Origin of the sequence: Parabacteroides sp. D25, assembly GCF_000307475.1 — a bacterium.
Taxonomy (GTDB): Bacteria; Bacteroidota; Bacteroidia; order Bacteroidales; family Tannerellaceae; genus Parabacteroides; species Parabacteroides distasonis.
Genome location: NZ_JH976504.1, coordinates 363,745 through 416,016, shown reverse-complemented (window position 1 = coordinate 416,016; position 52,272 = coordinate 363,745). Strand labels below are relative to the sequence as shown.

39 protein-coding genes, 3 tRNA genes and 1 pseudogene are annotated in these 52,272 nt (G+C 44.4%); 16 read left to right on the top strand and 27 right to left on the bottom strand.

Annotation, left to right across the window (positions count from 1 at the left end; all coding sequences use genetic code 11):
• Together HMPREF0999_RS22975 and ltrA are read right to left on the bottom strand one after the other, a co-directional pair.
• Nucleotides 1-186: pseudogene (locus tag HMPREF0999_RS22975) on the bottom strand (conjugal transfer protein TraG); the annotation flags it as partial.
• Entirely contained in the window at nt 122-1,774 is a 1,653-nt protein-coding gene (gene ltrA, locus HMPREF0999_RS14520; RefSeq protein ID WP_009275190.1) for a group II intron reverse transcriptase/maturase, read from the bottom strand. The pseudogene HMPREF0999_RS22975 and the gene ltrA, both read right to left, overlap by 65 nt.
• A gap of 602 nt (nt 1,775-2,376) precedes the next feature.
• Here ltrA and HMPREF0999_RS14515 point away from each other — a divergent pair.
• From HMPREF0999_RS14515 to HMPREF0999_RS14500, 4 genes are all read left to right on the top strand, one after another.
• Nucleotides 2,377-2,664 (top strand): hypothetical protein, encoded by a 288-nt coding sequence (locus HMPREF0999_RS14515; RefSeq protein WP_009276230.1) that lies wholly within the window; start codon nt 2,377-2,379, stop codon nt 2,662-2,664.
• 131 nt (nt 2,665-2,795) lie between these two features.
• Nucleotides 2,796-4,010: an aminotransferase class V-fold PLP-dependent enzyme gene (locus tag HMPREF0999_RS14510; protein ID WP_005867594.1), complete on the top strand. Its 1,215-nt coding sequence runs from the start codon at nt 2,796-2,798 to the stop codon at nt 4,008-4,010.
• A 2-nt stretch (nt 4,011-4,012) separates the two neighbouring features.
• Nucleotides 4,013-4,411: a VanZ family protein gene (locus tag HMPREF0999_RS14505; RefSeq protein ID WP_010182212.1), complete on the top strand. Its 399-nt coding sequence runs from the start codon at nt 4,013-4,015 to the stop codon at nt 4,409-4,411.
• A gap of 73 nt (nt 4,412-4,484) precedes the next feature.
• A complete protein-coding gene (locus HMPREF0999_RS14500; protein ID WP_005859375.1) occupies nt 4,485-5,084 on the top strand; it encodes a ribonuclease HII in 600 nt (199 codons plus the stop codon).
• Between the two features lie 117 nt (nt 5,085-5,201).
• On the opposite strand, the gene HMPREF0999_RS14495 is transcribed toward HMPREF0999_RS14500, so the two are convergent.
• The 9 genes from HMPREF0999_RS14495 to HMPREF0999_RS14455 all read right to left on the bottom strand — a co-directional run bounded on the left by HMPREF0999_RS14495 (nt 5,202) and on the right by HMPREF0999_RS14455 (nt 13,451).
• Nucleotides 5,202-5,627 carry a SufE family protein gene (locus HMPREF0999_RS14495; protein WP_005859374.1) on the bottom strand — a complete coding sequence of 142 codons (426 nt, stop codon included), beginning with the start codon at nt 5,625-5,627 and terminating at the stop codon, nt 5,202-5,204.
• Nucleotides 5,628-5,639: 12 nt separating this feature from the next.
• On the bottom strand, nt 5,640-6,629 hold the full coding sequence (locus tag HMPREF0999_RS14490) for a M20 family metallopeptidase (protein ID WP_008779227.1): 990 nt from the start codon (nt 6,627-6,629) through the stop codon (nt 5,640-5,642).
• A gap of 13 nt (nt 6,630-6,642) precedes the next feature.
• A complete protein-coding gene (locus tag HMPREF0999_RS14485; protein WP_009276229.1) occupies nt 6,643-8,493 on the bottom strand; it encodes a fused gamma-glutamyl-gamma-aminobutyrate hydrolase/peptidase in 1,851 nt (616 codons plus the stop codon).
• Between the two features lie 22 nt (nt 8,494-8,515).
• On the bottom strand, nt 8,516-10,300 hold the full coding sequence (locus HMPREF0999_RS14480) for a gamma-glutamyl-gamma-aminobutyrate hydrolase family protein (protein WP_009276228.1): 1,785 nt from the start codon (nt 10,298-10,300) through the stop codon (nt 8,516-8,518).
• Nucleotides 10,293-12,248: a DNA topoisomerase (ATP-hydrolyzing) subunit B gene (gene gyrB, locus HMPREF0999_RS14475; RefSeq protein ID WP_005859370.1), complete on the bottom strand. Its 1,956-nt coding sequence runs from the start codon at nt 12,246-12,248 to the stop codon at nt 10,293-10,295. Before gyrB ends, HMPREF0999_RS14480 begins: the two co-directional genes overlap by 8 nt.
• 171 nt (nt 12,249-12,419) lie before the next feature.
• Nucleotides 12,420-12,494, bottom strand: a tRNA-Glu gene (locus HMPREF0999_RS14470).
• 68 nt (nt 12,495-12,562) lie between these two features.
• A complete protein-coding gene (gene rpsT / locus HMPREF0999_RS14465) occupies nt 12,563-12,817 on the bottom strand; it encodes a 30S ribosomal protein S20 (protein WP_005859369.1) in 255 nt (84 codons plus the stop codon).
• 41 nt (nt 12,818-12,858) lie between these two features.
• Nucleotides 12,859-12,930, bottom strand: a tRNA-Glu gene (locus HMPREF0999_RS14460).
• A gap of 116 nt (nt 12,931-13,046) precedes the next feature.
• A complete protein-coding gene (locus HMPREF0999_RS14455) occupies nt 13,047-13,451 on the bottom strand; it encodes a DUF2721 domain-containing protein (RefSeq protein WP_005859368.1) in 405 nt (134 codons plus the stop codon).
• Between the two features lie 77 nt (nt 13,452-13,528).
• On the opposite strand from HMPREF0999_RS14455, the gene recO reads away from it, so the two are divergent.
• Entirely contained in the window at nt 13,529-14,254 is a 726-nt protein-coding gene (gene recO / locus HMPREF0999_RS14450; protein ID WP_010182204.1) for a DNA repair protein RecO, read from the top strand.
• Nucleotides 14,255-14,441: 187 nt separating this feature from the next.
• A tRNA-Arg gene (locus HMPREF0999_RS14445) sits at nt 14,442-14,513 on the top strand.
• Between the two features lie 89 nt (nt 14,514-14,602).
• Here HMPREF0999_RS14445 and HMPREF0999_RS14440 read toward each other — a convergent pair.
• On the bottom strand, nt 14,603-15,016 hold the full coding sequence (locus HMPREF0999_RS14440) for a hypothetical protein (RefSeq protein WP_009276226.1): 414 nt from the start codon (nt 15,014-15,016) through the stop codon (nt 14,603-14,605).
• Between the two features lie 98 nt (nt 15,017-15,114).
• On the opposite strand from HMPREF0999_RS14440, the gene HMPREF0999_RS14435 reads away from it, so the two are divergent.
• Both HMPREF0999_RS14435 and HMPREF0999_RS14430 read left to right on the top strand, forming a co-directional pair.
• Nucleotides 15,115-15,528, top strand: a complete 414-nt coding sequence (locus HMPREF0999_RS14435; protein ID WP_005859341.1) for an ATP-binding protein — start codon at nt 15,115-15,117, stop codon at nt 15,526-15,528.
• Nucleotides 15,529-15,539: 11 nt separating this feature from the next.
• Nucleotides 15,540-15,851, top strand: coding sequence for an STAS domain-containing protein (locus tag HMPREF0999_RS14430; RefSeq protein WP_005859339.1), 312 nt, complete (start codon nt 15,540-15,542; stop codon nt 15,849-15,851).
• A 57-nt stretch (nt 15,852-15,908) separates the two neighbouring features.
• Here the strand turns inward: HMPREF0999_RS14430 and HMPREF0999_RS14425 are convergent, their stop codons facing one another.
• A complete protein-coding gene (locus HMPREF0999_RS14425; RefSeq protein WP_009276225.1) occupies nt 15,909-16,868 on the bottom strand; it encodes a hypothetical protein in 960 nt (319 codons plus the stop codon).
• A gap of 155 nt (nt 16,869-17,023) precedes the next feature.
• On the opposite strand from HMPREF0999_RS14425, the gene HMPREF0999_RS14420 reads away from it, so the two are divergent.
• The 7 genes from HMPREF0999_RS14420 (at nt 17,024) to nagB (ending at nt 24,376) form a co-directional block, all read left to right on the top strand.
• A complete protein-coding gene (locus tag HMPREF0999_RS14420; RefSeq protein ID WP_009276224.1) occupies nt 17,024-18,178 on the top strand; it encodes a Gfo/Idh/MocA family protein in 1,155 nt (384 codons plus the stop codon).
• 14 nt (nt 18,179-18,192) lie between these two features.
• On the top strand, nt 18,193-19,185 hold the full coding sequence (locus HMPREF0999_RS14415) for a sugar phosphate isomerase/epimerase family protein (protein WP_009276223.1): 993 nt from the start codon (nt 18,193-18,195) through the stop codon (nt 19,183-19,185).
• 32 nt (nt 19,186-19,217) lie between these two features.
• The gene (locus tag HMPREF0999_RS14410; RefSeq protein WP_009276222.1) at nt 19,218-20,219 is read left to right on the top strand and encodes a metallophosphoesterase family protein; all 1,002 of its coding nucleotides are present in this window, start codon (nt 19,218-19,220) and stop codon (nt 20,217-20,219) included.
• Nucleotides 20,220-20,322: 103 nt separating this feature from the next.
• On the top strand, nt 20,323-21,219 hold the full coding sequence (locus HMPREF0999_RS14405; RefSeq protein WP_005867618.1) for a diaminopimelate dehydrogenase: 897 nt from the start codon (nt 20,323-20,325) through the stop codon (nt 21,217-21,219).
• Nucleotides 21,220-21,314: 95 nt separating this feature from the next.
• Nucleotides 21,315-22,148 (top strand): prolipoprotein diacylglyceryl transferase, encoded by an 834-nt coding sequence (gene lgt / locus HMPREF0999_RS14400; protein WP_005859327.1) that lies wholly within the window; start codon nt 21,315-21,317, stop codon nt 22,146-22,148.
• Between the two features lie 62 nt (nt 22,149-22,210).
• Nucleotides 22,211-23,407 (top strand): FprA family A-type flavoprotein, encoded by a 1,197-nt coding sequence (locus tag HMPREF0999_RS14395; RefSeq protein ID WP_005859325.1) that lies wholly within the window; start codon nt 22,211-22,213, stop codon nt 23,405-23,407.
• A 156-nt stretch (nt 23,408-23,563) separates the two neighbouring features.
• On the top strand, nt 23,564-24,376 hold the full coding sequence (nagB, locus tag HMPREF0999_RS14390; protein WP_005859323.1) for a glucosamine-6-phosphate deaminase: 813 nt from the start codon (nt 23,564-23,566) through the stop codon (nt 24,374-24,376).
• A gap of 227 nt (nt 24,377-24,603) precedes the next feature.
• Here nagB and HMPREF0999_RS14385 read toward each other — a convergent pair whose 3' ends face one another.
• The 8 genes from HMPREF0999_RS14385 to HMPREF0999_RS14345 form a co-directional block, all read right to left on the bottom strand.
• Entirely contained in the window at nt 24,604-27,021 is a 2,418-nt protein-coding gene (locus HMPREF0999_RS14385) for an alpha/beta hydrolase family protein (protein WP_005859321.1), read from the bottom strand.
• An 87-nt stretch (nt 27,022-27,108) separates the two neighbouring features.
• Nucleotides 27,109-28,629, bottom strand: coding sequence for a RagB/SusD family nutrient uptake outer membrane protein (locus HMPREF0999_RS14380; protein WP_005859319.1), 1,521 nt, complete (start codon nt 28,627-28,629; stop codon nt 27,109-27,111).
• Between the two features lie 30 nt (nt 28,630-28,659).
• Nucleotides 28,660-31,875, bottom strand: coding sequence for a SusC/RagA family TonB-linked outer membrane protein (locus HMPREF0999_RS14375; protein WP_009276221.1), 3,216 nt, complete (start codon nt 31,873-31,875; stop codon nt 28,660-28,662).
• A 416-nt stretch (nt 31,876-32,291) separates the two neighbouring features.
• The gene (locus tag HMPREF0999_RS14365; RefSeq protein WP_009276220.1) at nt 32,292-33,650 is read right to left on the bottom strand and encodes a TolC family protein; all 1,359 of its coding nucleotides are present in this window, start codon (nt 33,648-33,650) and stop codon (nt 32,292-32,294) included.
• A gap of 12 nt (nt 33,651-33,662) precedes the next feature.
• On the bottom strand, nt 33,663-34,784 hold the full coding sequence (locus tag HMPREF0999_RS14360; protein WP_009276219.1) for an efflux RND transporter periplasmic adaptor subunit: 1,122 nt from the start codon (nt 34,782-34,784) through the stop codon (nt 33,663-33,665).
• Between the two features lie 35 nt (nt 34,785-34,819).
• The gene (locus tag HMPREF0999_RS14355) at nt 34,820-36,076 is read right to left on the bottom strand and encodes an ABC transporter permease (protein ID WP_008779237.1); all 1,257 of its coding nucleotides are present in this window, start codon (nt 36,074-36,076) and stop codon (nt 34,820-34,822) included.
• 11 nt (nt 36,077-36,087) lie between these two features.
• Nucleotides 36,088-37,365 carry an ABC transporter permease gene (locus HMPREF0999_RS14350; protein WP_005859307.1) on the bottom strand — a complete coding sequence of 426 codons (1,278 nt, stop codon included), beginning with the start codon at nt 37,363-37,365 and terminating at the stop codon, nt 36,088-36,090.
• Nucleotides 37,358-38,041, bottom strand: coding sequence for an ABC transporter ATP-binding protein (locus HMPREF0999_RS14345; RefSeq protein WP_005859305.1), 684 nt, complete (start codon nt 38,039-38,041; stop codon nt 37,358-37,360). Before HMPREF0999_RS14345 ends, HMPREF0999_RS14350 begins: the two co-directional genes overlap by 8 nt.
• A 435-nt stretch (nt 38,042-38,476) precedes the next feature.
• On the opposite strand from HMPREF0999_RS14345, the gene purT reads away from it, so the two are divergent.
• Nucleotides 38,477-39,658 (top strand): formate-dependent phosphoribosylglycinamide formyltransferase, encoded by a 1,182-nt coding sequence (purT, locus tag HMPREF0999_RS14340; RefSeq protein WP_009016928.1) that lies wholly within the window; start codon nt 38,477-38,479, stop codon nt 39,656-39,658.
• A gap of 354 nt (nt 39,659-40,012) precedes the next feature.
• Here the strand turns inward: purT and HMPREF0999_RS14335 are convergent, their stop codons facing one another.
• The 6 genes from HMPREF0999_RS14335 to HMPREF0999_RS14310 form a co-directional block, all read right to left on the bottom strand.
• The gene (locus tag HMPREF0999_RS14335; RefSeq protein ID WP_009276218.1) at nt 40,013-41,491 is read right to left on the bottom strand and encodes a TolB family protein; all 1,479 of its coding nucleotides are present in this window, start codon (nt 41,489-41,491) and stop codon (nt 40,013-40,015) included.
• A 7-nt stretch (nt 41,492-41,498) separates the two neighbouring features.
• On the bottom strand, nt 41,499-43,271 hold the full coding sequence (locus tag HMPREF0999_RS14330) for a DUF6057 family protein (RefSeq protein ID WP_009016930.1): 1,773 nt from the start codon (nt 43,269-43,271) through the stop codon (nt 41,499-41,501).
• Nucleotides 43,272-43,281: 10 nt separating this feature from the next.
• Nucleotides 43,282-44,748 (bottom strand): TolB family protein, encoded by a 1,467-nt coding sequence (locus tag HMPREF0999_RS14325; protein ID WP_009276217.1) that lies wholly within the window; start codon nt 44,746-44,748, stop codon nt 43,282-43,284.
• A gap of 9 nt (nt 44,749-44,757) precedes the next feature.
• A complete protein-coding gene (locus HMPREF0999_RS14320) occupies nt 44,758-46,503 on the bottom strand; it encodes a DUF6057 family protein (RefSeq protein WP_005859295.1) in 1,746 nt (581 codons plus the stop codon).
• A gap of 229 nt (nt 46,504-46,732) precedes the next feature.
• Nucleotides 46,733-48,592 carry a RagB/SusD family nutrient uptake outer membrane protein gene (locus HMPREF0999_RS14315; protein ID WP_005859293.1) on the bottom strand — a complete coding sequence of 620 codons (1,860 nt, stop codon included), beginning with the start codon at nt 48,590-48,592 and terminating at the stop codon, nt 46,733-46,735.
• A 31-nt stretch (nt 48,593-48,623) separates the two neighbouring features.
• Nucleotides 48,624-52,031, bottom strand: a complete 3,408-nt coding sequence (locus HMPREF0999_RS14310; RefSeq protein ID WP_005859291.1) for a SusC/RagA family TonB-linked outer membrane protein — start codon at nt 52,029-52,031, stop codon at nt 48,624-48,626.
• Nucleotides 52,032-52,272: the final 241 nt, after the last annotated feature.

Here is a 52,272-nt window from a genome sequence, read left to right as displayed (position 1 = left end):
ATCGGGTAAGTCAAGGGCATTACTGCCCCCTTCTCCCCTAAGAACCGTACGTGAGAGTTTCCCCTCATACGGCTCAAGCAACTCAATATTTCTATTTGTTGTTAGAAATCGGCTCATACTTTCAACAGTTTCGTTTATTTCGCTTGTAGCAGTTGTTATGGACAAGTTGCCGTACAATTGAACCACCAACAGATATTTCATTGACGTTCCATGCTTTTGTACAATCTATCTCCTTGCCGCATAACGGACAAGTCCGCTTCTGCTTGTTCCATAAATATAAGAGTGACTTACGTCCTTTGAGAGATTCCAGCATTTGTTGCTCCTTTCGCTGAAAGAAATAATCATCGTATTCCGGGTCGAAAGGGTTTGCCTCCCCCTTGACTTGCTTGTACGGAGTATAATGTATATCCGACAACCTTTTAAGGGTCAGGTAGTTCACTTTCTTGCTTTTTGTTTCATATTTCCATGCAAACGTCCATTTACGCCCCCGAATTTCATGCCAATACTTATCTGCAACCCAAGACTTGCGTTTCTTTGGGTGGCGACGTAAAGCCCATTTCTTTGTGAGGTTGTAAATGTGATTGTCGCAACCGTGAAAAGCATTGGTTGATGCACCATATCGGTAATAGTTTCCCCAACCTGTTATCACAGGATTGAGCATTCGTATCAGCGATTCCTGCTTACACATTTTATGTCCTTTAACGATGTCACTGATTTTTGCCCTAAAGCGTTTCTGTGCATCTTTGGACGGAGATGTGTACAGCCTTTTGCCGAACTTCCTTACATTGAAACCTAAGAAATCAAATCCATCGTATATGTTCGTAATGGTAGTTTTCTCTTCGGATAAGGTAAGACCCCTTTCTTTGAGAAATTCTATCACCATTGGTTTGACCTCGTTTTCCAATAATTCCTTATCTCGACCCGTGATTATAAAGTCGTCCGCATACCTGATAAGATTCACTTTGTAGTGGAATGTCTTATAGTTGATGAAACGTCTTTTGAATCTTTCAGCCAAGAGTGGTTGAAGTCCGTCAAGTGCCATATTTGCAAGTGTCGGTGATATGATACCTCCTTGTGGTGTACCCTCTTCTGTCGGGAACAGTTTACCATTGAATACAGCTCCACATTTCAGCCATTTTCTGAGTATTGTTTTATCCATAGGGATATTTTCAATAAGCCAGTCGTGACTGATGTGGTCGAAGCAACCCTTAATATCTCCCTCCAAAATCCATTCGGGGGAATGCTGGCGATTTAGAACCGTATCAATCTGACGAATTGCGTCCATTGTCCTGCGCTTCTTTCGGAAGCCGTAAGAAAAACGGCCGCCTGTCGTTTCGGCTATCGGTTCCAATGCCATGAGATATAATGCTTGCATCGCCCTGTCTTTCATGGTCGGTATTCCCAACGGTCGGAGTTTACCGTTCTTTTTCTTGATGTGAACCCTACGGAGCGGCTGTGGATGGTAGCCACGACGTCTAAGTTCACCGATTGCTTTGTACTTGCGCTTGGGAGAGTCCCAAAGCTGTTTATCTACTCCAGACGTATTCTTCCCTTTGTTGGAAGTAACCCTCTTTACTGCCAATGCCTTGGCGTAAAAAGAGTGAGTAAGCATCCACTGCAAGGTTTTCACCTTGTTATGTCTGCCTTCTTTCTGAGCCTTTACAATACGCGCTTGTAGCTTTCGGACATAGGTTTCACACTTAGACCAGTTCATACCGTCCCAAGTCAGATTCCTGCTGTCAGCAGGCGCACACGATGTTTTAATCTCGTTCATTTGCTTTCCTCCTTTTGAAAGTTCTAAAAGTTATCTTGTAAAGAGTTACCATATACGGAAGTCTGCCCACTTTCGTGTCGGATGATGTTACCCTCATTAACTCGTGATGTTGGTTCAATCCGTATCCTCCCCATTACAGGGCGGCATTCGCTTTCTTCGTTATCTCATACCTGCACCCCATTCGGCTTGCCTTGCGGTTCGCTTACTCGCATTATTACGAGAGAGATACAGGCTTGCCCTGTTCCACGCAATTGACAAACGGATAGTTTAGGTTCTGCCAAGTCCGCCGGCAGTGCTATGTCCGTGTAACCCCAACATGGGCGAGGGTTATCCGACTGCTTACCTTTTGGTGAGAGCTAAAGTATCTTGCGCTCCTTCAAACCTTACGACGGCTAAAGTCAGTTCACATTACGTTAACCATGCTATCCAGCCTCGCCACTCGACGGTATGATACTAACCGCCCTTGACGTTCCCTCACGGTTCAGTCTTGTCCTTTCGGAAAGTGTACTTTGTCCTATAAGCTTAGCACAACCCATCACTGGAGATGCACCTTATAGTAGGCTACCGCTGACGGAACAGCGGGTTAAATCTTGTAATATACATTGCTGTTTAACAATCAATTACGTGACTTTTCAGGTCACACCCATGATTATTTATATTGGGAATTTCACGAGTTGAATGGCCGGGAAGCATTACGCTCCGGTAAATGGAAACTAATCCGGCAACCGATCGTGGGTGAGACTATATTGGAACTGTATGATTTAAGTAATGATATACACGAGGATACAAATCTGGCGGAGAAATATCCCGATAAGGTAAAAGAACTGGCAGTCTTGATGGACAACGCCCGCATAGAGTCTCCGTACTTTAACTTTGGAAGAGAAAAGTAAACGTGCGAGAAGAGAATAAAGTGTAGGCGTAATATCTGTTAGGTAATGATAAAAAAGGCTTTCTTTCAGCGAGAAAGCCTTTTTTTTGTATCTTTGGCTCTCGTAATTTTAAGACAAAAAGAAGTAAGACTATGTTAGACGTTCAAGCGATCCGAAAAGACTTTCCGATCTTGGATCATAAGATATACGATAAACCGCTGATATATTTCGATAATGGTGCTACTACCCAGAAACCTCGTCAAGTGGTAGAAAAGATAGAGAATGGATATTATAACGTAAACGCTAATATCCACCGAGGCGTACATTTCTTGAGCCAAGCGGCGACAGAGGCGCATGAGGAGGCTCGCAAAACGGTACAGCATTTCTTGAATGCCCGTTCCTCGAATGAGATTATTTTTACCCGGGGAACTACGGAATCCATTAATTTGATCGCTTCCAGCTTTACGGATGAATGTATGTCGGCAGGGGATGAGGTGATCGTGTCCGTGATGGAGCATCATTCCAATATCGTTCCTTGGCAGATACAAGCGGCCCGGAAAGGTATTACGTTGAAGGTGATCCCGATGAATGAGAAAGGGGAGTTGAATCTGGATGAGTATCGTAAATTATTCTCGGATAAGACTCGTTTGGTTTCCGTGACTCATGTGTCTAATGTCTTGGGTACGGTGAATCCGGTAAAGGCGATGATCGAGATCGCTCATGAACAAGGCGTGCCGGTGTTGGTAGACGGGGCTCAAGCCGTTCCGCATATGAAGGTGGATGTGCAGGACTTGGATGCGGAGTTCTATGTTTTCTCTGGTCATAAGATTTACGGACCGACGGGTATCGGGGTCTTGTATGGCAAAGAGGAGTGGTTGGATAAACTTCCTCCGTATCAGGGAGGAGGCGAGATGATCGCTACGGTCTCGTTCGAGAAGACAACTTTTAATGAGCTTCCCTTTAAGTTTGAGGCGGGAACTCCGGATTATATTGGTAGCACGGCGTTGGCGGAAGCCTTGCGGTATGTAGACCGGATCGGTATAGAGAATATAGCTGCTTATGAGGATGAGCTTTTGCGGTATGCGACCGCTGGATTAAATACGATCGAAGGGATGCGTATTTTCGGACAAGCGGATCATAAAGGAGCGGTGCTTTCTTTTTTGGTGGGTAATATCCATCATTACGATATGGGGATGTTGCTGGATCGTTTGGGAATAGCGGTTCGTACAGGGCATCATTGTGCCCAGCCTTTGATGCATGCCTTAGGGATCGAGGGTACGGTGCGGGCGTCTTTCTCCTTTTATAATACGAAAGAGGAGATCGATACGTTCATCGCAGGTGTGGAACGAGTTCGGAAGATGTTTTGAGTATGATGTATTATATTAAGAAATATCCGTTTTCACTGGCAATTATATTGGTCGTTATTTACTTGTCGTTCTTTAAGCCGCCGAAGATGGATGATATCCCTTTATTCCCGGGTGTGGACAAGGTGGTTCATTTCTGTATGTATGGGGGGATGTCGGGTATGCTATGGCTGGAGTTCTTGCGGAATCACCGGAAGTATGAGACGGTATTATGGCATGCTTGGATCGGGGCAGTTTTATGCCCGATCGTTATGAGTGGGATTATTGAGATATTGCAAGAATATTGTACGACGTACCGGGGTGGGGATTGGTTTGATTTCTTGGCGAATACTTGCGGGGTGATCGCCGCTACGGCATTCGCTTGGTTCGTGCTTCGCCCTTGGATTGTGAATGAGCAAAAATAATGTACAACCTTGTAGAGACGGGGCGTGCTCCGTCTCTACAAAGCTATATATACGATAAATAATAAACTGGGATATGTTATTACCATATATGGAAACCGGGCGTATAGAGGCCGGGTGTGATGAGGCGGGAAGAGGCTGCTTGGCGGGTGCGGTATTCGCCGCCGCCGTGATTCTTCCGGAAGATTTTAAGAATGAGGATTTAAACGATAGCAAGCAATTAAGCGAGAAGAAACGGTATAAGCTTCGTCCTGTCATCGAACGTGAGGCGATCGCTTGGGCGGTAGGCATCGTCAGTCCGGAAGAGATCGATAAGATTAATATCTTAAAGGCTTCTTTCTTGGCTATGCATCGTGCGATCGAGCAACTGAAAGTACGGCCGGAACATTTATTGATCGATGGAAACCGTTTTACCCCTTATCCCGATATTCCGCATACGACCGTAGTAAAAGGCGATGGCAAATACCTGAGTATCGCCGCCGCCTCTATATTGGCTAAAACCTATCGTGATGATTATATGAATGAATTGGCCTTGGAATACCCCGCTTATCATTGGCTGGACAATAAAGGTTATCCTACCAAGGTCCACAGGGAAGCGATTCGTACCCACGGAATCACGCCTTATCATCGCAAGACATTCACGCTTTTACCGGAGCAGCTTACACTAGGTTTTTAATACGTATATAGGCATAACCTTATGCGTATATACGTATGAGGCTATGCCTATATCGGTGTAGGCTTACACGTATATACGTATCGGCTCGTGCCTATATACGTGTGAAAACACCTATTTTTATTGTTGTTCCTTTGCCCGGTAAGCCATTGCGTACAGACGCATTTGCTTCACCATCGCTACCAACCCGTTGGAACGAGTAGGGGATAAATGCTCTTTTAATCCTACCTTGTCGATAAAGTAAAGATCGGCATCCAGTATCTCCTGCGGGGTATGGCCGGATAGGATATTGATCAAAAGGGATACGATACCTTTTACGATCACGGCGTCGCTTTCTCCTTGGAAAATAATCTTTCCATCTGCATAATCCGCTTGGAACCAAACCCGGCTTTGGCAACCCTCGATCAAGTTGCTTTCCGTTTTATATTTCTCATCGAGCGGGGGAAGGGAGTTTCCCAGATCTATTAATAACGCATATTTATCCATCCAATCATCGAAGACTGAGAATTCTTCGATTACATTGTCTTGAAGTTCATTGATTGTCATTTTATCAGTATTTTATCGATTGTATATTACTTCCAGTACGGTTTGACCGGCAGCTTTTAGAGTCTCACGGTCTATATTTTCCATATTATCTTTTTGAGTATGCCAATAACTGGCGAAACCTGTTTTAGACTCAGGGTCGTAGTTAATGATGTCGATACTCGGGATATTACGTCCGCTAATCACATATTGGTGATCGTCTATGAGCGCTCCGCCGGTGGCGTTAATGAAATATTTGCCATATCCCAGATCGCGGGCCGCGCTCCATACCATCTCGACGATCGGGGCTGCCGCACGTAAGGATTGTTGCTCCTTGAAAAACGTGGCGTTCTTGCCGCCCACCATATCCAATAAGATTCCGTATTCCGCCGTATAATTAGGGACATGCGGATTTTTTGCCCAGAACTGGGTACCTAGGCACCAGCTATCCGGTGTATAATCGGTTACGAATTCCGGCGTACCATAATCCTCCGCGTCGAAGAAAATAATATCGATGCCGATACCCGGGGCTTTTTGCCCGATTTGACGGGCGATCTCCAATAAGGCACCTACGCCGCTACCGCCATCGTCCGCCCCGTCCAATGGAGTCCGGTGCTTGGAAGGATCGGGATCGTGGTCCGAATAGGGACGGCTGTCCCAATGCGCGAATAGTAAAACACGTTTACTATTCTCCGGATCAAACGAGCCTATGATGTTTCTCGCTTCCAGCTTCGTTCCGTCGTAGGCGGTCAGTATCGCTTCCTGTTGGTAGACTTTGGCGCCAAAGCGCTTCAATTCAGATGCTAAGTAATCCCCGCATGCTTTATGAGCCGCCGTGTTAGGTACACGGGGACCAAAAGCGACTTGGTTCGCTACATAGGCGTAAGCGCTGTCTGCGTTGAAATCGGGAACAGCTGAGGCGATCGGTTGTTTTTTGATCTCCGGCATATTACCTGTCTCTTTGGTTCCTTTGGCTCCACATGATAAAAGAGCAAAACTCAATAACGCAAAAAATAATCTGATCATAAATCTGTTTTGTTTATAATGTTTTTACGGAGGCAGTCGCTTGAACCTCGTCTAATACACGCATCAAGTTTCCACCCCATATCTTGGCGATATCTTCCTCTGTATATCCTTTCTCTATTAATTTAACAGTGATCTGTATGAAATCGTTGTCACTTTCGCAACCGATAATTCCGCCACCGCCATCAAAATCAGAGCCGATACCTACATGATCGATACCGGCGACTTTCACCATATGATCGATATGTTCGATCGCATCGGTAAGGCTCGCGTTTTTATAATCCTCATTGATATAGCGGTCGAGCAAGCAAACTTGCGCTACGCCTCCATTTTGGGCAAGGGCCTTTAGTTGTTCGTCGGTCAGGTTACGGTCGTGCTTGCACATCGCCATGGATGAGGAATGCGAGCAGATGATCGGGGCCTTGGACAATTTGATAACATCCCAAAATGACTTCTCAGAGGCATGAGACATATCCACCATGATACCTTGGCGATTCATCTCTTTCACAACCTCTTCACCAAACGGACTTAAACCGTCCCATTCTTTCTTGGTATGGGTGGATGAGTCGCAAATATCGTTATCGTAGGAGTGGCAGAGCGTGATATAATTGACACCCATCGCCTTGAACTTAGCGATATTCGCCAGATCCTTACCAATGCCGTATCCATTCTCTATACCGATAAAGAACGCTTTTTTCCCTTCATTTTTCAAGCGGATGAAGTCTTGGTTCGTAACGGCGATGCCACATAAATCCTTATTCAATTCAGCTTGCTTGCGAATACCTTCGATCAAGCCTGTTACTTTTTGTACGGCTTCTTGTAAAGAGGCCTCATCACGTTTACCTTGTCCGATGAAGGCCGCAAGGAACACCCCGTCTAGTTTCCCTTCTTGCATCTTAGGGATGTTTACCCGGTTACGTTCCCGGTCCGCGATGCTGAATCCGGCACGTTTGAACCAGAAAGGAGTATCGGTATGTGTATCTACGGAAAGGAAATGCTTGTGCATCTCTTTGGCTTGGTGGAAAGTCTCGGCCTTTCCTATCAGATGGCGGAATATCCTTAACATCGTAGTGTCGCCTCCGTAAGTCAACGCTTCCGGATGCCATTGAACTCCCATGATGGATCGATTCGGATAAGCGTCGATAGCCTCGATAATACTGTCGGGCGCATAAGCGGTAGCCTTGAAGATAGGCGCCAACTCCTTGATCGCTTGATGATGAAGAGAGTTTACGGCTAAGGTATCTTTCCCTAGAATAGAGGCTAGCTGTGAGTTCGCGTCAACAAAGACACGGTGTGAGCCATACGAACTGGGTAAATCTTGCCTATGCTTGACAGAATGATCGCCACGTTGTGAGGGGATGTCTTGGTAAAGCGTACCGCCAAACGCTACATTCAACAGTTGCAATCCCCGGCATATGCCTAAGACGGGAATATTTTGGTCGGTAGCCATCTTGATTAGTTTCAACTCATACAAATCGCGTACCGGATCGACTTCCTCCAGCTTTTCCCGAGGCTCCTCCTCATACCATAGAGGGTTTACATCCGCTCCTCCTATAAGAACTAACCCGTCTAAATTCGATACGATATTCCTGAGTACTTTACCGTCAGTAACAGCCGGGATGATAATCGGAGTTCCCCCTGCCTTTACGATGGATTGGATATAGGTGGCCCCTACCCGGGAAGCACCACTTGAGATACTGGCGGAAATCCCGATCAATGGGGAGAATCGTGCCCGCACGTTTACATCGCAAGAGTCTGTCAACTCATATAGCTTTTTTAAGTTGGGGACTTCCGATCCGGGTGTCTGTGCCTGTGCTCCACATAAGATACTACAGGCGCATATTGCTGTGTATAAGATATTTTTCATAATATGTAGTTGTTTTCGTTTGCTATTTGTTTGGAAAATCTTGTATAGCGGTCATAACCCTTAGCAAGTTCCCACCCCATATTTTCCGTATATCTTCTTCTGTATATCCTTCTTCTAAAAGTCGGACGGTAATGTTAATCAACTCATTGGTAGCCGAGCAACCGATCAGTTCCCCGTCTCCGTCAAAATCCGAGCCGATTCCTACATGATCGATACCGATTAAATCCACGATATGATTGATATGGCGGATAGCGTCGCTTAAAGAAGCTTTTTCCTCTTCCTTATTGATGAATCCTTTGTATAGGCAGATTTGGGCGACACCCCCTTGAGCGGCCAGCGCTTTCAGTTGATCATCCGTTAAATTGCGGGGATGATCGCAAAGCGCACGTGCGGAAGAGTGGGAGGCTATGATTGGCGTCTCGCTCACTTCCAGTACCTGATAAAAGGTACTTTCCGCCGCATGCGAGATATCAACCATGATTCCTAATCGGTTCATCTCTTTTACCACTTCCTTACCGAAAGGACTTAGTCCTTTCCATTCCTGTTTTCCTCTAGCGGAATCACAAATATCGTTATCCCCATTATGGCATAAGGTGATATAAGAAACTCCCATCTCCTTGAACATTCGTAGGTTTTCGACCAGCTTCCCTAAAGCGTACCCGTTCTCGATGCCGAGGCAGATCGCTTTTTTCCCTTGCGCCTTAATCGTCCGGATCTCTTGGGGGGTAGTCGCTATAACCATCCGGTCCGGATGTAAGGTTTGCTGGCGTTTTACTTGATTCAGCCGTTCTATCGCATACGCTGTCGCTGCCTGTAAGGATGCCTCATCTCGTTTACCTTGCGGGATATAGGCGACCATAAAGGTCGCGTCGATACGCCCTTCTTCCATAAAAGGAAGATTCACTTTCCCTCCTTCTTTCTCCCCGATATTAAATTCACCGGGAAAGATCATTGGGGTATCTGTATGGGAATCGATCGTCACGATCCGTTGATGGATCGCTTTGGCTTTTGCGAAACGGCGGGCATTCTCGATATGGTAAGCGAATAGGGCTTTCATGGCCTCATCCCCTTGCGGAGCCATGGCCTCCGGATGCCATTGTACACCGAATATCGTTTTCTCCGTATGTTCCATAGCCTCATTGATTCCATCCGGGGCGGTCGCTGTCGCTCTAAATCCGGGGGCGACCTCTTTTACCGCTTGATGGTGGAAAGAGTTGACAAGGATTTGTTCATCTCCATTGAAAATAGTACGTAGGCGGTTCATTCCCGGTTCGAGTGTTACCGTATGCGACGGATATTCCCGAGCCAATGTCTGGCTGTGTTTCAATAGAGCATGATTGGCTTGTGAATGGATGTCTTGATAGACACTTCCTCCGAACGCTACATTCATGATCTGATGCCCCCGGCAAATACCCATGATCGGAATTTGTCGGTTAGCGGCCAAGCGAAGCAAGATCAAATCGTATTCGTCACGTAACGTATCTACGTCTTGCAATTGCGGGATAGGCTCCTCATGCAAATAGAGCGGATTGATGTCTCCACCCCCGCTCATAACTAATCCGTCTAGTTCGGAAACCAGTACGGTCAATGCTTTCAGATCCGTGATCACCGGGATAAGTACCGGGGCTCCCCCCGCATCCAGCACGGCTTGCACGTAGGTCTCGGCTATACAGGAAAGTCCGTCTCTCCGGTTAGCGGATATTCCTATTCGGGGAGGTTGAAGGCTTTCTTTAGCCGGTATATAATTATCAACTTCTTTGTATAGGGCCTCTAGATTCGGATGACGGACTTTCATGATTTTAAGCATCTATGTTAGCATATGTAGCGTTTTCCTCGATAAACTCGCGGCGAGGGCCTACGTCTTCACCCATCAACATGGCGAAGATTTGGTCAGCCTCGGCTGCGTTGTCGATCGTGATTTGCTTTAACGTACGGTTTTCCGGGTTCATGGTCGTATCCCACAATTGATGGTCGTTCATTTCTCCCAAACCTTTGTATCGTTGTGTATGGATCGAGTTCTCGTTGCCTCCTCCATATTTTAAGATGAACTGCTGACGTTGTTGCTCGGTCCAGCAATATTCCTCAACCTTACCTTTCTTACACAAATAGAGGGGAGGAGTCGCCAGATACACATATCCGTTCTCGATCAAGGAACGCATACGGCGGAAGAAGAAGGTCAAGATCAATGTGGCGATGTGGCTACCGTCCACATCGGCATCGGTCATGATAATCACCTTGTGGTAACGCAGCTTCTCCATGTTCAACGCTTTCGGGTCATCCTCCGTACCGACGGTTACGCCCATCGCGCGATAGATGTTCTGGATTTCCTCGCTTTCGAAGATCTTATGATCCATCGCTTTCTCCACGTTCAATATCTTACCGCGCAATGGTAGGATCGCTTGGAAGTTACGGTCGCGTCCTTGCTTAGCCGTACCCCCTGCGGAGTCTCCCTCGACAAGGAACAATTCGCAGATCGCTGCGTCTTTAGAGGAACAGTCCGCCAATTTACCGGGGAGCCCACCTCCTGTCAGCGGAGATTTGCGTTGTACCAATTCGCGAGCCTTACGAGCGGCATGGCGGGCTTGAGCGGCCAAGATCACCTTGTCGACGATTATTTTCGCCTCTTTCGGATGTTCTTCCAAATAATAGCCTAACGCCTCGCCGATCGCCATATCCACGGCACCGGTAACCTCGCTATTACCCAGCTTCGTCTTTGTCTGTCCCTCAAACTGAGGCTCGGCTACCTTGATAGAGATAACGGCGGTCAAACCTTCACGGAAGTCATCCCCTTGAATCTCCACCTTGGCTTTCTCCAATAATTTAGAATCCTCGGCGTACTTTTTCAACGTACGGGTCAGACCCCGGCGGAAACCGGCTAAGTGTGTACCACCTTCTATCGTGTTAATATCATTTACGTAAGAGAATACGCTCTCGTTGTAAGAAGTATTATAAGTTAACGCCACCTCGACAGGGATACCCTGCTTCTCGGTAACGATATGGATTACGTCTGGAATCAGTTTCTCTTTAGAACGGTCGATATAGCGGACAAACTCTTTCAATCCCTCATCCGAATGGAATACCTCGGACTTGAATGAACCGTCTTCTTTCAGAACTCGCTTATCTGTCAGACGTAGCGTAATACCTGCGTTCAAGAACGCTAATTCACGCAAACGGGTAGCCAATATATCATACTTGTATTCCGTGACCGTAAAGATAGAACCGTCCGGCTTGAAAGAGATCGTAGTACCTGTTTTATCCGTATTATCGATAACTTGTACGTCGTGCAACGGCTTTCCGCAAGAGAACTCTTGCATATGTACTTTGCCGTTCCTGCGAACTTCCGCTTTCAGATAAGTAGAGAGGGCGTTTACGCAAGATACACCCACACCGTGCAAACCACCGGATACTTTATAGGTTCCCTTGTCGAACTTACCGCCGGCGTGCAGCACTGTCAGTACTACCTCCAAGGCTGATTTACCTTCTTTCTCATGAATATCCACGGGGATACCACGGCCGTCGTCGGTAACCGTGATCGAGTTGTCCTCATTGATTACCACGTCGATGTATGTACAATATCCGGCTAGCGCTTCGTCTATGGAGTTATCTACGACCTCATACACTAAGTGATGGAGACCTTTCTCGCTGGTATCGCCAATATACATGGATGGCCTTTTTCGTACTGCCTCTAACCCTTCAAGTACTTGAATACTATCTGCGGAGTACTCTGTAGAAGTATTCTTAATTTCTTCACTCATGAGTTTATCTTTCTTTAAAATCTGTAATTATCTATGTCCTCAAAAAAAATCTAACAAATGTAGTGATTTTTATCGAGATAGCGAAGTGGGGGATGTGAAAATAGCGAAAAAAGGACGGGTGTAGTAAAAAAGGAGAGAGATAAGCCATAAACTTATCTCTCTCCTTTTGATTGGTAGCCCATAGGGGAATCGAACCCCTCTTTCAAGAATGAAAATCTTGCGTCCTAGCCGATAGACGAATGGGCCATCAGGTTTAAAAAAGCCGGGCTTATTGAGAGTCCGGCTTTATACTTGTAAAAGTAATTACCTTCTGCTTATGCTAGCGCATTAACGTGCTTAGCCAACTTAGATTTCAGATTACCGGCCTTGTTCTTGTGGATAACGTTCTTTTTTGCAAGCTTATCCAACATAGAGCATACCTTAGGGAATAAAGCTTGTGCCTCATTCTTGTCTTCAGTAGCGCGCAAAACTTTCATAGCGTTTCTAGCTGTCTTTGCGTAATATCTGTTACGCAAACGTCTTGCGTTTGTCTGTCTGATTCTCTTGATTGATGACTTATGATTTGCCATTTCTAGATCTTCTCTTTATTGTTTTTTAATCCTGTTTATTGTAGCCCATAGGGGAATCGAACCCCTCTTTCAAGAATGAAAATCTTGCGTCCTAGCCGATAGACGAATGGGCCAAAATGTCAAAGCTCTCACTTATAGCGTTCTAAGAAAGTGATTTCCCGATTGCGAGTGCAAAGATAGACGATCTCTCTGAACTGGCAAAACATTTCGAAGGAAAATTTAATACTACTCACTGTTTTAACTTCTCTTTAGAACTTATATCTTCCAGATGAATTTCCAAGGCTTTAACGGAAATATTTATTTCCCAGATACATACACATAACGACGCCGCTAATAGCAATAAGGCTATGCCAAATATCCATGCGGCGAAAACCTGCCACGATACATAAATGAAGAACATAGCGATCACGCAGAGCAGCAAACTGAGTATTCCTAATATTTGCATGGAACGGGTCAGATAGAGCCTTTTCCGCAGGTTCGCTATCTGGGCGATATCCTTGGGGTCATGGGTTTGCTGATGCTTTTCTTTCAAGGCACGCACTACGCTGGCGTATGAAAGGAAGCGATTCGTATAGGCCAACAATATCAATGATATGGCGGAAAATAATAAAGAAGGGGTCGTTAAGTCCAACATAATTCTATACTTTAATTATATGTATAACGTTAATTTGAGTATCTTTGTTCTTAATCATCGTCGCAAAGATACGAATTATGTTGTGTAAAACGAGGGGGATTGTCTTGCATACGATCCCTTACAATGATAAATATTCTATTATATATATGTATACGGAGGCGTTTGGCCGGGCCTCGTATCTGGTTAGTCGTAGCCGAGGGAAGAAAAGCACGGTATCGAAGGCTTTGTTTATACCTTTGTCCGTTCTGGAAATGGAGGTGGAGCACTTGAATAAGCGGGACTTGCACCGGATTAAGGAGACCCGCATTTGTTTTCCGCTGAATGATGTTTGTTGTGATCCGGTTAAGAATGTATTGGCGCTTTTCCTCTCGGAGGTTCTTTTTAGGGTCGTGAAAGATACGGAGCCGGATCCCCGTTTATTTGATTATTTATACGAGTCCATACATCTATTGGAGTATGCGGATAAAGGTATCGCTAATTTTCATATGGTTTTCTTGTTAGGTCTTCTCCATCATCTCGGTATTTTCCCGAATATGGAATCGCATAGGGTGGGATATTATTTCGATATGTTGAATGGGGTGTTTACGGATCATATCCCGATGCATCGGCATTATTTAAATAAGGTGGAGAGCGCTTTCTTTTCCCGTTTGCTGCGTATCAGTTTTGAGAATATGTCGCTTTATGGTTTTTCCCGGCAAGAGCGGGCCCGTATTATTCATCGTATTCTTGAGTATTACCGTCTACATCTCCCGGATTTTCCGGAAATCAAATCGTTATCGGTGATGCAAAGCTTATTTGATTGATCTATTTGATGTTATATTAGCTCTTGAAAACACGTACGTGTTTTTTGAAAAAGACGTACATGTTTTTCCGGAAACACGTACATGTTTTTTCGGAAATAATGAGAAGCTTCCGGATAGGCGGGAAAAACATCCGATAACGGTTGCCTATTTGAGGAAAAGATTATACTTTTGCAATCTCAAAAGAGTTGGTCTTGTAGTTCAACGGATAGAATAGAAGTTTCCTAAACTTTAGATCCGGGTTCGATTCCCGGCGAGACTACTTGTATGACTGTTCGAACAATTGAGGAAAGATCCCTGTCTTTTTGATGGATTGTATGATTTTGCCGGGGAAGTACGTAAAGATATCCTTTAGAGACCTATTTGATAGGCCTTAAATGTTACCCATTCGCCATTATATAGACATTTAAAAGTCCGACCACTAATCCATACGTTCTCTAGTGTTGTTCGGCCGTCTTCATAGTCCATATAAAGTATATCGGTATAGTAATTGTCCCAGTCCCAGTAGAATGGAATTTCCTCTCGATCTATGCGTCCGCTTGGGTAATGATAAATTCTTGTATCCCATCCTTTCCCATCCGGATTAAATGTAAGTTGCTGCTCACAATCCAAGCCGTCTACGACAAACCAATCTGTCCATACATAATTACATAAATCATAGGTGATTTCCTCATACGGATCATAATACGGATCCTCCTCGCAACTACTGAACCCGCATAAGACGGCGATCAATAAGAATATGTTTATTAAATATCTTTTAGCCATAACTCTATACCTTATAAATACGATTCGGAGGTAAAGATACAAATTTAAGGAAAGGATATTTCTTTTTTTTATATCTTTAGCGCAAAATTTTCAGATATATGCAAAAAACATTACGCATTAAGAACGATATTCATGAGCTTTCCATGATGAATCAGTTCTTGGAGGAAGCTGGAGAAGAATTGGGATTAAGCACCGCTTTCATGATGAGCCTGAATCTGGTGATGGAAGAAGCTGTCTCAAATATAATTTTTTATGCGTATAAGGGAGATGTTGAGGATGCCGTAGACATTTCGTTGGTCAGGGAAGGTGGGGAATTGATCGTGACTTTGATAGATCATGGGATTGCTTTCGATCCGACTTTAAGAAAAGACCCTGATATTACTTTATCTGCCGAAGACCGTCCAATCGGAGGGTTGGGTATTTTCTTGATCAAGAAGATTATGGATGAGGTCTCTTATCAGAGAGTAGATGAGCGGAATGTCTTTATCATGAAGAAAAAAATAACCGAATAAAATATAAAGATATGGAAGTAGTTATTGACCAAAAAGGTGAAGAGACTGTAATTAAGATCAAAGGAAGATTGGATACGAATACGGCTCGCGAATGCGAGGAAAAGGTTTTGCCGGTATGGGAGAATCCGGGAGTAAAAGTATGTGTCGATTGTTCTGATTTGGAATATGTGAGTAGTGCGGGCCTCCGATTGTTTTTAATATTACAAAAAATGACGACTGCCAAGAAAGGGTCTTTACGTTTGATCGGTATGCGGAATGTGGTTCGTGAGACCTTTAGTTTGACGGGATTTAACGCTCTCTTCAAGATAGAAGACGCAAAATAAGTGTGAAGGTTAGGAAAAAGGTAGCCGGTGTGTCAAATTTGGCACACCGGTTTTGTATTAATCTTTTAGATCTTTGTCGATGGGGCTATCCCATTTGCCACCGTTTAATATATCAAGGGTGAAGGTATCGTCTGATTCCTTCGGGGTGTAGAGAATCCCAGTATAACGAATAATGTGATTTATGAGAGGCAGGATGTCATTAACCTCTCTTTCCCGGGTTACTTCATTTATCTGATTTTTGGCCGAGAGGTGTGCTTTGAGCATGAATTCCGGAGCCGGGATAAACGTGAAGAAGGAATGGGAGAAATTTGTTTTCCCGATATCAGAGTCGTTAAAAGTGTCGGTTTGTGTATAAGGCGTGTTTTGAGAAATGCCATTCCCAGTGGTTAAGTCAATCTTGTTTTGATAATTGGAGACATTTATCGTGAAGCTTTTTAGGTCTTTAGGTACGGCATCGGTGGATATGAACTCTATTTTACCGACGATTCTTTGTAAGGTGATATCCTTAATGATTCTTTCTCCCGCTTGTACTTCTTGAGCTAGAAAAAGATGAAACGTATCTGATACTTTACTGAATAGTGCGGTTTGTCCGGACACGGAGATATTCTTGTCTGAGTGGGCTAGGAAACAAATATGATAGTCGCCGGAGGGCAGTGAATCATAAATGATCGTGAAATCCGGATCTTGAGGCGTGAATTGCTTATGTTTTACCAGAATGTCCGGTTTTCCGCTTTGGTATACGATATAATCGATCCGGTTGTATAAATTATCCGGATCGATATCCGGTGTAGAAGGATCTTCCTCGGCATCGGGATTTTGGGGAATAGGCTCAGGGATATTCAGCTCGGGAATACTCTTGGTTACGGGGAAGGGTAATACTTCCTTTTGTAAATCGATCGTAAACTGTATGGGGGATAATTCCTCTTGTAGGTCGGGGTTAGGTACTTCCTTTTCCGTTCCATTACAACAACAAAAACAAAGCAGACAGGCGATAGCCACTAATTCATTTTTCTTCATAGTTGATATTTTTGGTAAATGTTTGACGCAAAGGAACGATATATTTTGTGAATTAAAAAATATTAAGCTGTTAAATTGGCGTACGCAGGGTTATTTTTCATAGCTTTGTGAATCAACAATGTAATTACCTTAGTTTAATAAAACGGAATAATACCATGAAACGAAAAATCAGAATGGGAATGGTCGGTGGAGGACAAGGCTCGTTTATCGGGGCCGTTCATCGTATCGCCGCTAATTTAGACGGACAGATCGAGTTGGTCTGTGGATGCTTCAGTTCTCGCCCGGAGAATTCATTGGCTACCGGACAATCTTTATTTTTACCGGATAATCGTATTTACGCATCTTATCAGGAAATGATAGAGAAAGAGGCCGCCCTGCCTGAAGGCGAACGGATGGATTTTGTGTCTATCGTTACCCCGAATCATGTGCATTTCGGTCCGGCCATGATGGCGTTGGAACATGGTTTCCATGTCGTACTGGATAAACCGATGACATATACCTTGGATGAGGCGAAGCAATTACGAGACAAAGTGAAGGAAACCGGAAAATTGTTTATGCTGACTCATACCTATACCGCTTACCCGATGGTGAAGGAGGCTCGGGAAAGGGTACGCAGGGGGGATTTAGGTAAGATACGCCGTATTTATGTGGAATATCCTCAAGGCTGGCTATATAATGACTGCGCTGATGTTAATAAGCAGGCGGCTTGGCGGGTGGATCCCGGTCGGTCGGGGAAGGCTGGTTGCATGGGGGATATCGGGACTCATGCGTTTAATCTGGCGGAATATATAACAGGGCTGAAGGCCGTGGAATTATGCGGTGAATTGAATACCTTCGTGCCGGATCGTCTTTTGGATGATGATGGGGCGGCATTGATCCGTTATGAGGGAGGCGCGAAAGGGGTGCTGACCGCTAGCCAGATCGCCGTAGGTGTAGAGAATGGCTTGAATATTCGTGTGTATGGAGAGAAAGGTGGGTTGGAATGGCGTCAAGAAGAACCGAATACGATGGTTATGCGTTGGCCGGATCGTCCGGCGGAGATCGTCCGTACTTCCAATGGATATATGTCGGGTATCGCCGCTCATAATTCCCGTACGCCGGGTGGGCATCCGGAAGGTTATATAGAGGCGTTCGCTAATTTGTATCGGAATTTCGCCTTGGCTTTGCAATCGATTCTGGCGGGAGAGGAACCGGCTCCTGAGACCTTGGATTTCCCTTCCGCAGAGGATGGTGTCCGTGGCATGCGGTTTATCGAGACGATTGTAGCTACCGGATCGACAGAGAATAAATGGATAAAAATAATCGACTAAAAATAATACTATATATGGCACGTCCTGTAACATTGTATACCCTCCAGTGGGGAGATTTATCACTGGAAACAGTTTGTCAAAAAGCGAAAGAATTCGGATACGACGGTGTGGAATTGGGACTTCCCGATCATGTGGATGTCCGACGTACGGATACGGCTTATTATCAAGGAATCAAGGATCTGTTAAAGAGATATGACTTACGGCTTTATGCGATCTCTACCCATTTGGTAGGACAGGCTGTTTGCGATAATATCGATGAGCGCCATAAGGCGATCTTGCCGGATTATATTTGGGGAGATGGTGATCCGGAAGGGGTTCACCAACGGGCTACCGAGGAGATGATCCGGACCGCCCATGCGGCAAAGATGCTGGGAGTCGATACGATTGTAGGTTTTACGGGTAGTTCTATTTGGCATTATTTGTATTCTTTCCCTCCGGTAACGGACGCGATGATACAAAAGGGGTATGATGATTTCGCCCGTCGCTTTACGCCCATCTTGGATGAGTTTCAGAAACTGGGTGTACGTTTTGCGTTGGAGGTACATCCTACAGAGATCGCGTTCGATACTTTTTCCGCACGCAGAGCATTGGAGGCGGTAAATAACCATCCTGCTTTCGGCTTTAACTATGATCCGAGTCATCTAGGATATCAAGGGGTGGACTATGTGGATTTCATCTATCAGTTTCCGGAGCGTATCTTTCATGTGCATATGAAGGACGTATATTGGAGTGATACCCCCAAGCAGGTGGGTATATTCGGCGGTCATGTTACTTTCGGTGATCCCCGTCGATATTGGAATTTCCGTAGCTTAGGACGAGGAAAGATTAATTTTGAGGAGATTATCCGTGCTTTGAATTCAATTGGCTATCAAGGTCCGCTTTCCGTGGAATGGGAAGATAGCGCTATGGATCGGGAACATGGGGCACGGGAATCTTGCGAATTGGTGAAGAGAGTGGATTTCCAACCTTCCGCACATGCGTTCGACGCTTGTTTCGGAAAGGAATAAATAATTATTAATTACAAAAAACACGAGATTTGATGAGTGTGAGAAAGTGGATGTTTGCCGGGGCCTTGTTATTGGCCGCCGGCTTGAGTTCTTTGGGATTTGCCCAAAAAACGGGGTTGAAGTTTAATCCGGATAAGAAGTTTAAGATTGTACAGTTTACGGACTTGCATGTGAAATGGCAAGACCCTCGCTCGGACATCGCTTTTGAGCGTATGAACCAAGTGTTGGATGACGAGAAACCGGACTTGGTGATTTTTACGGGAGATATTATCTATAGCAAACCTGCGTTGGAAAATATGCGGAATGTATTGAAGACAGTCTCCGACCGTAAAATACCGTTCTCCATTGTTTTCGGAAATCATGATAATGAGCAGGGGGCGACAAAAGAGGAGTTGCTGAAAGTAGCCGAAAGCCTACCGTATAGTTTAACGGCGGATGAGGTTCCCGAAATCTCAGGCGTGGGTAATTACGCCTTGACCGTACGTTCCTCCGACGGGAAGAAGGATGCTTTCGTCTTGTATTGCATCGATTCGAATACCTATTCAACTATCAAGGGGGTAAAAGGATACGATTATATTAAGCGTGACCAGATCGATTGGTATTGTAAGAAAAGCGCAGAGTTTACCCGGAATAACGGGGGAGAGCCGGTTCCTTCTTTGGCTTTCTTCCATATTGCGTTGCCGGAGTTTAATCAAGCGGCTTCCGATGAGAATGCCCAACTCTATGGCATACGTAGGGAAAAGGCATGCGCTCCGGCCTTGAATTCCGGCTTATTTACGGCGATTAAGGAGAACGGGGACGTGATGGGTATATTTGTCGGTCATGATCATGACGATGATTATGCGGTTTGCTGGTATGACGTATTATTGGCTTACGGTCGTTTTACGGGTGGTCCGACGGAATACATCCATATACCAAATGGAGCACGTGTGATCGAATTGAACGAGGGAGCCCGTACCTTCAAGACTTGGATTCGTACGAAAGCCGGTGTAGAGCAGCTTACTACCTATCCGGATTCATTCGTGAAAGAGTGAGGATCTATATCATTCTGAAAATGATATAAAAACTGTATTCCTTATTGTTAAAGCTCTAAATTATATCTAACTTTGCGGTTGGTTGAAAAGTAAAAACTAGAGTATGAAGAAAATTAGAGCCGCCATCGTAGGTTATGGCAACATCGGGAAATATGTGTTAGAGGCCCTTGAAGCTGCCCCGGATTTTGAGGTAGCAGGTATTATTCGTCGTAATCCGAATGATATTCCGGACGAGTTGAAGGCATACACGGTTACTGATAGCATCACCAAGTTAGATAAGGTTGACGTAGCGGTTTTGGCTACTCCTACACGTAGCGTGGAAGAGCATGCGAAAGAGATTCTGGCTTTAGGCATCAATACTGTCGATAGTTTCGATATACACGGAGGTATCGTGGATTTACGTCGTTCTTTGGACGCTGTAGCGAAGGCTCATAATACGGTAGCTGTAATTTCTGCCGGTTGGGATCCGGGAAGCGACTCTGTGGTACGTGCTTTGTTAGAAGCGATGGTGCCGAAAGGTATTACTTATACGAACTTCGGTCCGGGAATGAGTATGGGGCATACGGTTGCCGTGAAGGCTATCGAAGGCGTGAAGGCGGCTTTAAGTATGACGATTCCTTTGGGAACAGGTGTACACCGTCGTATGGTTTATATCGAGGTAGAAGACGGATACGATTTCAAGCAAGTGTCTGCCGCTATCAAGGCGGATGATTATTTCGCTCATGATGAGACTCATGTAATGCAGGTTGAATGTGTCGATAATTTGTTGGACATGGGACATGGTGTGAACTTGGTTCGTAAAGGTGTATCGGGCAAGACTCAGAACCAGTTGATCGAATTCGATATGAAGATCAATAACCCTGCCTTGACCGCTCAAATCTTGGTTTCTGTCGCTCGTGCGAGCTTGAAGCAACAACCGGGCGCATATACGATGATCGAATTGCCGATAATCGATATGCTGTACGGCGAGAGAGAGAACTTAATTAGAAGACTCGTTTAATATAAGTTGATGGTTGACAGCTGGCAATTGACAGTTCGGGAAATCCTGACTTGCGATTGTCGACTGTCAATTGTCAATTGCCAACTGAAATAATTATGCTTGATTTTATTACATGGACTGCCGATCCCGCTATCTTTACCATCGGTTCCCGGGAGATTCGTTGGTATGGATTGGCTTTTGCGATTGGTTTCGCTATTGGCTATATGATTGTAGAGCGGATGTGGAAAAAAGAGGGACTGCCGCCCGCATGGATCGATTCCCTTTTGATTTATACGATGCTCGGTACGGTGATTGGTGCCCGTTTGGGGCATTGTTTGTTTTATGCGCCGGAATATTATTTAGCCAACCCGATTGAGATTTTCAAGATTTGGGAGGGAGGATTGGCTAGCCATGGTGGTACGTTAGGTATAATTATCGCCATTTATTTCTACTCGAAGCGAGTAAGCCATAAAAGTATGTTATGGGCTTTCGATAAGTTGGTGGTTCCGACAGGATTGGTAGCTGCTATGATTCGTCTGGGAAACCTGATGAATCATGAGATTTACGGTCATTCCACTGATTTGCCTTGGGGATTTCGTTTTATCGATAATTTACACGCATGGAGAATGGGGGCGGAGCCTATTTTTACAGCTCCGAGCCATCCGACGCAATTGTATGAGGCCGCTTGTTATCTGGTGACGTTCGCTATCTGTATGTGGCTATATTTCAAGAAAGAGGCATGGAAAAAGCAAGGACTTATCTTCGGCGTATTTATGATATGCGTATTCGGGTCTCGTTTCTTCATCGAATTCGTGAAAAATGACCAAGAGCCTTTCGAGGCTGGAATGATGTTGAATATGGGGCAATGGCTAAGTATCCCGTTTGTTTTGGCAGGGTGCTGGTTTGTCTGGAGAGCGCTAAGAAATGGAAAATTAAAAATTGAGAATTGAAAATTAGAGAGCACACGCTTTGTTATTTTCAATTTTTAATTATCAATTATCAATTAAAAAAGATGTACAAGTTAAAAGAAATTGCGGATAAAGTTTATTATGTAGGAGTTAATGACCGTCAAAAGGCCCTCTTCGAGAATATGTGGCCGTTGCCATACGGCGTTTCCTATAACTCGTACTTGATCGTAGACGAGAAAACCGTATTGATCGATACGGTCGATGTTTGTTACTCTGATATTTTCTTGAAAAAAGTAGCGGATGCCTTGGACGGACGTTCTTTGGATTATCTCGTGGTAAATCATATGGAGCCGGATCATGCGGGAAGTATCCGTTTGTTGCGTCAGCAATATCCGGACGTACAGATTGTCGGAAACAATAAGACTTTCGGAATGCTGGAAGGATATCATGGCATCAAGGAAGGCTTGTTTGAGGTGAAAGAGGGTGATACCTTGAATACGGGTCGTCATGAGCTTGTATTTTATATGGCTCCGATGGTGCATTGGCCGGAAGTGATGGTTACTTATGACGTTACGGATAAAATCGTATTCTCCGCGGATGCGTTCGGTACGTATGGCACATTGGATGGTGGTGTGATCGATACGGAGATGAACGTGGAGCATTATTGGGAAGAGATGATTCGCTATTACTCCAACATTGTCGGAAAATATGGAAGTCCAGTACAAAGAGCATTACAGAAGCTTTCGGGCTTGGATATCCAGACGATTTGCTCTACCCATGGACCTGTTTGGCGTGAATATGCGTCGAAAGCGATCGATATCTATGACCGTATGAGCCGCTACGAAGGTGAGGAAGGCGTGGTTATTATTTATGGCAGCATGTATGGTAACACGGAGCAGATGGCTGAGGCGATCGCCGCTTCTTTGGCTGATAATGGCATCAAGAATATTGTGATGCATAATGTTAGCAAAAGCCCTTCTTCTTATATCTTGAAAGATGTGTTCAAATATAAGGGAGTTATCGTAGGTAGCCCGACTTATAGCAATCAATTGTTCCCAGAGGTGGAAGCTGTGTTGAGTAAGATCGAGTTGCGTGAGGTGAAAAATCGTATTTTCGGTTATTTCGGGTCTTTCACATGGGCTGGAGCCGCCGTGAAACGTTTGGCGGCTTTTGGCGAGAAGATGAAGTGGGAGACTGTCGGTACGCCGGTTGAGCAGAAGCAAGGTTTAAGCGCTACTAAATACGAGGAGTGTTTAGCCTTGGGCAAGGAAATGGCTGGGAAATTGAAAATGGAGAATTGAGAATTGAAAAGTCTAAAGGCTCCGACAACAGATAAAACGAAAGCTATTAACAATAGATCTAATTTATAAACAAAAGAAAGGCGAGATGCGTAGATTGGGAATCCTTTAATTTTCAATTTCCAATTTTCAATTTTCAATTAAAAAAAGCGTAACGTTATGAGATTAATTATCGAACCTAATTACGAGCAACTCTCAAAATGGGCTGCCAATTATGTAGCAGCGAAGATCAAAGCCGCGAATCCAACCGCTGAAAAACCATTCGTACTGGGCTTGCCTACCGGATCTTCTCCGCTGGGTATGTACAAGAACCTGATTGAATTGAACAAGCAGGGTGTCGTATCGTTCCAGAACGTGATCACTTTCAATATGGATGAGTATGTCGGCCTTCCGAAAGATCATCCGGAAAGCTATCATTCTTTCATGTGGAATAATTTCTTCAGTCATATCGATATCAAACCGGAGAACGTAAATATCTTGAATGGTAACGCCGAGGATTTGGAGGCTGAGTGTGCGTCTTATGAGGCTCGCATGAAAGCGGTCGGTGGCGTAGACCTGTTCTTGGGTGGTATCGGTCCTGATGGCCATATTGCGTTCAATGAGCCGGGTTCATCTTTGAGTTCTCGTACTCGTATCAAGACGTTAACTACAGATACGATTATCGCTAACTCCCGTTTCTTTGATAATGACGTGAATAAAGTTCCGAAGACTTCTGTAACGGTTGGTGTAGGTACGGTTCTTGACGCTAAGGAGGTATTGATCATGGTAAATGGTCATAACAAGGCTCGTGCGTTGCAACAAGCCGTTGAGGGTGCCGTGAACCAAATGTGGACAATTACCGCCTTGCAGTTGCATCCGAAGGGAATCATTGTTTGCGATGAGGCGGCTTGTGCGGATCTTAAGGTAGGTACTTATAACTATTTCAAGGATATCGAGAAGGATCATCTTTGTCCTTGTTCATTGCTAAAATAAACGAATCTCAGATAGGGCTTTCTTTGAATGCCCATCATAAGGAGTTAAGAATGCCCATTGTAAGGAGTTTACGATGGGCATTCTTATAACCTTACGATGGGCATCGTTGTTTTAGGGCAATTGGTGGCTGCCGGCTGGCTTCCTCATAGAAGATATACTTCACTGGTTAGAGGAAATATACTTTTCCTGTCAGAGGATATATACTTCATTGACAAAGTCAGTACTACTTACTTTTTTGCGTTCTTGACGTAACGATCCAGCCATAGGTCACATTCATACAATAGATGTAATATGTTCTCTTTGGCGGCGTAGCCATGACTCTCATAGGGCAATACGACATAACGTGCGATCGCCCCGTGGCCTTTTAGGGCACTGAACAGGCGCTCGGATTGGATCGGAAAGGTTCCGGAGTTGTTATCCATCTCACCATGTATGATTAATAAAGCTCCATGTAGTTTATCGGCAGACATGAATGGCGACATGGCATTATATATTTCCGGTACTTCCCAATAAGTACGGGTCTCTGTTTGGAAGCCGAACGGGGTAAGCGTACGGTTGTAAGCCCCGCTACGTGCGATGCCGGCTTTGAACAGCTTGGTATGTGTTAATAGATTCGCTGTCATGAAAGCTCCATAGGAATGTCCTCCTACGGCTACACGATTCGGATCACCTACACCCATCTCGGAAATAACTTTTACGGCCGCCTCGGCGTTCATTGTCAATTGCTCAATGAAATCATCGTTCGGCTCCGCTCCCTCACTGGTACTAACGATCGGCATCTCGACATTTTCCATTATACAGAATCCACGTAAAACCCAATAGACGGGAGAACCATAGTTGATATTCGTAAACATGTATTGAGAACCTCGTACCTGAGAAGCCTCGGCCTTGCTTTTATATTCTCTCGGATAGGCCCACATTAAGACAGGTAATGGACCGTCCTTCGCTTTATCATATCCGGCAGGGAGGTATACGGTCGCTGTTAGATCCAAACCATCCGCACGTTTATACTTGATCTTTTGTTTGCTAACGTTTGCCATGGCCGGATATGGATTGGCGAAATGAGTCAATTGAGCGAATTTTTTCTTTTTCAAGTCACGAGAACAGAGATTCGCTGGTTCTGTAATGGATTGACGTGAAGTGATCAATTGAAGCTTTTCTGGATTCGCTACCTTTAGGATGGTCTCATAATATCCGTCCTCGCAGCGCCAAAGTTCCGTGTTCTTTTTTGTTTTCAAATTGTAACGGCTAAGGTAAGGCATATCCCCTTTAGGTGAGGCTCCTTGGGCAAGCATCAATAACTCATTGTGGGCTTTATTGGTATAAACGATATATTTACCATACGCATTTTTAATCGTAAGTGGATTTCCCGGATTGTTGTAATTATCGTCGGTGGATACATTGAATAATAGAACCGGAGACTCAGAAGAGCAAGGCTTAAAAGTAAATGTCCTGTTTTTACGAGTCTCCCGGGAAGTCTCGATCAATAAAGCGAAAGCATCGTCATTCCACAGGATGTTGCGGAAACGTTTCTCTGTCTTTGCGACTTCCTGTTTCTCGCTGTTGAACGGATAGCTTATTTGGTAGATAATATCCATGAAATCGGTCTTGTTTTGCTTAGGATCTCCTTTATCTTGCGCTTCCGCCCAGTAAACGGTAGCCGGTTGATCCGATCTCCATCCGAATTGACGGGGATAAGGCGAGGTCGTGTCATATCCCATCGGAATATTGACGGTTGGATTATCCGCTAACGTATAAATGGAATTGCCTTGTAAGTCTATGACCTCGAACTTTTGTGGGAAGTTATATACCGGTACTTGATAGGAATACGGACGATGAACTGTCGCGATAAGTAGCAAAGATTTATCCGGGGATAATGAAAGCGTACTGCCGTAGATTGCTGGTTTTCCGATCTCGTACACAATGCCCTCTTTTATACGTACCAATTGGGAGGTGAAATAATAGTCGAATAATTGCTCGTCGTATGGATTTTTCAGCAAGTCTTGATAGGTACGAGCGGGCATCACCTTTCCAGTACTTTCTTGAATGATGGGACCGGATGGGACTGTGGGTTTCTCCGGTGCCTTCCCCCTGTTTTCTGGAACCATAAGCGTAATAAACTCATTGTCGCTAATCCATAAGATCTCCGCTCCACTTGTCGCATTGATTTTACGGGTACTTACTTTCTGAGCTACGGGCTGTTCCGGGGTACAGTTATAAAGATATACGCCATTCGCTTCTTCCACGAATAGAGCTACCTTATTGGATGAAGGAGAGAATGAGGCTTCTGTGATTACCGCGTTGTCAGGAATTCCTTCAATCTTGATTTCTTCTTGAGTAGCGATGTTCATTAAACTGGCACCCGTATATTCGGCTTGCCGGCTCGTATTGAATGTTTCGGGACTGATACGCATTCCCGCTAATTTAAGCTCCGGTTGCGCAAGCTTGGCGATAGACCGGTACGGGGAACGCTCTAACTGGAGTGCCCACTGATTGTTATCACTAATTCGGATGATCGGGGATAATTTGGCTAGGGCCACTTCCTCTATTACGGCTGGAGGACGTTGATAATGTGTTTCTTGCGCTATTCCAGGACATATAAGCGCTAAAGAGAGCAGAGCTGAAAATAAATGATTTGTTTTCATAAATAGTGATATAAGAAATCCCCAAAGATAACCTGTTAAAGTATACTTTGGGGATTGTGATTAATGTAAGTTAACGTAAAAAGAGTGTTAATAGTTCTTTTCGATCAAGTCGTTGAAATCTGTTTCCTTTTTTGGAATCTCGAAGATCCAACCATCAGCATTCGGATCCTTGTGCAAGAAACCACAGAAAGTAGCGTCAAAATTAGACCCGGTTCTATCCAATGGCAAACCTAGACGTTTCAAGTCGAACCAACGGAAACCTTCGCCCCAAAGTTCGATACGGCGATGTGTCATGATCTCATCCGCTAGTTTTGCGCCTGTGTTACCCAAATCCTTGTACTCTGGATCACGTTCTTTCAACAAGGCTTGCAAATATTCCTTTGCTTTTGCGTCTTGATTGGAACGAGCGAAAGCCTCGGCTGCAGTCAAGTACATTTCGCTGATACGCATGAAGGCAAAATCACCTACAGCATCAGCTGTAGAGCGTGCCGTGAACTTGCGGTTCTGATAAACACGCTGGTTGTAAGAAGTTGCGGGTACTTCTGCCTTTCCTGTCGGATCCCACCATTGACGGCGAAGATCGGTTGGCGACATTAAGTCGTAAGTACTTTGGCTGATACATTTGATACCTGTGCGGATAGAGCTGGAGTTGAAGTTCCAAGACATATACGCATAGAAAGAGTAGAAATAAACCGTTTGGTCATTCTGTGTCATTGCGGCATACATCGCCTCTTTCGTAGCGGAAGTGATATTAGCGAAACCATTCATCAATTCAGACTGAGACATGATCTTACAGCCATCTTTCTCTGCTTCATTGATAGAATTCACTGCGGCCGTAGCTGCGTCTGCGTATTTCTGTTGAGTCAGAAGAGCACGTGCTTTCAATCCGTAAACCGATGCTAGGCTATAATGATTCTTATCATTTGGCTCATAGTCTGCCAATAAGTTCAATGCTTCGTCTAAGTCCCCGTGAATCTTTGTGTACACCTCTTCTACCGTATTACGTGCCATAGGCTCGATTTCCGGACTCGTACGATAAGGAACTCCCGGTTGAGAGTTGTCCTGTCCGTTACGATATGGTTTCGCATAATATTGTACTAGATTGAAATGACTCCATGCACGAATTGCCAAACACTCGCCCTTGATATGGTTCGCAAGCGCTTTTTCGCTATCTGTGAGTTTTGACTCATCGCTAAAGTTATCATTCAACGCTTTCAAGATGTTGTTTGCATTCAAAATGAACTTATAATAAGTTTCCCACTCACCGGAGTTGTACGAACTTGTTGCGTTCGTTGGATAACTCCAGTTTAAGAAACCTTGATGCCAAGTCTGCGTGTCCCATGTCAAATCATCAGCTAACGCTTCTCGACCGATGATGAAACCGGGCTCACCTCCCAAACCTTGGTTGCCTAAGTCTTGAGATACCATCTTACGATGAATACCGTTCAGTGCAAGATAAAGATTGTCGAGCGAAGTGGATACTGTCGTGAATGAAACGTTCTCGGTTGGGATTGTATCCATATAATCGCTGGAACAGCTTGTGCCGATCAGAGAGCCACTTAGAAGCAGTCCTGCTGCGATGTGTTTGAATAATTGTATATTTTTCATATCTTTTCCTTTGTTTGATGTATTATGAATTTAGAACGATACATTTAAACCGATCGTAAAGTTCTTAGCCGGCATATATTCATTGTAAGATACTCCGGCATAGTTAGCTTGCGGATTCAGACCTTGACGGGCTTTCAACATGAATAAGTTCTCTGCGCTGACATTGACGCGTGCACTCTTGATGTTGATAACGTTTAGGATAGACTTAGGCAAGTTGTAAGCCAAAGTGACAGTACGCAAGTTCAAGTAATTTGCGTTTGTCAACCAACGTGTAGAATAGGATTGTCCAATGCTAGTCGCATGACCTGAGTTATTGTCCAAACGAGGTACATCTGTGATCTGGCCCGGAGTTGTCCATGCGTTATGTAGATCCGGTGACATCGCATAACCGAACTCACCTACATCCATCAATCCTCTATAACTCGAGTCAAGCACCTTGCCTCCTAATGAATAAGAGAATACGGTAGAAAGGTCGAATGCCTTATAGCTCAAATTGATATTGAAACCACCATATACTTTCGGAACGGCAGAACCACTGAAATCATATTTCGCATAGCTATAAGAGTTTGTCAATACTTGACCATCTTTCTCTACAAGTGTCTTTTTTACCGCATCTTTAATATTACCATTCGCATCGGTGTTGTTTTCGGCATCAAAGATATACAATCCATCTCCGTTATCAGGATTAACACCCCACCATTGACGTAACCAGAACTCATAGATTGAATGTCCCTCCATCAATTTCTTAGAGTCTTTGATGATACCATCTTTCCGGTTGGCATCAGGCAGACGAGTCACCTTATTATTGATGAATGTAGCGTTTGCGCCGACTGATAATTTCCAATCTTTTGATTTTAATACTTGGTAGTTTAAGTCGATTTCCACCCCTTGGTTACGAACTTTACCAATGTTTTGTACGATCTTTTCGACACCACTGGATAACGGTTGGCTAACATTGAATAACAAGTCTCTGGAGGCCTTACGGAAGAACTCGACCGTACCATTCAAGCGACCGAACAATCCGAATTCTAAAGCGACATCGGTAGAAACCTGTGTCTCCCATTTCAAATTATTGTTTGCCATAGTCGGGAAGTAGAGACCTGCTTCCAAACCGTTGTTGATACCCAAATTATACAAGGTTTGATAAGGATAGTAATCCTGTTGTGTGTCATCATCTGTATAATAGATGGCATCGTTTCCGGTTTCACCGTAGGATGCCCTCAGTTTCAAATTGTCCACCCAAGTCAAGTTTTCCATGAAATCTTCTTGGCTGATACGCCAAGATGCTCCGAATGACCAGAAGTTACCCCAACGGTTATCCTTGCTAAAGCGAGAGGAACCGTCACGACGATACGAGGCTGTTACATAATATTTATCATCGAAATCATAGTTCAAACGAGCGAAGTATCCTTCTTTCTTATATTCGCGTGTATAAGAATCCATTGAGCTTATGCTTACGAAGTTACTGTACTCATACGTTCCGGAAACGATCTCATTAGTCTTCATACCGTAGTTATATTGTAAACGGTAGCTATAGTTCTCATGGCCTAACAAAGCTTCGATGTTATGCTTACCAAAAGTCTTTGTGTAATTAATCAACTGGTTGAATGTCTGTGTCAAGAAGTTTCTATTTCGGATGTTCAAACGTCCCGGTCCTGCGGTTCCGTCACCTACCTCTGGGTTCTCATATACTCTACGGCGTTCATCCTTATTGTCAAATGCGTAGTTCACTGTTAAATTCAATCCTTCGATCGGAGTGATCGTTACATAAGTACGGGCACTAGAGTTTGTGGTAGACATCAAGCGATCGTTCCACAGGGCCTCAGCGATACCGTCGCGTCCATTGCTGGAGATACGGGCTCCTTCATAATCGTAGGTATATAAAGCCGGATCAGTAACTACGTTTCCTTCTTTATCCAAATAAGCCCCTGTCTCAATATCATGCTTATGTACCGGATAGATCGGTGCCATAGAACGAATGAAACGAGATAAGTTACCATAACCAGCGGAGTTGCTAGAAGTAGAAGTAGAATAATTGGAGTTTGTACGACTTAAACCTAAATTCAATCCACTCTTGAACCATTTCACCGGATAGATATTATAGTTCAAGCGTGCGTTGTAACGCTCAAAGTCTGTCTTAATCATATATCCCTTATCATTCAGATAGCCTATGGAAGCATATGTGTCGCTCTTTTCTGTTTTTGTATTGTAGCTTACATTATATTCTTGGCGATGTCCGGTACGGTAAGCGGCATCTTCCCAATCAAGGTCCTCACCCCATTTTAAAGCCGAGGCTGATGGATTCAATAAACCGTCTGTGCCCACGATTGCGTCATTGGCGATTCCTACGAAAGGATTATATTTTAATTTGTTGATAATATCTTTAGAAGCATTAGCGGCAGCGTCGGTAGCACTTTGTCCGAGTGACATATTTGCGTTTCTCAACATTTGCCATTGCAAAGGATAATAATCGTATACACCTACTTTTGCGTAATCGTTATAAGCTCTGCTAGACCAACCTTGTGAGATACTCAAGGTAACACCTGCGCCACTGCTGCTAGAACCTTTCTTAGTCGTGATCAAAACCACACCGTTACCTGCGCTAGATCCATACAAAGATGTAGAAGCGGCATCTTTTAAAATTGTCATTGATTCGATATCAGATGGGCTGATAGAAGAGATATCACCACTGAAGATGGCACCATCCACTACATATAAAGGAGCATTATCCGCGTTTACTGAACCAAAACCACGGATCGTTACCTTGGCAGCTTCTCCCGGTTGTCCGATAGAGGAAGTCATTTGTACTCCGGAAGTGTTTCCTTCCAATGCGGAGAGGGCGTTACTCAATGGACGTTTGTCCATCAAAGCGGCACCCACCGTGGATGCGGAACCTGTAAAAGAACTTTTCTTTGCGGTACCATAAGCTACGACAACAACTTCATCTATAGCTTGAGAATCTGAAGAAAGAACAATTCTCATGTTTTGCTGAGCTGTAGTTTCTTGAGTCCGTAAACCTACATAAGAAATAATTAGCTTAGCATCTTTCTGAGTTTCTAACTCAAATTTACCATCTAAATCGGTAATGGTTCCAATAGTGGTTCCTTTTACTACGATGGATGCACCTATAACAGGCTCCCCATCATCTTCATTAATCACTACACCGGTCACCTTCATTTGCTGGGCGACCATACACTGCACTCCCAGAAAGAATGAGAGTAGTACAAGCGTTAATTTGTACTTCATAGAATGAATTTGTTTGTTAATTAGACACACATTATTTTTTCAAGAGACCATAGTTTGCACAGAACTACAGTTAAAATACTTATCAAAAAAATGTACACACCAAGACTCCTGAAAATCACAGCCGCAAATATACTAATTTTTATTATAAAAAAGCAAACTGTTATAAAACATTCTAAAACTAATATAATATTGATTGATATTGTCAAATTCAATTTAGTTGTACTGGGGATCTTGTTGCATTATGATAGCTGGCAGGAGGGTTTTTGGTCTTAGCTATCTATCTGTTAATTATGCTGTTAAACATAGTTCTGTGCAGACTAAATGCCTTAATGGATGCTGAAAGGGAAGATGTCCATAAAGGATATCTTCCCTTAAACTTTGTGTGTATAATAAAAAAATGAAGTATTAATTAACGTTTATAAACGGATAGGGTTACCATTATAGAAATCTAGAATCTTCGTACGGAAGATAAAATCATATTTGGCCTGTGCCTGTTCCGCTAGACTTTGCGCGTATTTTGTTTTAGCCTCATTAAATTCAAAGACAGTGCTTTTACCTGCGTTGTAACGCTCTTGGGCATAATTGAACGCTTCCTTGCTCGCCGTGACGGATTTGTCGGAAGCCGTATATTTCTCTTGGGAAGCCGTTGCGTTGTAGTACGCTTGCTGGATTTCCTTGTATAACGTTTTCTTTGTATTTTCCATCAGCAATTCCCGGTTGATAATGTTGATCCTTGCGGTACGAACGCTATTGCGTACTTGGAAGCGGTTGAAAAGTGGAATGCTCAATGAGAATCCGACGATCTTTTGCCCATTCTGCTTAAACTGCTCGCTAAAGGAACGAGTATCGGCAAATTCACCTCCGGAAGTAGAATGATAATATCCATTGCTGTAACTAGCCCCGAAATTTAACTTGGGGTAATAGCCCGCTTGCGCGACACGCAACATTTTCTTTTGGCTCTCTAGCAAATACTGTTGTTCCTTGATCTGAGGCTTGAACGTAACCGCATGATCGTAAATGTTTTCCGGAGGTAGGATGCTACTCATATTATCAGCCACCGCATCTTCAATTACAGGAGTCTGTATATCGAAACTCCGATCGCTTCGCTCTAGTTCCAGACTTTGCGCCAGATCCAGTAAAGCGAGGTTCACATTGTTTTGCGACTCGGTAAGCGTGACCTCATCTTTCGCTAATTGGGCCTTGATATCATACAGTTGGGAAAGTGGCACCTTTCCGGCGTTCACCATGGCCTCTGTTTTATTCACCTGCTCCTTGTCTAGTTCCACTTGTAGTTGCGCTATTTTCAGTAACTCTTTATTATAAAGTACTTGCAGGTAGTAGGAAGCTATATTGATGGATAGGTCTTCTCTCGCCTTATTCAAGTTCTCGATAGACGCTTTTAGATCAAGTTTGCGGGCGGCGATATCGTTCGGTATTTTTAACCCGTCAAATAAAGGCATGTCCAGATTGATCCCCAATGTGGAATTGGCGGCGTTCTGGTCCACGATCACCCCGGATTTAGACGTGGAGCGTCCGAACTGGAAGCTCTGTCCAAGACTGCCGTTTAGGGCCGGGAGCCAACTGTATTTGCTGGTATGTAAGTCTACCTTTCGGCTTTCCTGTTCCTGCTCCTTTTGCTTTAAGTCGATATTATGCTCGATGGCATATTGGATGCACTCCTCCAGACTCCATTGCTTCACCGCATCCTGAGCGAAAACATAGTTTCCGGACAGGAGGGAAACGATTGCCAGTATATATAAGTTTCTTCTCATCATACAATCTTTCTTTTATTTCTTATTCGGGTCAATAGCTGCGCCCCGGACTTTATCGGTCGCGGCCAGTCCTTCTTGAACCTCGATCTTGATACCGTCGGACAGACCTACCTTTACCGGATGTTTCTCGAAGACTTGCTCCGGTTGCTCTTGTTTAACTAACTGAACGAATGCGGAATCCCCTTGGAACTCGACCGTGCTTTCCGGGATCGTAAGAACGTCTTCCGCACGTTTTAGCACGATCTCGGCGTTGGCGCTATATCCCGCACGGATGAAAGCATCTTCGGGGATCGTCACGGCTGCCTTGATCTCAAATTGAATGGCTCCGTTTTTCTCAACACCTTTGGGTGATACATATTCTAGCAAGGCCTCGAACGAACGGCTTTCCATGGCTCCGATCGTAAGCTTGATAGGCATTCCCTCGTGAATGCGCCCGATCTCGGTCTCGTCTACGTTTCCCTTGAAGATCATGTCATTCATGTTGGCGACTGTGGCGATTGTCGTACCGTCGTTGAAGTTGTTCGCTTGGATAACGGAGTTACCTACTTTCACCGGGATATCCAGTATCATACCGGTGATGGTACTACGGATCTGCGTGGTACTGGCTACATTGGAGTTCTTGGCGATACCGTCACGAATAATTTCCAGTGCGCTTTGCGCGTTCGCTTTCTCCTCGACCGCCTTTAAGTAGTTGGCCTTCGAGAGATCGAAATCCTCTTGGGCGATAACACCTTGCTTGAACAGCAGTTCATCTCTCTTATAGGTTTCCTCCACCTGTTTAAGAGATATATCCGCTATGTTTACGCGAGATTCGGCGCTATTTAGCTGTACCATCTCCGGTATGACCTTGATCGTGGCGATAATCTCCCCTGCCTGTACCATCTGTCCCGCTTCTTTCCTTAGCTCGGAGATGATACCGGATATCTGCGGCTTGATCTCTACCTCGTAGCGAGGTTCCACGCTTCCGGTGGCCACCGTCTTGGTCTCTACCGTATCCCTTTTGGGGGTTACGACCTCATAAACGGTTATTACCGGTTGCGCCTTCTTCCATAAGAAATAGAATGTGCCTATTACCGCCGCACCTACGATCGTTAATAAGATAATACGTAGGATTTTCTTTACGATGCGATTCTTCATGATTATATAGTTTTATTTTAATTATCGATTCGTTATTATTCATCTCGGATGGCATCTATCGCTTTGATCTGCATGGCTCTCCATGCGGGAATCAGTCCGGCCATAAAACCGCTTATCAGTAGTACCACCGCGGCGGCTACCGCTGTTTGGATGTTTACGCCGGGATTCAGCAGGGTCGGATCGTTCGTTGGATTGGCGGACAATATCTTATCCAACAAATCCAAGAGGAAGACTCCGGCGCTTAATCCCAGTAAGCCCGCCAAGGCAGTCAGCACCAAGCTCTCGCTCATGACTTGCGAGATGATGTCGAAAGGCTTGGCTCCCAAAGCCCTTCGTACGCCTATCTCCCTCGTGCGCTCTTTTACCGTTACCATCATGATATTGCTGATACCAATAATACCCGATAGCAAGGTACCCATGCCGACCAGCCAGACCAAGATGTCGATACCTGTAAACAGTAGATTGAATGTCTTGAATTGTGCGGCGATATTGACTACGCCTATCGCCTGAGGATCGGTCGGTGCGATCTGATTTTGCGTCTTCATGATATTCTTGACCTGCTCGATCGTCGTCTCAATCGGATATCCCGGTTTCACGCTCAGTGCGAGGAAATGCAGGATATCGCCTTGGTTCAAGGTCTGCTGCATGGTATTGAACGGAATGAAGACGGTTTCTTCTCCCCGGCCGCCCAGATTCAGGCCCGATGCCCTTTGGTTGACCACTCCTACTACTTGGTAGTAAAGCCCGTTCACCCGGATATATTTGCCGCAAGGGTCCTCGTTGTGGAATAATACCTCATTGATCTTCGTGCCGATCAAGCAAACCTTGCGCTTTTCCCGCATATCGATCTCATTCAATAAACGGCCATAGTATAGGTCTTGCGTATCGATATTGAAGTAAGCCGGATATATACCTTTCACGTTGAACGTTCCGGTCATTATCCCGTAAACGATATTCTTTTCCGAGCGGCTGCCCCAAAGGATGGGGGAGATATCCTGTACGCTAGGTACGTCTCGTATGATGGCGTCTATGTCCCGGTTCCTCATGTTCCAGTTTCGCCCCTTGTTGAATCCTTGGTAGGGTTCGCTGGTGCGATCGGCGTAGAAGAATAGCGAATTCGTCGCGAATCCGTTGACGCTCTTGAACATGGCGTTCTTGAATCCCGATCCGGTACCCAGCAACAATACCAGCATAAGGATTCCCCAGAACACGCCGAAGCAAGTCATCAAGCTACGTGTCTTGTTGCGGGTGATGGTTACCCATATTTCTGTCCATCTGTCTATGTCAAACATATCTTTTCGGTTTATTCTGTTCTCATGGCTTCAATAGCGGATACATTCACGGCTTTGCGAGCGGGGAAATAGCCCGCCAGCACCCCGGCTACGACCAGCACCCCGGTAGCGGCCAGCGATATCCCTAGGCTGACGGTCGGGTGCCGGAATAAGGTAAGATCCTCGCCGGGATTTCCTCCGGATGAAGCGTTGTTCATCCCGCTCATCGTCATGCCATAGTCGATTAGCTCCGTCAACCCGATTCCCATCAGCATCCCGATGTAACCGAATATGGCGGTGATCATGATGGACTCTACGATGACAAGCTTCAATATCGAGGCCGGTTTCGCCCCGATCGCCTTCCGGATGCCGAACTCCCGGGTCCGTTCGCGTACGGTGATCAACATGATGTTGCTAACCCCCACGATACCAGCCATCAAGGTGCCGATACCTACGATCCAGATGAAGAGCAAGATACCGTCTGTCATCGTATTGAACATACGGATCTCATTGCCGGTCATCCACATACCGATGGCATTCTTGTCTGTCGGGTCGAATATGTGCTTACGGGCCATATACGACCGGAACCTGTTCTCGAAATCCTTGCACTCTTCTTCGGTGGAGACCCCGTTTACCGTAAAGTAAATGGAGCCGAACCCGAAGCCTTTATTATAAAGTTGTTGCGCTACGGTAAACGGTATATATGCGGGCGCGTTGTTACTCTTGTCGTCATCATCATAGATACCAACAACTTGATACATCATATTGCCGCATTTCACGTATTTACCCAGCGGGTCCTCGTTACGGAATAGCACTTCCGCCATACGGGGGCTTAGTATGATTACCTTGCGTGTAGCGTTCATATCCATCTTATTGATGAAGCGCCCGTTCTGGCTCGCTACATTAATATATATAATGGAATTGTAATCCTCGGATACGCCCCGCAGGTCGCCCACGATGTATTCTTCCCCATACGAGATGGTATCTGTTTGCGAAATGGTAGCCGAGCAGTATTCTATTTCCGGGAATGCCATCTTGATGCCGCTGAGATCCGCTTCCTTGAACTCGATCCTGCGGTTCGTGGGGTTACCTTTATAAGGCATGGTGGTATAGCGCCCCCAAACCTCCACGGTATTGGCGGAAAACCTCCGGAAGTTGAATATGATGCCGTTTCTCAACCCATTTCCCGCTCCCAGCAGGGTAATCAGCATAAAGATCCCCCATGATACGGCGAAACCGGTCAAGAAGGTACGGAGCTTGTTTTTCTTTATCGTGCTCCATATTTCCCTAAAATTGTCAAAATCAAACATGCGATTCTTCGTTTACGGTGTATTCAATCAATCCGTCTTTTACCCGGATAATCCGGTCGGTAGCTTCCGCCACGGATGGCTCGTGGGTAACGATCACCATGGTCATACCTTCTTGGTTTACGCTACGGAGGAGTTCCATCACTTCCACGGTCGTGGTACTATCCAATGCCCCGGTAGGCTCGTCGGCCAATATAATCTGCGGCTTGGCGATCAAGGCACGTGCGATGGCCACACGTTGCTTCTGTCCGCCGGACATCTCGTTCGGCATATGATCCGCCCAATCCTTCAATCCCACCATGTCGAGATATTCCAGTGCCATGGCGTTTCTCTTCTTCCGGCTTACGCCTTGGTAATAGAGTGGGAGAGCTACGTTCTCCACTGCGTTCTTAAACGAGATTAAGTTAAATGATTGGAAGATGAAGCCGATCATACGGTTCCTCAGCTCGGCGGCACGGCTTTCGCTTAGATTCTGAATCAACTGTCCGTTTAATAGATAGGTGCCCGTGTCGTACGTATCCAATATCCCCAAGATATTCAATAGGGTTGACTTCCCGGAACCGGACGCTCCCATGATAGATACCATCTCTCCCTTCTCTATATCTAGGTCGATACCTTTCAAAACGTGCAGTGGGGCTCCGTTAAAGTACGTTTTGTTTATTCCTTTCAGTTGAATCATCATATTATGTAGTTACTTTATATATTAGACGTACAGTTTGCTAAATAAGTTACACTGTTGGTGAACACTTTTATCATCTGGTTACAAATATATGTTTTACTAAGATACCTTGTATCGCAAGGTACTACTAATTATGTAATATTAACAAAGAGGTCTTGATTATAAGTAGATCCTTGTTCCTTTCCTCTGTATATTGTAGGCCAAACAAGCGGCTGTCTTACCCAATTCATAAAGATACATTCATCATGCACCAACTGATGCATGATCTTCTAACGGCTGGTGCATGATCATCTACCAACTGGTGCATGATCGTCCACCAGCCGTTGGACGATGAAGCTAACCTTATCTTTGCCCTAATAGATAAAGGGAAAAGCTTTAGGCTATACAGGCATAAACCCTTAACTTTGCGGCGAAATTCAAATAGCAGAAAGATTTATGGTAACAATTGGTACGCCCAAATCGGCTACGGCAACTAAAGTCGTGCTTTGTGGCTCGGGCGAATTGGGGAAAGAGTTTGTAATAGAGTTGCAGCGTTATGGCGTGGAGGTAATCGCCTTGGATAAGTATCCGGACGCTCCGGCCATGCAGGTGGCGCATCGTTCCTATGTGGTCTCCATGCTGGATGGCGATGCCTTGCGGGAGATCATCGAGAAAGAGAAACCGGATTATATCGTGCCGGAGGTGGAAGCGATCGCTACCCGTACCTTGATGGAACTAGAGGAAGAGGGATACCATGTGATTCCTACCGCCCGTGCCACTTGGCTGACGATGAACCGTGAGGGAATCCGCCGCTTGGCGGCCGAGGAGCTGGGCTTGCCTACCTCGCCGTATCGTTTCGCCGAGACCGAGGAGGAATTCAAAGAAGCGGTGAAGGTAATCGGTATGCCTTGCGTGGTGAAGCCGATCATGAGCTCGAGCGGACACGGACAGAGCGTGGTTCGTGAGGAAAAGGATATCGATCGTGCTTGGCAGTACGCCCAAGAAGGAGGACGTGCTGGAGCGGGTAAGGTGATCGTGGAAGGTTTCGTGGATTTCGACTATGAGATTACCCAGCTGACGGTTCGGCATATCGGAGGAACGTCTTTCTTGGAACCCGTAGGACATGTTCAGGTGGACGGTGATTACCGGGAGTCTTGGCAACCGCAAGCCATGAGCCTTGCCGCTAAAGCGAAAGCCCGTGAGATCGCCGGTAAGATCACCGAGGCTTTAGGCGGACGTGGTATTTTCGGCGTGGAATTATTCATTAAAGGAGATGATGTCATATTCAGCGAGGTTTCCCCCCGTCCGCACGATACCGGAATGGTGACGATGATTACACAGGATTTGTCTCAATTCGCTTTGCACGCCCGTGCGGTGCTTGGCTTGCCGATCCCTAATATCGTGTTTCATGGAGCGGGAGCTTCCCGTGCCGTTGTAGTGGAAGGGGACAGTGACCGGTTGTCTTTGGGGAATCTGGATAAGGTTTTGGAACAACCCGATACGCAGATGCGTTTCTTTGGAAAACCGGAAGTTCATGGACATCGCCGTATGGCCGTCTTGCTGGCTCGTGGTTTGGATGTGACGGAGGCTAGGGAGAAGACCGGAGTGATGATGGAGCGGTTAAATGTTAAATTGTGATGCTTCCTAGGATAAATGAACGTTTTGGTGTGTGTTGTGAATAAAATGTGAATATTTACAGACCTATTTTTCTATCAAAATAGTTTATTTTTGTCTCAAGTTTTTAAAGAGACATTTGATAATCTATAAACGCAGATTACATATGTTTGTTTCACTAAAGAGTGAAATCTGATTGCCGAAAGTTTGTACTTATTTTATGAATACAACAAATGGAAATATGGGCGTTGATTTGAAACGCTCTATTTCTATTCTCGGTGAAGATAAAAGAGTGAGCAAACAGATCAATAGCTAAGGGTGGGTAGATTTAACCAAACAGACATCCTTATCTCCTTTCGCCCACCCTAGCTATTGTTCTTATTTTACTTGGATTCCTTTTGTATTTCTCATGGTTTCCATCACGGCATGCGTATCTACTTGGGCCTTTTCTTGTATAAACTCCGGGAGGTTGTAAGTCCACAACAGGTCTTTATAATATTTTACGGGATTTTTTTGCGGCAGGAGGAATGGTTTATGGGCCGTACCTTTATCATCGATATAGGTAAAGAACGGGCGTGTGTATAATCCATCCAACCTGCGACTGCTAAATACCAGCCAACGATTGTTGTGGCTCCATGAATGGTAGCTTTCTCCTTCGGCGCTGTTCGCCTCGCTCAGCGGGTACGTCTTTCCGTCGGATAGGCGGATCATATATAATTCAGCGTCTTTATGCCAAACCCCGAAACCGCCATATTCCTGTAGGGTAAAAGCCAGATATTTACCATCCGGTGAGATTCTAGGGAAGGATACGCTTTTGTGATTGGCCCGGCCATTGTATAAAGTATCTACTTGCTGGCCTAGGGTGCGGGTTTCCGGGTCAAAGTCGACACGGCATAGGCTGTAGGTCATTTGTCTGAAATTCTTAGAAATAGAATCTACGGCGGCGGTCGAACTGAAATAGAGGCTCTTCCCGTCGGGAGAGAACGCAGGGAATATTTGCCATGCGTCTTTGGAATTTAACGCTTCGCAAGAGAATACCTCGTTCTTCTTCACGTCGTAGATCACGATATCGGAATTATGATCCAATACTTCCAGCGTATTGGGATTATTGATGAAGAAGTTTTGGTAGGTATCGCATACGGTGGCCGCCAGATAGTTACCATTCGGATGCCAATACATGTAGACAAAGTTTGAGACGGTCTCGGGAGTCTTGGTATTTAGCTTGGTGATTTTCTTTCCATCAATCAGTACGGAACCAGCGTGTTTGCCTCGCATATGGAAAATCATTTTATCCGGGTTCCCGGAGGAAAACGTATGGCAGTTTACGCAGTTATAGTCGGTTAGGCTATTCTCATAAATCACGCTTTGGTCATAATTCTCCAAGTTTCGTTGATAGATACCCATCCTGTTCCACATATCATTGCTCAAGGCTAATAACCGATAGGCTATATATTTATCAATGGAATCATTTGCGATGTCCATATGAAAAGGCGTATAGGCGTTCCATTCGCCCTGTATGCGTTTAGCAATGGTCAATTCTATTTGGTTTCCGGCATTCTCTTTCAATAAGGCTTTCCATCTCTTTTGTGGGATCTCAAAGAGCCCCTCATCACTATAGACTTGGAGTTGAGTCTTTTCCCCTTTAATGATAAGGCAGTGCTCACTGCTATCGGCGATAGAGAAATTGAGCGGGGCGATGTTCACAGGGATGGTCACATCCTTGTAATCCGGATAAATGGTTATTTCCTTGTTTAAGCTCTTGGCGATCTGTATGTCGTTTTTGGAGCATGAAACCATCAAGGCGATGAGAAAAAGGAAAAGATATCGGTTTGTATTTGTATAAGTCTGTCTTTCCATATGTGTTTTATTTAGAGAGTATCAAATAGTACCAGAAAGTAGGTTGATAGTCGGCTATTCCAGTCGCTAGATTTTGTCGGGCATGCCTTAGTCCCAATACACGTTGCTTGAATATCGAGAACTCGGACAGGACTTTATCGGTTACCCCATACTTGCGGCAATATTCCGGATCATGCTCCGCATAAGAGATCACGGCTTGTTGCAAGGGTTCGGGTAATATAGGGAGTACTTCCGTCCCACTGAATCTTTCAACAAACGTTTTTATAGCGGGCAGGTCTTTCGATAATAATAACGTACCGATCGTATAATCCAATGCGGCTTTATTCTGGGGATTCTCTTCCAATATAATCATCAGGTTATCAAACAATCCGATTATATTGGCGAAAAGGTCTTTGTCGCTGGATAGGCTTTTTCTTTTTGTACCTAATTCCGGGTCGCTCTCCACCGCTTGGTCATTATATAAGAACTTTCGTTGCGAGGAGGCCCATTCGTGATAGGCCCATGTCTTTTCCAATAAGGATATAAACTTCTCGGCTGCGGGATACTGTCCGTATATCAAATGGGATTTTATTAATAATTTGGTCATGACGGGACTGCCGTATGTAATTCCTACCGAGGTACCAAAAGCGAAATTGTATGCCAAGGACGTGATTCCTACATGGTAGTATATCTGGCTGAACAGGAAACTTTCCTCTATATGCGCTTGGTATTTTGAGACCAAAGATTGTATTCCGCTTTGCGGATATTTGAATAAATCAGTCTGCATGACACCCTTGTGGGATAAGGCAAGGTTTAAGCAATTCAGGTGTAAGTAGTTATTATAGTTTAGATCGGCGGACGAGATTATGGCGTCCCATTGCTCGGTATCTATGTAATGAAACATTTGCATCAACGTATAGAAATCTTTATTCCTCTGTTGAAGAGCCGTTTGCGTATAATACATACCGGATAAGGCAAGTAATGCTACGGCTACTAAAGCTTTTAAATAGGTTTTTATGTGATCTAAGTAACGTGATAGGAAGAATAGAAGCATAACGAGTAGCGCTACTTGCCAAGAGAAGCCGTAGAATGGTTCCAGCTCAATGAAATACTCTACGTAATCTTTCATCCAAAATACATAGTCATAATCGGGTTTACTGCCTCCTAGGACACATAGGGAGCCTACGATAAGTAGCAGCAGCAACGGGATGAAGCTTGCGTACCAGCGTTCGCATTTTTGTAATACATCAAATAGTAAGATGCTAAGGGCGAATAATATAGCTACAGATCCCATCGTGTAAAACAATCCGGTCGCCAGCAAGCAACCAATTAAGGTACGGTACGTCCAATTAAATCTTCGTGCGCTGTAACTATATACGTTAAGCGCCAATGACCAAAACAACATGGCTATCAGTCCTTCATAATGATAGCTATCTTTCATTAGGTAAAGATATTGGAATAGGATGGGGAGAAAGGCCAAGGGCATAAGATATAATGCCGGATGTATCTTTCGTAAGGTCAGCCAGAATAACCAACCGGAGATTCCACCGATCAAGGCGGTCACCAGCGATCCGATAAGCGGGATCCTGAAAAACTGTATCAAGAATTGAGAGATAAAAGTCGCTAGCCCCCCTATCTGCTTAAGTATGCTGAATATATAGGTGGAATCGAATAGGAAAATCTGCTGCTGTTCCCGATAAAAAAAGAGAGGCTCTTGCATGGTCTGCAAATGAAACCATAAGACGCCGGTCAATAGAATGAATGGAAGCGGTGGTAATATCTTCTTATATAAAGTACTCATGTGATTTATTCTATTTACGATAAGTTACGTCAATTCCTTTATCCTCTTTGGCTAGCGTGCTAAGCGCCCGGATCTTGGAGGATACTTTTCCGGTAATAAACTCGGGTATATTATAAGATTTCATGAAACGGTGATAGTAGTCTGTGTCTTTCTGAGGCAAAAGGAAGGGCTTAGACGCATTTCCTTCTTCATCTATATAAGCAAAATAAGGACGTGTGTATAACCCGTCTATCCTTCGACTGCTGAAGACGATCCAGCGGCTGTTGCTACTCCATGAGTGATAGCTCTCCGTATCCGTGCTATTGGCGTTTTGCAAGGAATGAGAGATTCCGCTCGCTATATCCAGTAGATATAGATCTGCGTCTTTATGCCAGATCGAGAAGTTACCGTAGCCGGACAGCGTATATAACAAGAATTTCCCGTCTGGGGAAACACGGGGAAAAGAGGCGCTCTTCCCATCTTTTCCGGCATTGTATAAGGTATCTATACGGGAGCCGAAACTCCGGGTTACGGGATCGAACGCTATGGAGCAAAGGTTATATTTTACTTCTGAATATTCATGCGGCATGGAACGTGCCTCTGCCGAGCAGAAGTAAAGAGTCTTGCCATCGGGAGAGAATGTCGGGAAAGTCTCAAACGCTTTTGCTGTCCGAATGGAAGGCGTACTGATAATCTCATGCTTTTCCGTATCGTATACAACTACGTCGGATTGGCTGTCGAAGACCTCCACCCGGTTTTTGTCGTTGGCATGAAAGCTTTGGCTGGTCTGATTGACAGAGAAGGCTACGTATTTCCCCGATGGATGCCAAGAGGGATAGACCAAAGGCGAGATCGTCTGATCGGTCTTCGTATTTAATTTCTCGATCTTGTCTCCGTCGATCAGATAAGTGCCCGAATACTTATCCCTCATGTGGAACAGCATTTTATCGGGGTTTTGCATACAAAAAGAATGGCAATTCATACAGTTTTGACCGCTGTATTTGTTTTCCATGATAGGGCTTTGCTTATAATCTTCCAGATTCCGTTGGTAAATACCCATTTGATTCCAAAGCTCGTATCCGGGTTCGATCAAGCGATAAGCCAGATATGAATCCATGGGTTCCGGAGCGACGAATAGTGAGAATTCCGGATAGGCGAGCCATTCTTTGTCTTTTGCGTAGAGCTTTACTTGTATCGCTTTTCCTGTTGCCCTTTTCAGCAATTTTCTCCAATCGGATGCGGGAAGATAGAATTGTCCCCCTTTTTCCTTGACTTGTATCTTTTCTTCTCCGAATTTGAGTACGGCGAAAGCTTCCGTATGCGGATTTTGTATCTTGAAATTTAAGGGTGCGATATTATAAGGGATCGTCACATCCGCATAATCGGGAAATAATACAGGTTTCTCCGAGGTTTCTTTGCTTACCGGGATCGTATCCGAGCAGGATATTCCTAGTAGAATAAGAAATAAACAGGTGATATATAGAATATTTCTTTTCATGGTTGTTGATCATTTTAGAGTATAATAAGACCAATAAGTGTCTCCGAACGACTTCTTTATAAGTTGCGGAAGTTGTGGGTTGTTCCGGTTCTGCACGACTAAATTCCGATAACCTGCGAATTTGCGGATCACATTTCCGGATACGTTAAAACGCTTCCAGTAATCCACATCCTTCTCTGCTAATAGGATAACAGCCTCTTGGAAACTCACGGGGAGAGAGGGGAGTACCGGTGTTCCATAATACTTTTCTATCAGCCTTTGGAAAGCTTTCATGTCTTTAGACAGCAGATAGATAGCCCCGGTGAATTGGATCGGGAGCTGATTTTCCGGATCTTGTTCCGCACGGATAAGTAAATCATGTTCCAGTCCGTTGATACCGGATAAGTTACTTTCCTTCGGAAGAGCTTTTCGTTTAGGCCCTAATACCGGATCAGCTTCAATCGCTTTGTCGTTATATAAGAAGCCTCTATGCCGTTTGGCCCAATCATGATAGGCATATGTTTTTTCTAAGATACTGATATATTTCTCGGCGATAGGATACGTTCCGTAAATCAAGTTTGTTTGAACAAGCCGTTGCAGGTTCCGGGGATTACCGGCGCCAATTACGGTGACATACCCTTCAAAAGCCATCTCCTGCGATAATGCGATTTCCCCTAGCGTAAAATAGGCGTCGCTTAACAGGGTGGAGACCGTAAAGGTCTTGTTCCAAGAGGCGAGTAACCCTTGAGGACCGTGTTGATCAAAAGCGAACATCCGGTCTGCCAACTCCCCTTTTTCCGCAAGTGCCCTATTTAAGTAAGTTAAATATAAATAGTTTTTGATCGGCCCGTGACAATGCCGGATGATCTCGTCCCATTGTTCGGTACGGGCATAATAATCCAAGACTTTTAGAGGATAGGCTTTCTGGTCGTTATACCGTGGAATCGTTACCCAGCAAAGGAATAGGATTAGGATGAATTGAACGGTAAGCTCTATCCCTGTTTTTTTCTTTGATTGGTTTTTGCCTTTAGGATATACGAATGCCCCGATCAAGCTAAGCGGTAAACAGACCCATGCGAAATAGATGAGATTGGGAGCCGCCAGAATCGGGTGGTAAAAAGCGTCCGGTAAGAATGCGAAGCGATAACTGGTGATGGTAGTTGACCAGACACTTCCGATCCCGATAAACAGGTATTCAATTAAAACCGCTAAAAAATAGAACCCCTGTTTGGAACGGCTTATCGCTTCCTTGAGAACCACACTTAATGAGAACAGCCCGGCAATCGGTCCTCCTATCCAAAAAAGTAGTGGGGTGATTACCAATGCGGCGGATAGCCGGTAACAGGGATCTTTTATGCGCATCCATGCGTTCAGGCTAATCAAACAAAATAGGAATGCGATAGTGCCTTGTACTAAATAATTGAAGTCGTATTGAATCAATAATAAGAATAAAACCGGGAGTAAGTAAAGCAGGAAGAGCTCTTTATTTGGATTAATTTGCAGGATGATCTCCCTCATTGTTAAGCCGATAGACGTAAGTATAGCTGCGATAATGAAAGGCCCTGCATAAGGCGTAATAAAGAATTGTGTCAAGAATTCCCCGATAATCAAAGATAAACCTCCCGGACTGCTGATTTTATCCGCAAGATAATCTTCGGAAAACTGGAATAGTTGAAGCTGCTCGATATAGAAGAAATGAAACTTGCCGGTTATTTGCAAGAAACCCCCTAATAGGACAAACAGGATCAAACCGAGGAGTATTTGTTTATATCTCATGGCTAGAGTACACGTTTCATTTTGATTTAAAGTCAAACAAAGATACGATTTTTATCGGAAATACCAATCTACACAAAACGAAGTTAACTTAATTGGCACATGGAGTTAACTTCGTTGGCAAAGTATGTTAACTTCGTGAGCAAAGTAAGTTAACTAACTTTTGGGGATTAAAAAGCAGGCCGGACATATCACATGCCCGGCTGCCCTTTCTGACTATTAACCCACTTGTTTATTTCCAGTTTTCATTCTGAACTAAAAGACCATCCATCTTTAAGATTTCATTATGAGGGATAGGCATTGTTGCCCATTTTGCGTTGTATGTACTATTGGAATATTTACCTAAATGCTTAGCTTCGTATTTCACGAAATCATTTAATACCTCGGATGCGATACCCCAGCGAGCTAAGTCATACCAGCGATGACCTTCCATCGCTAACTCGATACGACGTTCCCAACGCAGTGCCTCCAGCGCTTTGTCTTTTGATGCGAATTGAGAAGGTGGATATAAACCTATACGATAGTTTGCGGCAGCATCTGTACTTTGCTTCCCGTTAATCTTGTCATCCAAAACATAAGTAGAACTAGCCTCGGTCATTGTTGCCGGATCTACTGCCTTTACATAGCTATTGGCGGCACGAGCACGTACTTGATTAATGTATTCACCTGCTTGTTGAGGCTGTCCTAACTCGATCAAGGTTTCAGCGTACCAAAGCAATACGTCTGCGTAACGGATCAAGTGGAAGTTTTTAGCAGTGGAGTTTGTTTGCGTCGTGTTAGATAAGCTTCCTTTATCGGCTTTTCTAGGGATATTCTTCTTGTTTAGGTATAAACCTCCGTTAGAAACATCACGTACCCAACCATCCAACGCATTTGGCACTGTCCAATCTAAGAATGGAGTCTCGAAACGACCGGTAGAAACATCCAAACGAGGGTCTGTATAGACGGTCAAATCAGTGTGAGGTAAATTGTTCTCGTCTAAAGTTGATAACGCAGGATCATTACGATAAGAATCATCCATTTTAGGTAATCCGTTTGCGTCAACAATATGAGCGTTGACCATATCATAAGAGGGTTGATAGAATCCCCAACCTCCAGTTCCTAACGCTCCGCTGAAGCCGATGTGCCAAGCTCCGTTGATATTGGCAGTTTGTTCTACGGTGCCGGAAACTGCAGCTTGGACATCGAATACAGATTCTCCTGTCCAGTCACTTTCCCCTGCTGTATAGAGTTCCTCGTATGTATCTGCCAAGCGGAACTTAGTGCCTTTGTTATCTTTTCCGTTTGCGATTACATCTTCCAAAATCGTTTTAACTTCAGTCCAATGATTAGACGTTCCATTTTTTCCGTTATATGGAGAGGATTGGTACATCTTTACTTTAGCCAACATAGCGCCAGCTGCCCATTTGTTTACGCGTCCTGCCTCGGTCCAAGTGTCGGGCAGATTGTCATAGGCAAACTGCAAGTCTTCTACTATCTTATCCCAGATATAGATATAATTCCCATTCTCATCCACATTAGAGACTTGTGGGTTCACGTTCTCTTTCATGGCTATGTCATCTACATAAGGAACAGCCGCTCCAAATAATTTTACGACCTCGAAATGGAAGAAACCGCGTATGAAGCGGGCTTGGGCGATTGTTTCCGTATAGAAGTCTTTACTTTGGCCTGCTATAGCCGAAAGCTCTTCTTTTGCTAAATCCGCTACCTTGATTACGTTGTTTGCGGTGAATACCCCATGGTAACTATGTGCCCATTTTGTTTCAAAATAAGCGTTGTCAGTTGTAAATGTATAAGTTTCCAAGCTGGTAAAGTCTGGTTGGTCTTGGAAAGTTGAACCTTTGTTTGCGTCACCTCCCATTACGTCACCATATACATAGTTGGTCAATGTCGAACGGAAGTATCCATCATTCGCATCTGTAGAGTTTAATCTAGCGTACATACCAGTTAGCAACTGAGTAATACCTTCTTGCGATACAAAATCCGGTTCCTGTTTATTTGTGACTGGCTTCACATCCAAGAAATCGGAGCAAGCAGTCATGCTTCCCATCGTGGCGGCAATGACTGCCGCATATATAAATAGATTTTTCATCTTGTTTCAATTTTTAGTTAGCAAATATTTGTTAGAATGTCACATTTACACCCATGATAAATTGGCGTGGCATACCATAAGAACCGAAATCGGTACCCATCGTACGGTCATTGGAACGACCGTCTGTATCTGTACGAACCTGTGGGTCTAGTCCGGAGTAACCAGTCAATGTGAATACGTTTGCTATTTGACCATAGATGCGGATCTTCTCAAACTTGATTTTATCTAAAATACTCTTTGGAAGTGTATAACCTAAAGTCAACGTTTGCATGCGTAAGAATGAACCATCTTCTATATAGCCGGAATTAGACTCATTTGCGGCGATTGTACTCTCACCATTAGCGGTTGCCCACATAGGATAGATACCATCAGGGTTGGTTACAGGATGCCATGAATTGTCGCGACGATCTTTAGAATAAGCGGACTGTAAGGAACCATAATGTGTATAATATTTATACATGGCGAATAGATCATTGCCTACGGAGAAGTACATATAAGTACTTAAGTCGAATCCTTTCCAGTTAACACCTAAGTTGATACCTCCTGTTAAATCCGGATGTGGGTTTCCAATGAATGTACGGTCACTAGCGTCGATCTTACCATCGTTGTTCACATCTTTTACTTTGAACTGACCTACATAATTGGCAGCGTTTAACGTAGAAGCATCAGATGTACCATATGGCAATACTGTTCCACCGGCATCATTCTTATAGTTACGGACTTCTTCTTCACTCTTATAGATACCATCTAGCTGATAACCGTGGAATTCACCGATTGCATGTCCTTTCATCAATACGTTCATGTTGGAAATACGAGTTCCGGTAAAGATTCCGGCATCAGTACCAATCTCATCCAGTCTATTCTTGTAATGCGACAAGTTTACGCCTACAGAGTAACCTACCTCACCGATTTTATCATTCCAAGTAATATTCAAATCAACACCTTTGTTCGTCATATCACCGATGTTTACTTTCGGCTTGTCAGCGGCACCGGCCAAAGCAGACCAGTTGGCATCGATCAACATATCAGAAGTTTTCTTGATGTAGTAGTCGAAGTTGGCGGTTAATCGTTGATTAAAAGCTGTAATATCGAAACCTGCATTAAACATCTTAGATGTTTCCCATTTTGCCTCGATATCACCAAGATTGGTTACGCCAAATCCTTGATATACCTCTGTGTCAGAACCATTGATGCTATAGAGATAACGGTTACCAGTACCATATTGGAATGCCCAGTTATATGAATCGATATTGGAGTTACCGGTTGTACCGTAACCGGCACGAATCTTCAAATCGTCTAACCAAGTACGTGATTTCTCCATGAATTTCTCGTCCGACATACGCCAACCTAAAGAGATAGAAGGGAATGTACCCCAGCGATTCTTTTCAGAAAAACGAGAGGATGCGTCGCGACGTACCGTAACTGTAGCCAAATATTTACCTTGGTAAGCATAGTCCGCACGAGCGAACATACCGAACATGGTGGATACAGCGTTCTGGTTTCCGCTATTTCTTAAGTCAGAGCTAGCACCGTTGTTGATTACCCAAGTGTTGGGATCATCTTCGAATGGATAGTTGATACGACCTGCCTGGATCCAACGTCCTAAACCCTCACGAAGTGCCTCTGTACCAATCACAGCATTGATCGTATGATCGTCATTGATTGTTTTGCTATAAGTAGCGGTGTTTGTCCATTGATAATCTAACCAATAGTTTGCTTGCTCGTAGAACTCGTTGTTGTTACGTCCTTCTTTATTGGTCATGATCGTACGTTTGTTCATCCAGAAGTCCCATGCGCCACCTAAACGTGCGCTGAACTGAGTACGGATCTTCAAATTCTCTCCAAGGCTTTCTAAAGGCATAATCTCTGCGTAGATAGCTGATTGGGCACGTAAGAAACGACGACGATTGTCCTTGCCATAATCAACGGACATTGGTGCGCTCTCAGCACGTCCTCCTTCGGCATTTTGTGAACCGGAATAATCACCGCCAACTGTGTAGATAGGTACCCAAGGTTGGATGGAGAAGGTCTTACCGAAGGTATTATCATCACCTTGACGACCGCGTTCTCCTGAGTTCTCGATTACGGCGATGTTGGTATTCTGACCGATATTGAACCACTTGTTCACGAAGAAGTTTGTATTCGCACGCAAGGAATAACGACGGAACCATGACTCCTTGATCGTACCTTCACGATTCATGTAGCCTAAGCCTACTGAATAAGTCGCTTTTTCACCACCTCCGGTGATAGAAATCTGGTGATCTTGCACCTTACCGGTTTGAACTACTTCGTCGTACCAATTCGTGCCGGCACGAGCTTCTTCCTCAGAGTAGCCGTCCTCAAGCATTTGGTAGTAAGCGGAACGAGACCAAGTGTTCTCACCATTGTCTTTGTAAGAAGCTTCCCAAGCTGCGATACTGCCGTATTGAGAGATGATCTGTTCTTTACTATAACCAGCAGGTTTGATAGCATAAGGCATTGTTAAATGACCTGTACCGTCTTTACCTATTGAACCGAACTGGGCGTGGTTTACTGTTTGGCCACCGCGGTAGTTGAATAAATTACGTTGCCCTTCTTCTTGGAATTCCATAGCTTCCCAAGCGTTCAACAGACCATAACCGTCATTGGCCATCTTGGCTACACCGAAGTAACCGTTATAAGATACTTGTACACGGTCGTTCTTTTTTCCTTGTTTAGTCGTGATAACGATAACACCATTTGCACCTTTCGCTCCATAAATAGCGGAAGCAGCAGCGTCTTTCAAGATCTGCATGGATTCAATATCATTCGCATTTACCGCATCGATATCTACTCCTTGTACACCATCGACAATGATCAACGGGTCTGAGCCGTTTACGGAACCCACACCACGTATACGAATCGTTGTCTCCCCTAATGGACCACCACCTGCTTGTACAAATACACCAGCAGCTTTTCCTTGCAAAGCCTCAGCGAAATTGGAAACAGGAGTCTCTTTTAACTCATCCGTAGCGACAACAGCCACAGATCCGGTAATATCCTTCTTCGCTTGTGTACTATAACCAGTAACGACGACTTCATCCAAAGCTTGTGAATCCTCGACCAGCGTGATCTTGATGTTTGTCTGATTACTCTTCAAAGTAACCTCTTGAGTTACGTATCCGATATAAGAGACTACTAAGATGGCGTTTGCGGGCACATTCTCTATAATGGCTCGTCCATCCATATCAGAAATATTTCCGATAGTAGTTCCTTTTACGACTACGTTGGCTCCAACGATAGGACCAGATTTATCCACGATGTGGCAGTTAATCTGTCGTCCATCTTGCTGGACACTCATAAATCCCGTACTAGGTGTAGGATACAGATGATCTGTTTCTGTTGCAAAGGCCGTTCCGGCTCCGTACAGAAGAAAAGAAGCTCCTAAGACTAATGGCTTCCATGATACAACATTTCTCATACAAATTTAGAATTTAAGGTATAATAAAATAAAAAACACAAACTTTTAACAAAATGAATTCACTACTCTCTCATACCTCTAAGGTATATTACATCTGTTTACATCTTAAAATAAGTAAACATCACTCTCTTCTTTTCAACTTCTTTTGTGTAGCTTCTTCATTATCATGGTTTTAATTATGAAAATCACTTCTTGTTTTTTTCATGATATTAAAAAAAACGACTAGTTGAAACGATCGTTT

What these genes read in the sequence shown, in the direction of transcription:
- HMPREF0999_RS14430 (WP_005859339.1), top strand. Translation starts at nt 15,540, where the DNA reads ATGGAAGTAGTTATTGACCAAAAAGGTGAAGAGACTGTAATTAAGATC.
- purT (WP_009016928.1), top strand. Translation starts at nt 38,477, where the DNA reads ATGGTAACAATTGGTACGCCCAAATCGGCTACGGCAACTAAAGTCGTG.
- HMPREF0999_RS14330 (WP_009016930.1), bottom strand. Translation starts at nt 43,271, where the DNA reads ATGAGTACTTTATATAAGAAGATATTACCACCGCTTCCATTCATTCTA.
- HMPREF0999_RS14345 (WP_005859305.1), bottom strand. Translation starts at nt 38,041, where the DNA reads ATGATTCAACTGAAAGGAATAAACAAAACGTACTTTAACGGAGCCCCA.
- HMPREF0999_RS14440 (WP_009276226.1), bottom strand. Translation starts at nt 15,016, where the DNA reads ATGGCTAAAAGATATTTAATAAACATATTCTTATTGATCGCCGTCTTA.
- HMPREF0999_RS14335 (WP_009276218.1), bottom strand. Translation starts at nt 41,491, where the DNA reads ATGGAAAGACAGACTTATACAAATACAAACCGATATCTTTTCCTTTTT.
- HMPREF0999_RS14310 (WP_005859291.1), bottom strand. Translation starts at nt 52,031, where the DNA reads ATGAGAAATGTTGTATCATGGAAGCCATTAGTCTTAGGAGCTTCTTTT.
- HMPREF0999_RS14510 (WP_005867594.1), top strand. Translation starts at nt 2,796, where the DNA reads ATGTTAGACGTTCAAGCGATCCGAAAAGACTTTCCGATCTTGGATCAT.
- recO (WP_010182204.1), top strand. Translation starts at nt 13,529, where the DNA reads ATGTTGTGTAAAACGAGGGGGATTGTCTTGCATACGATCCCTTACAAT.
- HMPREF0999_RS14320 (WP_005859295.1), bottom strand. Translation starts at nt 46,503, where the DNA reads ATGAGATATAAACAAATACTCCTCGGTTTGATCCTGTTTGTCCTATTA.
- HMPREF0999_RS14495 (WP_005859374.1), bottom strand. Translation starts at nt 5,627, where the DNA reads ATGACAATCAATGAACTTCAAGACAATGTAATCGAAGAATTCTCAGTC.
- HMPREF0999_RS14480 (WP_009276228.1), bottom strand. Translation starts at nt 10,300, where the DNA reads ATGCTTAAAATCATGAAAGTCCGTCATCCGAATCTAGAGGCCCTATAC.
- HMPREF0999_RS14360 (WP_009276219.1), bottom strand. Translation starts at nt 34,784, where the DNA reads ATGAAGAATCGCATCGTAAAGAAAATCCTACGTATTATCTTATTAACG.
- HMPREF0999_RS14435 (WP_005859341.1), top strand. Translation starts at nt 15,115, where the DNA reads ATGCAAAAAACATTACGCATTAAGAACGATATTCATGAGCTTTCCATG.
- HMPREF0999_RS14365 (WP_009276220.1), bottom strand. Translation starts at nt 33,650, where the DNA reads ATGATGAGAAGAAACTTATATATACTGGCAATCGTTTCCCTCCTGTCC.
- HMPREF0999_RS14420 (WP_009276224.1), top strand. Translation starts at nt 17,024, where the DNA reads ATGAAACGAAAAATCAGAATGGGAATGGTCGGTGGAGGACAAGGCTCG.
- HMPREF0999_RS14315 (WP_005859293.1), bottom strand. Translation starts at nt 48,592, where the DNA reads ATGAAAAATCTATTTATATATGCGGCAGTCATTGCCGCCACGATGGGA.
- nagB (WP_005859323.1), top strand. Translation starts at nt 23,564, where the DNA reads ATGAGATTAATTATCGAACCTAATTACGAGCAACTCTCAAAATGGGCT.
- HMPREF0999_RS14355 (WP_008779237.1), bottom strand. Translation starts at nt 36,076, where the DNA reads ATGTTTGACATAGACAGATGGACAGAAATATGGGTAACCATCACCCGC.
- HMPREF0999_RS14380 (WP_005859319.1), bottom strand. Translation starts at nt 28,629, where the DNA reads ATGAAAAATATACAATTATTCAAACACATCGCAGCAGGACTGCTTCTA.
- HMPREF0999_RS14325 (WP_009276217.1), bottom strand. Translation starts at nt 44,748, where the DNA reads ATGAAAAGAAATATTCTATATATCACCTGTTTATTTCTTATTCTACTA.
- HMPREF0999_RS14455 (WP_005859368.1), bottom strand. Translation starts at nt 13,451, where the DNA reads ATGTTGGACTTAACGACCCCTTCTTTATTATTTTCCGCCATATCATTG.
- HMPREF0999_RS14505 (WP_010182212.1), top strand. Translation starts at nt 4,013, where the DNA reads ATGATGTATTATATTAAGAAATATCCGTTTTCACTGGCAATTATATTG.
- HMPREF0999_RS14350 (WP_005859307.1), bottom strand. Translation starts at nt 37,365, where the DNA reads ATGTTTGATTTTGACAATTTTAGGGAAATATGGAGCACGATAAAGAAA.
- HMPREF0999_RS14500 (WP_005859375.1), top strand. Translation starts at nt 4,485, where the DNA reads ATGTTATTACCATATATGGAAACCGGGCGTATAGAGGCCGGGTGTGAT.
- HMPREF0999_RS14410 (WP_009276222.1), top strand. Translation starts at nt 19,218, where the DNA reads ATGAGTGTGAGAAAGTGGATGTTTGCCGGGGCCTTGTTATTGGCCGCC.
- HMPREF0999_RS14425 (WP_009276225.1), bottom strand. Translation starts at nt 16,868, where the DNA reads ATGAAGAAAAATGAATTAGTGGCTATCGCCTGTCTGCTTTGTTTTTGT.
- gyrB (WP_005859370.1), bottom strand. Translation starts at nt 12,248, where the DNA reads ATGAGTGAAGAAATTAAGAATACTTCTACAGAGTACTCCGCAGATAGT.
- HMPREF0999_RS14405 (WP_005867618.1), top strand. Translation starts at nt 20,323, where the DNA reads ATGAAGAAAATTAGAGCCGCCATCGTAGGTTATGGCAACATCGGGAAA.
- ltrA (WP_009275190.1), bottom strand. Translation starts at nt 1,774, where the DNA reads ATGAACGAGATTAAAACATCGTGTGCGCCTGCTGACAGCAGGAATCTG.
- HMPREF0999_RS14375 (WP_009276221.1), bottom strand. Translation starts at nt 31,875, where the DNA reads ATGAAGTACAAATTAACGCTTGTACTACTCTCATTCTTTCTGGGAGTG.
- lgt (WP_005859327.1), top strand. Translation starts at nt 21,315, where the DNA reads ATGCTTGATTTTATTACATGGACTGCCGATCCCGCTATCTTTACCATC.
- rpsT (WP_005859369.1), bottom strand. Translation starts at nt 12,817, where the DNA reads ATGGCAAATCATAAGTCATCAATCAAGAGAATCAGACAGACAAACGCA.
- HMPREF0999_RS14485 (WP_009276229.1), bottom strand. Translation starts at nt 8,493, where the DNA reads ATGAAAAATATCTTATACACAGCAATATGCGCCTGTAGTATCTTATGT.
- HMPREF0999_RS14395 (WP_005859325.1), top strand. Translation starts at nt 22,211, where the DNA reads ATGTACAAGTTAAAAGAAATTGCGGATAAAGTTTATTATGTAGGAGTT.
- HMPREF0999_RS14490 (WP_008779227.1), bottom strand. Translation starts at nt 6,629, where the DNA reads ATGATCAGATTATTTTTTGCGTTATTGAGTTTTGCTCTTTTATCATGT.
- HMPREF0999_RS14385 (WP_005859321.1), bottom strand. Translation starts at nt 27,021, where the DNA reads ATGAAAACAAATCATTTATTTTCAGCTCTGCTCTCTTTAGCGCTTATA.
- HMPREF0999_RS14415 (WP_009276223.1), top strand. Translation starts at nt 18,193, where the DNA reads ATGGCACGTCCTGTAACATTGTATACCCTCCAGTGGGGAGATTTATCA.